Below are 56,309 nucleotides of genomic sequence, written 5' to 3'. Positions count from 1 at the left end.
TGATGTAGGCGCCGGGATCTTCCATCGACACTGAGGACACCGTGTTGTCGAGGAGCCGGTTGGTGACCGCAGGCGATGTCGTGCTGTTGCCGGCGAAGTCCACGGCGACGGCGCGGAAGCTGTAACTGCCGTCGACGATTGCTGCCGTGTCGTACCGGCAGGAGAACGGCGAGGTGGTGATGGTGCACAGGGTGGTCCAGGTGGTGCCGCCGGTGACGGCGTACTGGATGGTCACCTGGGCCACACCGGAGTGCGCATCAGTGGCGGTAGCGGCGAAAGTGCGGACGCCGCTCAGGGGCGAGCCGGGATCGGTCATGGTGACACTCGGTGCCGCATTATCCACGAGGACATCCAAAACGATCGCGGAGTAGGTGGTGGTGCCGTTGGCTGTGGCGACGGCGCGAAGGTCGTAGTAGTCGTTCGCGAAGCTGGTGGTGTTCCAGACGCAGTTGTACGGAGAGACCATGTTGTTGCACAGGGTCGTCCACTTGTTTGCTCCAGCGAGGGAGTACTCGACACGGACCGCGTAGGAGGTGGAGCCGGCGTTGACCAGTGAAACTGTCAAGGTGACCTGACCGCGGACAACTTCACCCGGGTTTGAGAGGGTGACCAGGAAATTGTTGGCGATGGTGGTGGACACCGAGTCCGACGTCGTCGTGAAGCCGGAACTGTCGGTGGCAATCGCGCGGAGGCTATAGCCACCGTCGGGCACGTTTCCGGACTTGGTGTTCCAGGAGCACGAGTAGGGCGCCGTCGTGTCCGAGCAGATTGTTGTCCATGAGGTGCCGCCGGAGCCGAGGTACTGAATGGTGACGTTCGCGATGCCGGTCTCGGCGTCTGCGGCGTTGGCCGTGATGGTGACGGTGTCCCTAATCGGGGATCCGGGGTTGACCATGCTCACGGTTGGCGGTGTCCAGTCGGCAGCTGCGCGAACAGTGCCCGTGTTGATTGTGGACGATGTGAAGGCCGCGGTGGAGAACGCCGGCATGTCGAAGGCCACGAGCGCAGCAAGGACCGCCATCAGGGCGATTACCATGCGTACTTTCATGACCGGCTCTCTATCGGGAATTTCCTTCGCCTTCAACAGTAGGGAAAGGTCCTCAACAGGCGCGCAACAGGCAGCGGGAGCCAATTCCACAGTTTGGCAACAAACGCAGGAAGGCCCTCCCGGGACGTCGGAAGGGCCTTCATGGCGGTGGCGGCTGTCAGGCCGTCACTTCGGCGGCTTTCATGGTCCGCGCTTGCTGCTTGGGTTCCCGAAGCACCCGGATAACCTCAAGCACACTCAGGACGGCGATCGCTGCGGCGGGGACACCGATGATGATCATCCTCAGGTCCTTGTCCGCCAGGGCGATGAAGGCCCACCCGACGTAGGGCACGGCAACATCGAGACGTGCCTGCGTGGGCGCCTGGAGCTGGAACGTCCACGAGTCGGCGGATGCGTTGGCGTCCCCGCGGGTCCGGAAGACCGGGCCCGTCTCCGATGCCTCGATCGAATCTATGCGGTGGGTCACCAGCTCGTTCAGACCGGAGTCCGACGGCGGCAGGTAGGTGATGATGTCCCCCACCTTCAGGTCGTTCACCGGCACCGCACGTTCGAACACCAGCGAACCGCGCTCGAACGTTCCGGACATTGAACCGCCGGTGATGACGTACCGTTCGAAGCCCAGCAGGCCCGGCAGGAGGAACAGCGCCGCGAGCGCGAACGCTGCCACGGCGGCCACGTTGGTGACAATCCTGGCCAGTTCTCGGAGTACACCGCGGCGGGGTGCTGGGGAGCTGCTCATCGTGGTGCCTTCCGTGCCGGTTCCTGGGGTCTGCTGATTGGTGGGATGCGGGAGCTATCCCGCATCCGGCGGATGCTACTGGTCGGTGGTGGTTGCCGCGGTCTGGACGGCATCCCAGGTGTAGGTGGCGGTGGCGGTCTTGCCCTGTTCTTCATTGCCGGCAGACTGGGCGAGCTTGGTGCTGAAGGTGAAGGTGCGGGCTTCGCCGGCGGCGAAGGTACCGAGGTCCGCGGTTCCCAGCGTGGCGAAGGTCCCGGTCCAGATGGGGGCGGTGACGCCGGCCTGGGTGATGGTGAGCTTGAGGTTCGCGGGCGTGGTGAAGCCGTTTGTTGCCGTTTCCTTCAGCGTGAAGGTGGAGGGCAACGACCCGCTGTTGGCGATGGTGACGGTGCCGTTGAGGGTGTCACCCGGCTTCAGGTCGCCCAGGTTGAAGATGGCGGCGTTGGCCTTGGAGTTGGTCTGGGTAAGCGTGCCGGTGGTGTAGGCGTTGGAGGTGTTGACGCTCTGGGACACGAAGTCGGCGCCCGAGCCGACGGTCAGGGCCGCGGCGGCGAAGAGGCCCGCGATGGGGAGCAGCAGACGGCGGCTGCGGGAGGTTGACTTGGTGGCGGCGGCGGTGCTGTTCATGGGGTGCTCCTGAGACATTTGAAGGGGTGGACTTGCTATGCCCTCAACGTTATGGAGCGGGGCGGAACAGCCCGGTAACAGGTACTACTCAGGAGTTCCACGAAAAGGGAACAAAGAGTTGGCGGATCTTCCATGCGGTCTTGTTGAGTAACAGCGGGCTTGAAACGAAGAAGTGATCCGTATCACATTTGTAATTTCTTCTTTATCCTTTCTGTACATAGATCGACGCGTGACAACGACCGAAGGACTACAACCGCACTAGTTCGAAAAGGACAGACGCATGAGCCACGAATCCGAGGGCGTCGTCGCCCAGCAAGGCCAGTCCGAACGAAGGGACGAAAAGGCGGGACCGCAGCGATCTGTCGGCAGGACGTGGCTCTACCGAGGACTCGGGTTGGTCCTGGCCGTCGTCGTCTGGCTGCTCCTTGGCAATACCGAGGTCTCGGCAGATGCGCGGGTGGTGGGTGCGGTCGCCACACTGATGGCCGTGTGGTGGATGACCGAGGCGATGCCCCTGTCGGTCACATCATTGCTCCCGATCGTCCTGTTCCCGGTGCTGACCGCGCTTGAAGTTTCCGAGGTCACGGCTCCTTACGCCAACCCCATCGTCTTCCTCTTCCTGGGCGGTTTCCTCATTGCAATCGCCATGCAGAAGTGGAACCTGCACCGCCGCATCGCGCTGCTGACCCTCCGCCGGGTCGGCACTCATCCGCGGCAGATCATCCTTGGCATGATGATCGCAACGGCTTTCCTGTCGATGTGGGTGTCCAACACAGCGACGACGCTGATGATGCTGCCCATCGGTCTGAGCGTCCTGACCCTCGTGGTGGAGAACAGCCGGCACGCCGGTGCCCCGGCCACTGCCGGAGCCAAAGCCGAAGCCGAGGACATGACCGAGCGGATCCGCTCGGGCGAGGCCATCAGTGACGTGGTTGATGACCGCAACGTGCGCATCTTCGGCGTGGCGCTCGTTCTGTCGATCGCCTGGGCCGCCACCATCGGCGGTTTGGGCACGCTGCTGGGCAGCCCGCCGAACGCCATCGTGGCCGGCTACATCAGCGAGGAACTGGGGCGTACCGTCGGCTTCGCCGAGTGGATGATGCTCGGCGTCCCGATCGTGATCGTTTTTATCGGGCTCGCCTGGTTGATCCTCACCCGGCTCATGTTCCGCTTCCATCTCGACGAGGTGCCAGGCGGCAAGGAACTGATCAACAACGAGATCGCTGCACTGGGTCCCATGAGTCAGGGCGAGAAAATCGTGCTGGGCGTCTTCGCTGCCGCAGCATTCTGCTGGATCGTCCCGGGTCTGCTCTCCGGCGTGGGCGACCTCGGCGAGCAGTTTCCCTGGCTTGACCTCTTCAATGACACCGTCATCGCAATTGGAGCAGGCGTGGTGCTCTTCCTGCTTCCCGGAGACAAGCACGGGAACATGACTCTGGTGTGGAAGGACGCCGAGCGGGGCCTCCCGTGGGGCGTCCTCCTACTCTTCGGCGGTGGTCTGTCGCTCGCCGCCGCCGTCGCCGGCACCGGCCTTGACGCCTGGTTCGGTGAGCAGGTTACCGGGCTGGGAGCACTGCCCATCGTCCTGCTCCTCGCCGCCGTGGTCACTATCGTCCTGCTCCTCACCGAGATCACCAGCAACACGGCCACGGCTGCAACCTTCATCCCGATCCTCGGTGGCGTCGCCGTCGGAATCGGCGTAGACCCGATGACGCTGCTCATTCCGGCAGCACTGGCTGCCACGTGCGCGTTCATGCTGCCCGTCGGTACTCCGCCCAATGCGATCGTCTTTGCCACCGGTCAGGTCAAGATCACCGAGATGGTCCGCGGCGGCGTGGTACTCAACATCGTGGGGATCATCCTGATTACCCTCTTCACCATCATGGTCGGCCCCTTTGCCCTGGGCCTGGTCCTCTAGCTCCCCGCATCGGAACAATAACGCTCCGACCACTTCAACACGGTGTTACTTTCTCAGTTGCTCCCGGTGCCATTCATTTGCGGTGAGGATGTCGTCGTGCAGTTCGCGTAGCCACTCCGGGTCGGAGGGCTTGCCGCCGTCGTCGAGGATGGAATCGTCCATGGCAGCACGGCGCGCTGAGTACTGCAACGCGTAAGGGACCACCGACTCTTCTTCCGCCGAGGCGAACCCGCGCCGCGAGCGATATCCCGCGAGGAATTCCGCATACAACAGTGGCTCGGGTTGCTCACCCTCATCACCGCGCAACGCCCGTGTGGCCAGGGTGATGTCTTCCGCGGCCGTGCCTGGACGGGACTCGTCGAGATCGAAAACGCTCACGCCGTCGTCCGTGAATCGGAGGTTATCCAACTCGAAGTCGCCGTGGATGATGACTTGTCCGGCGTCGGCGATCCCGCCGGCAATGTCGTGGAAGACGGCTAGCGCCCTCCCCCAGGCGCGGGCCTTCTCCGGCGTGAGGGATGTGACCTCGAAAGCTTCACCCGGAGCTTCGACAACCAGCATGGCCGCCATCCGGCCGAAGTCCGTCTGAACGCTAACGACGAGGTCGCCGGACTGCGCCGGCAAGGGACGGGCCACCCAAAGCCCGTCGACTGACGGGAAACTGTCGGCCAGTTCAGCGCCTCCCCTCAATCGGGACGCCGCCGGTGTTTCGTCAGCAACGAACCGGAGGAAGCGACGATGTTCGCCGGGAACCACGAAGACGTGACTCGCACTCGACCGCCACCAGCGCGCGCTTCCGGGGTCGAGGCCCCACGCTTGGGCGACCTGGTCGGCGATGGGTGAGCGCCAGTCGGCGTCGACGGAGTTCTTCATACGGCGAATTTTACTGAGCGGCATCATCACCGTTCCATCGTTCCATGGAGCCGCGGCTCTTAGCTCTGGTTCCAGCGGACAAATGGTAGTACAAAAGGATCTATGGCGAATAAAAAGGGAGTGGCACCGCGCTTGGCCGAAGCCCTGGGGATCATCCTCGGCACCGAGGAGATCCCCCTGCGGCTTCAGGCGTGGGACGGATCCGAGGCTGGACCGGTCAACGCCCCGATAATTCAGTTCCGCTCCCACCGCGGGCTGCGCCGAATGCTGTGGTCACCGAATCAGCTCGGTCTGAGCCGTGCGTACGTGGCCGGGGATATCGACGGTCCCGGTGACCTCTTCGAAAGCTTCTCGGTGCTCAGTTCCGTCGGCAAGTTCGCCGAGCTGAAGGCCTTCCGCCCTCCCACCCTCGGCGAGCGCTGGAAACTCCTCCGGACCGCCGTCCGGGTCGGTGCGATCGGGCTTCCGCCCGCACCGCCGCCCGAGGAAATGGACGTCACCCGGAAGGGGCGCCTCCATTCCAAGAAGCGCGACGCCGCGGCAATCTCACACCATTACGACGTCGGCAACGACTTTTATGCGCTCGTCCTCGGACCGTCGATGGTTTATTCGTGTGCGGTTTGGGAGAACGAGAGCACCGGCCTGGACGCGGCACAGGAGGCGAAGCTCGATCTGGTCTGCCGCAAGCTCGGTCTGCGGCCGGGGATGAGGGTGCTGGACGTGGGCTGCGGCTGGGGCAGCTTCGCGCTGCACGCGGCGCAGAACTACGGAGCCGACGTCGTCGGTGTCACGCTCTCGAAAGAGCAAGCGGTATTCGCACGGAAGCGGGCGGCCGACGTCGGGCTTTCCGACCGGATCGAGATCCGGGTTCAGGACTATCGCGACGTTGACGATGGCCCGTTCGACGCGATCAGTTCGATCGGGATGGCCGAGCACGTCGGCGGGGAGCAGATCGGGCGCTACGCGTCCCATCTGAGTGGTCTGCTGCGTCCGGGTGGCAGGCTGCTCAACCACGCGATTTCGTGGAACGCCGGTGAGATGCCGCCGGATCCGGACTCGTTCATCCCCCGCTACGTTTTCCCCGACGGTGAAATGCTCAGCCTCACGGTCATGGTCGGGGCACTCGAATCGGCCGGGTTGGAAGTGCTCGACGTCGAAGCGCTGCGCCGACACTACGGGCTCACGTTGCGCGCCTGGGTGCACAACCTGGAGGAGAACTGGGACGAGGCCGTCCGGCTCACGAGTGAAGGACGGGCGCGGGTATGGCGGTTGTATATGGCGTCGAGCGCGCTCGGGTTTGAGCGGGGACTGAATAGCGTGAACCAGGTGCTGGTCCAGCGTTCGGGTGGTGAGAACCCGCCTCTGCGACGCCGCGAGTGGATGTAGGGCCACCCAGTTTTTACAGGCGCACATTTTGATACATTTTGGGGTTTGTTAAACTGGACGGAATACTTGGACCGTTTCATCTCGCGCGATCCGCGGGACTAGCGGCAGACCGCCGGACTCCACCCGGTCATAGTGAACCGTACAGATTGAGGCAGTCGATGGACTACGAGGACGAACAGGTCCGCCTGCACGCCCTAAACAATTACGACGTTCTTGAACGGCCGCCCGCTCCGGAATTGCAGGCCCTCGTGGACCTTGCTGCGTTGGTGTGTGACGTGCCCAACGCGGCGATCAACCTCATCACACCCACTCATCAGCACCAGATAGCGGCCAGCGGGTTTGAACCCAGTGTGTGCACACGCGAAGATTCGCTCTGTGCGGCAGTCCTGGACCAGCCTCAGACGATTGTGGTGGCTGACGCGAGCAAGGACCGGCGCTTCGCAGACAATCCTTTTGTGACCGGGGAGATACTCGACGTCCGTTTCTACGCTTCGGCACCGCTTATGACACCAGCTGGGCTGACAATCGGACGGTTGTGCGTCTTCGATTCCGTCCCCCGCTCGCTCTCCGAAGAGCAGGAGAACGCCCTTGACGTGCTCGCCAGCCGTGTGGCTGACGCCCTCGAACTGACGCTGCGTAGCCGTCAGCTGGAGGAATCCATGGCAGAACTGACGCGCACCAGGGACGAACTCCGGCAGTCGAATGAACGCCTGTCCCTCTTTGCGGGTCAGGTGAGTCACGACCTGCGCAATCCGCTGACCGCCGTCATGGTCGGCATCGAGCAGCTCTCCCTCGAACCCGCTATTGCTGCCGATGAATACCTGAGCGAGATCGTCAAAGGTGCCGCGGCCGCGTCAGGACGCATGGAGCTGATGATCTCCGCGGCTTTGAAGTACGCGCGTATCGGGGGGCAGCTGCACGTCACCGACGTCGATCTGGCGGACGTGACCGGATCTGTTCTGGCGGATCTGAAGCCTGCCATCGACCGTTCGGGAGCAACGGTTGAAGTGGAAGCCTTGCCGACAGTTCATGCCGACAGCAACCATCTGTATGTCGTGCTCCTCAACGTGCTCGATAACGCCATCAAGTTCTCCCGCCCGGGTACTCCGCCGCGAATCAGGATCGCATGCGCCGCCCGGGACGAAAACCGGGTGCGTGTCGAGGTGCGGGACAACGGTCGGGGCGTAGCGCCTGAGAAGCAGGAGCGCATGTTCACGCTGTTCGCACGTGCTGACACCGGGGAACCGGGCAGTGGGATCGGGCTCGCGACTGCGCGGCACATCATTGAGTCCCACGATGGGCAGATGGGCATGGACAGCGCTCCGGAGCAGGGCACCACCGTGTGGTTCGAACTGCCGCTGGGCTACTCGCTCTCCTGAGGACTGGGAGGCTGAGAAGCGAGTCCCCCGCTGGCCCATTCCCTCAGTGCGGCAGTCTCTTTCGGATCGAGCTGCATGCCCGCAATACGGCACATGGTCTCAACGTTGCGCACCCATGCCGCGGCAAGCTTAGCCGCGCTGGCGCCACCCGCAAGCGGGGCCTTCGCGTACAGTCCCTGAATTACGAAATTGATCGCGGACCGGGACACCGGTGTGCCGGCCTCTACGCACTCGTCCCTGACCCGCTTTGCCAGTTCATTGCGGTTTGTGGATTCGGTTGCCAGCGCCTCCATCGATACGAATATCTGCCGGTACTGCGCCGTCGACAGTTCAGGAGCGTCCGTAACCCGGCAGACCTGCTGGCCGATCCGTGGCGCGGGCGATTCCGCGACGCGCGGCAGGTCGGTGTGTGAGAACCGCCGTGAATCCCAGACCCAACCGGGCGCCGGCGTCGGCGAGTATTCGACGCCGCCACCGAGGTGCGATACCCAGACCCCAAACTTCCCGTGGCCGTCCCAGTCATTAGCCAGTAGCGGCTCAACCGCGGTTGCCCGGTGGGCGACAATCGCGCCGGTCACCGGCCCGGGGGCCTGCTTGACGAAACTTCGGACCGCGTCTGCCGCTGACTTGTGCGACGTCTTCATGGTGACGCGGGTAGCAGTCGGTGCCGCTTGACTCTCCTGGGTGGCCTCCACGTCTGTCGACGCATCGAGCATTGATACGAACTCGTAGGACTGGATGACTGCATCCGCCATCTCCCGGTACGCAGCTGCTACAGCGCCGGCGACGATGACGGTGGTCCGCCGGTCTGCCGCCCGGAAACGCTGCACCAGAGATGTGAAATCCGCGTCGGCGGAGGCTATGAAGAACTCGTCGATGTGTGAAGCGCTCGCCAGAACGTCCACCGCATCGAGCACCAGGTTGATGTCTGTGCTGCTTTTTCCCTGCTGGGTCAGTGACGGACAGTCAATGACGCGGAAACCGGCGCGTGTCCAGAACGAGCGGTATTTCGAGTAGATGGCTGGGTTCAGGTAGCAGTTGCGGATGAGGAAACGCATGCTGGTTCGGCCCTCGATGCCGTCCGCCGCCTCCGCGATCGCAGTGATCCAGTGGCCCGGGTCTGTGGCAAATCGTTCGGCCGCGGCAGGCTCGAGCATCTTCAGCCCGGTGTACACGTTGTCGAAATCCACGAAGATCGCAGCGCGCGACGGTGCGGTGCGGTTGAGCTGGGCAGTATCCGGCATGGCGTAAGTGTCCCAGCGGACTGGGAAGGTGACAATAGTTCCCGTCCGACGGCGGGAACAGAGGCGTCTAGAACGGAACCAACGTCGCCATCAGCCCTTCCCCCGGTGCCCGTCCGGAGAGAATGCGGCAGAATTCGACTGCATCGAGCTCGATGTCTTCACCGCCTTTGCCCTCGCTCCACGTTCCGCCCGCCGGGCCGGTAAGCCTCAGCCGGTACGGCTGGCCGTGCCGTGCCGCCCAGTCGCGGACGACGTCGTCGATCAGGACGCCGTCGTGATCCTCCGTGAGCAGCATCTCCTTGCCGGTGGCGCGGCTGAGGTCGACTCGGTGCATCCAGGGGTCACGGGTGAGGATGATGTCCGTCAGGTAACCGATTGTCCACCATTCCGACACTTCGTCCATGGACTGCTCCTCGGGTAGCCGGCGGTTGCGGATGAAGGATGGAATCAGGCGTCGGCTGCGGGCGGCCTTCGGTCCGATCTTCTTCAACTCGGCGGTGATCTGCTCCGGCGTCTTATCCGCCCGTTCGGAGACCTGCAGGCCGGTCAGCGCATCGATCGGTTCGACGCCGGTGCGTGCGACCTCCTTCTTCGCCGTATTCATCTGGCGATTTGTCTCCCAGGGAGTTGCTGCCATCGCGGCCATGCCGCAGATGTGGGCGACCATGGCGCGGACGTCCCACTTGGTGCAGTCGGTGGGCAGCGTCCACTGCTCAGGCGAGAGTGCGTCGACGGTGTCCGCCGCGTGCTGGTATTCCGTGCGGGCAAGCCGCATGGCTGTTTTGTGGTCCAGGCCGGGGCGGCGTGGGTGCTCCCGGGTGCCGGCTGTTGCGGTTTGAGTGCTCATGACGGGGGTCCTTGCGGTTCAGGAAGGAGGTGAGGGTGCCAGATCGAGTGAGTCGACGTACATGTCGACTGCACGATCCAGCAGTTTCTCCCAGCGGTTGCCGCCGGGATCGTTGGCCAGTTGGGCGTCGATGAGCCCACCCAGCATCGCGGTATAAAGGTCAATGTCCTCGCGACGGGTAACACCGTACGGCGCCAATTCCTCGCGGAAGCTCTCCCAGGCGGCAACGGACGGCGCATAGGATTCCGGCGTCGGTTCAAAGCCCGGGATGGTGCGCTGGTTCATCAGCTGGGCGCGAGGTGGGTCGCTCACACAGAACTCGAAGAAGGCTCGCGAATTCCATCTGAGGAAGTCACGCAGGGAGTCTTTGGGGGCCGCGCGCAATCCGGCTTCCATCTCGTCGTTGCAGTCGCGCCAGGCCTGAGCGAACATCGCGTCGAAGATCGCGTTCCGGGATTCGAAGTGGGTATACAACGACGGCGCCCGCATGCCCACGCGCGCCGCGACCTCCCGCAGGGTCACGGCAGCCAGCCCGTCCTCGCGAGCCACCGACCAGGCGGCGTTGACAATCTCCCGCCGGGAAGCCTCACGCCGTTCGGATAACCTATCGCGAGTAGGATTTCCTAACATAATTAGGATTATGCGCCGGTTCAGCTCCCCCGTCAATGGATTTTTCCCGGCACCTCTGGGCCTATTCCAGCGAACCTTGGAGTGCTTCACTGGAAAGCACGACGGCGGCCACACCGCCTCTCGCCCTGGAGGTAGCCGAATGCGCAAGATCATCCTGATGATGTCCGTGTCTCTGGACGGATTCTTCGAGGGGCCCGATCGGGACATCAGCTGGCATCGAGTGGACGAGGAACTGCACCGCTACTTCAATGAACAGTGCCGGGCAATGGGAGCGTTCATGGACGGGCGCGTCACCCACGAGCTCCTGGCTGAGTTCTGGCCCACCGCCGATCAGGATCCGGACAGCTCCCCGGTCGAAGTCGAGTTCGCCGGAATCTGGCGTGAGAAGCCCAAGTTTGTCTTCTCCCGGACACTCACGGAGGCCAACTGGAACACCACGGTGATTCCCGACGTCGTGCCTGCACAGATCGAAGAGCTGAAGGCTCAGGCCGAAGGCGACATCGCGCTGAGTGGCGCGAATCTGGCCTCCACCTTTATGCGGCTCGGCCTGATCGACGAATTCCACATCTGCGTCCATCCCGTGGTGCTGGGGAAGGGTCGGCCGCTGTTCGAGTCCCCGGACATCATGCTTGACCTCAAGCTCGAGGGGACCCGCGCGTTCGGTAACGGCGTGGTTCTGCTCCGCTACTCACGCGACGGCGCCTAGAGCTGCCGCAGGCAGAGGGATGGGACGCCGTCGGTGAGCTCTGTGGGCGCGACTTCCCGCCGGTCAACAACGCAAGTTCGACGGCGTCGACCTGCTCAGCGAGTGCTGCCTGCAATGGACCCAAATTCTCTATCCCACTCAGCCCCTTCGTCTGCAGCGGAGGGTGGCTTCCCAGAACAATGGGAACGTCCGTAATTACTCCAATGATTGACCTTGAGTGAGAGCATTGGTCGATTTGCGTTCCTGCGCGGGCCGAAACAAGGAAGCATAGGGTGCGGGGTGCTGAACTTCTGTCTTACGGTCACGGCTACCATGAATGGTCTGGAACGGTTCCCGACGCGGTGGCCCCGTTCGAACGAAGCTCTGGTGCTGCCCGAATGTTGCTCCGGCATGCGCGTCCTGATGCTCCATAAGTGCACGACGATGCGCTGTTCCGCTGGCTCACTGGCGCCAAGGCGGGACTACATCACTTTCGCCGGCTGGAGGCGGCCGCCAGGGTTATGCCGGGTTAGGCCGCAGGCGCAGGTTCTGCATACCCCCGTCCACCGGCAGCGCTGTGGCAGTGGTCGAGCCGGCGAGTGGAGAGGCCAGATATCCGATGGCTGCAGCCACTTCCTCAGCCCTGACGAGTCTACCGTGGGGCTGGCGGGCTTCCAGTGCCGCCCGCTCTGTCGCCGGGTCCTCGGCCTTTTCCAGCAGACGTCCGACCCACGGGGTATCGGCCGTGCCGGGATTGACGCAATTGACTCGGATTCCTTCGCGCAGGTGGTCGGCAGCCATACCCAGTGTCAGCGACTGCACCGCGCCCTTGGAGGCTCCATAGAGCGCCCTCGCGGGAAGACCCGCTGTGGCGGCGATGGAACATACGTTCACAATCGCGGCAGCAGGCGACTCCCGCAGGTGTGGAAGGGCGGCCCTGCTGACGCGCACTATTCCGATGACGTTGATATCGAAGACGCGTTGCCACTCGGCGTCGTCGTTATCGGTTATCGTCCCCTGCGCACCAATACCGGCGTTGTTAACGACGATGTCGAGGCGGCCGTAGTGCCCGACCACGGCGTCGACGGCGGACCTGACCGACGCGTCATCAGCGACATCACATCGAACCGTAAAATGCCGGTCATCAGCCGCTTCCGGGACCAGATCCAGTACCGCAACCAGGGCACCCATCTGCGCGAGGTACTCCGCCGCCGCAGCACCTATGCCCGAGGCCCCGCCTGTCACGAGGGCAACCAGTCCTTCCATAGACGTCTGATCGGTCATAATCTGCTCCTAAGCCTGTCCGAAGACCTGGCGTTGGCGGCCAAGCCCCTCAATCTCGATTTCCACGACGTCTCCAGCTGTCAGGTACGAGTACTTTCCGGACAACGCAACACCCTGCGGCGTGCCGGTCAGGATGACATCGCCAGCCTCCAGGGCCATGTACTGGCTCAGATGGTGCACAAGAAAGTCCGGCGCGAAAATCATGTCAGCCGTGTTCGAGTCCTGTCGCGGCTCTCCATTGACCCAGCTGCGAAGGCGGAGGCTGTTTGCATCCACCTCAGCGGCGGGAACCAGCCACGGGCCCAAGGGGGAAAACCCGGGGGAACACTTCCCCTTGGACCATTGCCCGCCTGAATCCGCCAGCTGAAATGTCCGTTCGGAGAGATCATTGGCCGCGAGGTAACCGGCAATGTGCCCGGCAGCCTCCGCTGTGGAGTCGAGATAGCTGGCTCGCTTGCCGATGACAATACCCAGTTCAACTTCCCAGTCCGTCTTGGTGCTACCCCGAGGGATGAAGGCGCCGTCATCCGGCCCCGCCACAGTGTTGGGGGTTTTAAGGAAAATGATGGGAACAGTGGGCGGCTCGGAACCAGATTCAGCAGCATGGGCGGCATAGTTCATACCGATGCAGACGATGGCTGAAGGACGTGCGACCGGAGCACCCAGGCGTTCCCTGCTGATATCGATGCTGGGCAGCGCGCCCGCCTCAAGGGCCCGTGCAACGGCTGCTATGCCGTCTGCGGCGAGGAACTCTCCGGTTACATCAGCGCACAGAGGCAGAAGGTCGTAAGCTTGCTCTTTCCCCTCCGCGTCCGTGCTCAGAGCCGCGGGTTTCTCCGCTCCAGATGCCCCGTAACGTACAAGTTTCATTTAGTGCTCCTCATGTTCTGTTTACTCGCTGACTTGTCAGCCGGGCCTATCGGGGGATGCAACTCATGCCGACCACCTGTTTGGCGCGGCCACCATGCCGTTCCGCTCAGGTGATGGTGCTTTCTGCGTCAGCCCAATAGCTGCCGTGCGGAAAGGCGAATTCTGAGATGGAAGCCTCGTACATCTCCGCGCTGTAACCGGGTTTAGTAGGCAGCCGGTAGGCAGCATTTTCAACAATGCAAGGGTCTACGAAATGCTCATGCAGATGATCCACGTATTCGGTGACTCTGTTATCGAGCGAACCGGAAACCGCCACATAGTCGAAGATCGACAGATGCTGGACCAGCTCGCACAGTCCCACTCCCCCGGCGTGCGGGCATACAGGCACACCAAACTTCTTGGCCATGAGATATACCGCGAGTATCTCGTTGATGCTGGCCAGCCGGGCCGAATCCAACTGGCAGTAGTCCATCGCCCCGGCCTGGAACATCTGTTTGAACAGAACCCGGTTCATTCCATGCTCACCGGTAGCCACCCCGATGGGTGCGACCGCTGCGCGCACCGCTGCATGTCCGAGAACATCGTCCGGGCTGGTTGGCTCCTCGATCCAAAGTGGCTTGAACTGGGCAAGAGAGTTGACCCATTCGATGGCTTCAGGTACGTCCCAGACCTGGTTGGCGTCGATCATGAGGTTGGCGTTGTCGCCGATCACCTCGCGGACTATGGCCAGCCTGCGGACATCGTCTTCTTTGTCCGCTCCAACTTTCATCTTGATGTGCTTATAGCCGGCGTCCATTGCTTCCTGGCAGAGCCTGCGCAGCTTTTCATCGGAGTAGCCCAGCCAGCCCGCACTCGTCGTGTAGCAGGGGTAGCCACTGACTTCCAGTTCGCTCAACCTCGCTGATCGTGTCGGTTCCATCTCTTGTAGCAGTGCAAGGGCTTCCTCCCGAGTCAGGGCGTCCGAGAGGTATTGAAGATCGGCAAGACCGACCAATTCCTCTGCCGTCATTTCGACAAGGAGACGCCACAACGGCTTGCCAGCGGCACGGGCTGCCAGATCCCACACAGCGTTCATTACTGCGGCCAGGGCAAGATGCTCCACACCCTTTTCGGGACCCAGCCATCGCAGCTGGGAATCCGATTTCAATTCACGGTAAATCCCGCCGAGGTCGCTGAGGACACCTTGGATGTCCCGCCCGATCAGCGGTTTGGCACGCTCTTGGGCTGCAAGAACACAGATGTCGTTGCCACGCCCGATTGTGAAGGTGAATCCGAACCCAGACAGCCCCGGGTCATCGGTGCGGAGGATCACATAAGCCGCGGAATAGTCCCCGTCCTTATTCATCGCATCAGAACCCGCTGCCGTCAGCGATGTCGGGAACCGTACGTCTACAACCTCGGCTGAGGTAATTGTGGTCACTTGTACTCCTTCAATGGTGCGCTGGTGGAACGATGGTTCACGCCTGGATCAGCCCCTGGTCTTGGAGGTCCGCCCAGAGCGCGTCCGGGATGGTTTTCAGATAGCGTTCCACGCTGCCTGCCACCTGCACGTCCGTGCGTCCTCCGACCACGACGGACACCGTAGCTGGATGACGCAGAGGGAACGCGAGGGCGGCCTCCGGAAGCGAAACGCCATGCTGTTCACACGTATCGGCGATCCGGTTGGCACGTTCAATGAGTTCCGCCGGAGCGTCCTCGTAGTTGTATTTCGCGTCGGCCGGCGGCCGGGACCGGGCCAGAAGCCCCGAGTTGTACGCTCCTGCAATGACCACGCCGACCCCGCGGTCAGCGGCGAGAGGCATAAGATCAGCTAGGGCGCCCTGTTCGAGCAGGGTGTAGCGGCCTGCGAGCATGACCACGTCGATGTCATGTCTGCGGATGAACTCCGCCGGCATCGCGGACTGGTTCATACCTGCACCGATCGCCCGGACAACTCCTTCGTCACGCAGCCTGAGAAGGGCGGGCAGCGCCTCTTCCGCGGCAACCTGGCCGTGCTCATCCGGATCGTGCAGGTAGACCATGTCAATACGGTCGAGGCGGAGGCGTTCAAGGCTTTCCTCAATAGAGCGCTTTATGCCATCAGCGCTGAAGTCCCATTTCCGTTTCAGGTCCGCGGGTACATCAAACCCCTCGGTATCCCGGGAGTGATGACCGCCGGGATTGGGAACGAGGAGACGGCCGGCCTTCGTGGAGAGAACGAAATCACCGCGGTCTTTTCGGCCTAGGAGTGCCCCCAAACGCCGTTCAGAGAGACCAAGCCCGTAATGGGGAGCGGTATCGAAATAACGGATGCCGGCCTCCCACGCGGTCTCGAAGGCCTTTTCTGCCTCGGCGTCCGTCGTCCGGCGGTAGAGATTTCCAAACTGGGCCGCCCCGAGACCCAGTTCCGTCAGGGCCAGGCCATTCCGCAAAGTCCTCGTGCGCACAACATCCTCCTACTCCTCTTTGGATAGCCGCACCCCACATGGAGCCGGTTTTGCGCCAACTGCTGTTGTCTACGCGCTAGCGCCCCGGTGGTCCCGTGGAATCCCTGATGATGAGTTCGGGGGCAGGGTCCGAGATAACGATGTTCTCTGCGGCTCCTGTGTCCAACCGCTCCCAGAATGACTGAACTGCACGCTTGCCCATCTCGTATAAGGGCATTTTGACGGTGGTCAGCGGCGGCCAGGTGTTCTCAGCACTCCAAGCATCGTGGATCGAGACAATCGAGATATCCTCGGGTACCCGAACACCCAATGTCCTGGCCTCGGCCAACGCCCCGATAGCAGCGTTGATGTTCGCGACAAGCAGCGCCGTCGGGGGCCGGCTCAGACTCATAATTTCGCGGAAGGCCTGCCGGCCCATGCGTGGCTCATAGCCAAGTGTCTTGACGTGTGCGCCGTTGCCGGAAAGGCCCGCGGCCTGCATCGCCTCGTGGAACCCGCGCGAACGTTCAACGGCGGTGTAAGTCTTGCTGCTTCCGGTCAGCAACCCAATACTCCGGTGGCCCAAACCGATCAGATGCTCCGTTGCCAGTCTCGCGGCACGCCTATTCTCGAGCACAACAGCTCCGGTATGGCCTTCTTCGATGGAGTTGATGAAGACAATTGGAACGTTCACCTCAGCTAGAGCCGCCATGTCCTCTTGGGAGGTGGTGTCCCCCAGTTGCACAAGGACCCCGTCCACGCGCCCTTCACCGGCCAGTTTCCTGATCGTTTCACCGCCGGGCTGCATGGCCTCGGCGCGGGCTAGCATCACCATGTAGTTCCGCTCCAAGGCAGCATCGTCGACTCCCTGCATGAGTGCGGTGAAGAGTGCGTTGGTCAGGTCGGGAACGATCAGCAGGATCACGTTGGACCGCGAGGATTTCAAGGCACGGCCAGCAAAATTGGGACGATAATCCAGATCCTTCGCGGCAGTCTTAATCCGTTCCCGGGTCGCTTTGCTTACCCGGGCCGACGGAGCATTGCTGAGTACACGTGAGACCGCGGACACCGAAACTCCTGCCCGTGCCGCAACGTCGCTTAGCGTCGCTGGGCGGCCATCAATGGACCGGCCCCGCATACCCTCTGAAGTTTGGTTCATCTGCCGCTAGGCCCCACGCTTGTTGACCAGGTACAAATGGGTAAGCACCAGGACGGTCTCCCCGCCTTGATTTCGCACGGTTACCAGCTCATGTACGTAACCGAAGCGGTCCGGGTTCTTTCGGTGATCAGTCCTTTCCGTGATCTCAGCCGTCACCGTCACCGTATCCCCGATAAAGACGGGTTGGATAAACCGGATCTTGTCATATCCATAGCTCATGGACTGCGGGTTGATGTCGCCTGCGGTCATCCCGACGGCAATTGACAGTATGAGGGTGCCGTGGGCGATCCGCTGCCCGAAAGGCTGCTTGGAACACCATTCAGCGTCCATATGGTGGGGAAAGAAATCACCAGTCTGGCCAGCGTGCAATACGATATCCGCTTCGGTTATGGTGCGCCCAGAACTGCTGCGGCTTCCACCGGTCTCATAGTCCTCAAACCACTTATCGACGGTCTGCATTATTCCTCCACAAGGAGCCGGGCGGCAGCGTCATTGAGCCGCTTAATCAGTTGCTGGTCGGTGAGCTCGCCTACCAGGGCCTCGGTGACCCATGGCGAAGCAGTGTCTTGGAACTCGACATATCCGGCAGTACGCGGCCGCACAACGGCGCCTTCCAGCGTTGCCCGTGTTCCAGAGAAGAAATCAAGGGTGTCTGCGTTCAGTCGTTCATCCTGCCATGCGGCGGCGTTTCCAGGCTGGCCCCCGGCGTCATAGTAAACACTGCGTTGCACGTCAGCGGACGCGACCCAAAACGCGAAAGCACGTGCAGCATCGACGTCGGAGGCAGAGGCAGAGACCGCGACGCCGGCACCTCCCAGCAGCGAGCCTCCAATTCCGGCCCTGCCTGCCGGAATATTGGTGTATCTGAGCCGCCCGCGGCGGAAACCTGGCCTCGCGTAGTTGGTATACCCGAACAGTAACGGGCTGTAGAACCATTCGTCGCTGCAGGCCAGTAATTCTGCCACCTCAATGGGGTTTGAGGTGAAGCAGCTCTCGGGGACCAAGGCGGCGAGTTTATGCATGCATTCGAGGGCCTCAAGGGCCTCCTCCTGCGCCAGGAACTGCCCGGGGGCAGTATTGATGCCAGCCCCGTTCCCGCCGGCAATCGTGATTAAGGACGAGAACGCATCAATCGGTTTCGCAGGCCAGAGCACCCGGCCTGCGCGCGCCAGCTCAAGAACTTCTTCCCATTCACAGGGCGGGTCAGTCAACAAGTCCGGCCGGCATGTTGCGACCTGGGCGGCAGCGTCGCTCGCCAGGCCGTACTGGTGCCCCTTATGTGCATAGCTCTCATGGGACCGGCCCACGGACTGCCCGGCCAGCACCGTCAGCTCATCATCGAAGCCTGCGCCATCGAGGCGGGCGAACAGTCCGCGTTCGGCAGCCAGAGGAATATGCGGATGGTCGATGACCAACAGGTCATAGTCCGCGGCGAGGTGGTCGACGGGCGCGTCAGCGAAGGCCTGCAAAGAGCGGTATTCCCATTGAACGTCCACCCCCGTTTCCTTGAGGTAGCGATCCGCCGATGCAACCATGCAGCCGTAGCCCCGGGGATGCTCCCAGGTGATCCCGCGCAGCGTGGTGTTCATTGTGCCCCCCAGCTTTCGGCTGAGGCGAAAAACTCCCTGTTAACCGCGTCATTGTGTTGTCCCAGCTTGGGTGCGGGCTTGTCGCTGGCGAGGATCTGGCCGTCAACACGGATAGGGCTTCGGGTTGTGGCCAGCGTGAGCTGTGAGCCGTCATCCGTATTGGCTCCATCACGCACGACTTCCTGAGTCATACGGACCGCTGTGAATCCCTCGTGGTGGACCAATTCCTCCAGTGTAAGGACCGGAGCGCACCACACATCCGCAGCATCGAGAATATCGAGCCAATGCTGCGTGCTTTCGGTGCCGAAGTGGGCTGCGAGCAGCGCTTCGATTTCCTCCTGGCGATCCCATGCGTCCTGCGGATCATCGATCTCAGTGAGCGCGGGGATCGCTAGGAGCGTCCCGAGTTTCGGCAAGGGGTTCATGGCGAGGGCGATGTAGCCGTCGCTGGTTGGATACGTTCCGTACGGGGCTGCGAGGAATGCATGTCCGGAATGCGGTCCGCCGCGTTCTACACGGACGGAAGCATCATTGAGCCGTGTACTCAACAATTCAAATTGAAGGTCCAGCATTGACTCCAGCAGACTGGTTTGGGCGTGACCGCCAATACCGGTCCGCTCGCGCCTGAGCAGAAGAGCGGTCACGCCCTGAGCGAGATGGCAACTGGCCAGGTGGTCGGCAATGGAGAGCCCGACAGGAACCGGCCCATCGGAATGGGATCCGCTGAGCCACGGAAGGCCAGAAATCGATTGGGCTAGTAGATCTTGCCCCGGCCTGTTCTTCCACGGTCCTACATCGCCGTATCCGCTAGCGCTTCCGTAAACAATGCTCGGATTCAACTCTTTGGCGGACTCATAATCTAGCCCGATCCTTTCCATGACGCCCGGACGGAAGTTCTGGATGATGACATCGGCCTTCTTCACAAGTTCTTTGATCCGGGAGAGATCCTCGGGGTCCTTCAGGTCCGCAGTGATCCCGTCCTTATTCCGATTCATCGCGTGGAACGAAATGGTATCTCCGTCGGCGGACCGGCCGGCGAAGGCGAGCGTCCGGCCGATGTCCCCGCCTTTGGGTCGCTCGATCTTGATGACCCTGGCCCCAAGGTCGGCAAGCCGCATCGCCGCAACCGGTCCGGCGAGAAACTGACTGAAATCCAGGACAGTGATACCGGCCAGAGGCCTAACTAAATCGGAGCTCATTAGCTCCTCCAATTTCTCTACGTAGGTGGAAACTTATCCTGGAATATCCAGCGGCGCTGGGTGAGCAATCGTTTGTTCATAGGTTAGTCAACCGCTGGGTTCAGAGCAAGAAACTGCTCCTCTTGGTCCCGTTACCGGTACGCCGGGACCACGCCACCGGCAGCGGAAGACTCATACGCCGCTTCCACCACTGCCATCGTGCGGTAGACATCGGCAACACCGTTCGGAAGGTCCGGAACAGAGCCTTCCAGGTACCGTTGCAACGCACTCATGGAGCCGATGAAGGCATCCGGGAACCAGGAACCTTCAAACGGGAGCGGCTGCCACCCTTTCTCCGGCTCCGAGTTACGGAAGATTTCGAGTCGGTCCTCTCCGCCGGAGGGATAGTCGAGCAAAAGCCCCATCTGGGCGCGAATCGCCCCCTCTGTGCCCTCCCATTTAATGAAGCTCTCCTCATACTTCTTTCCATAGTGATGATCATGGTTGGTGGAGATGAGGGCGCGGAGCGGCCTGGAGCTATAGTGCAGGATGATCTCCGAACGGCTGTTCGCGTGATCTTTACGCGGGTGCCGTACAGTGACAGCCGAAACGCTATCAGGATCTCCAATGAAGGACCGGATGAGATCGATGTAGTGCACACTGTGCATATTGATTTCGAGCCGCTCCATTGTCAGCACGTGCGGGAACATTTCCCAAGGAGTGTTCACCTCGACCCTGATTTGCAGGTCGTACAGTTCCCCGATGTCACCCCTTGCTATTGCGGCGCGAGCAACGGCCACATAGGGGCTGAACCGAAGCTGTGTATTGACCGCGGCAATTAAGCCTTTGCGCCGGCAGATCTCCATGATCCGGCCGGTATCGGCAAGGTAATTGCCTAAAGGCTTTTGGATGAGGACCCCCGCACCGTCGGGCAGCACCTCCAGCGTGTCCTCGTACTGTTCAGGCATCAGAGCTATGTCAAAAACCGCCCCCTCAGGAGCGGCGGCAACGGCATCCTCTACGGTGTCCACGACCAGCGGTATGCCGTATTCCTCTGCCAAGGCCTGCGCCCTGGCTCGTGTCCGGTTGTAGATCGCCGCCACCGGAAAACCTACCTTCCGGTAGGCCGGAAGATGGGCGTCTTTGACAATTCCGCCTGCACCGAGGATCACAATGGGACGTGGGGTCTGGGGCAGGTTCAGCGTATACGTCGGCGAAGGCAAAAACTCAGGGAGAGACATAAATCAATTATCCTTTCACGGCTCCGACTGTCTGGCCCCGCATGAGATACCGCTGGGCGCAGATGAAGAGAACAAGCAATGGAATCATGCTGATGAAAGTCGCGAGGGCCAGCTGGGGCATATAAAGCTTTACATCCAGTCCCGCTGCTACAGTCGGGTTGAAAAGCGGGCTGGCTCCGATGAGTTCCTGCAGGCCGATCGATATGGTCTTGTTCTGTTGGTTGGAACTGAGCAAAGCGAGCGGCAAGAAGAAGTTTGTCCAATTCGCTACAAATGAGAAGAACGTGACGAGGGCCACCGCTTGTTTCGATATCGGCGTTGCGACCTTGAGAAATATTTGTATTTCGCCGAGCCCGTCGATACGCGCGGCCTCGACAAGCTCCATAGGCATCGTGGTCATAAAGTGAATATATGAAAGGTAAACACCAAAAGGAAAGAAACCCATAATGATCAAAACCGGCCATAACTCACCGACCGCGTTTACCGCATTTACTTCTAGGAAGATGGGAATGACCAACACCGTATTTGGTATCACCATTGTTACAAGGGTTACAAATAGCACCGCTCGTCGAAATCGAAAGCGCAGCCTCGCCATAGCATAGCCGGCAGGTATAGCGGCGACTACCGCCAAAATAGCTCCACCAAGTCCCACAAATAACGAATTGGCCATCCAACGTGTGAACAATCCGCCTGCGCCCGGCCCGAACCCGTTGACTTGTGACCAACTGTACAAGGCGTTCTCCCAAGAGACGCCTCCCAATCCGAGGAAGCCATCACTGCCAGCCTGGACCGCATCGTTATCGCGGAACGCCATGGCTATGAACCCTACGATCGGAAATACGATGACTGCCGCCATGAAGAGCATAGTGGCGATACGAGCTATACGGCCGACGCTAAAATCCTTGCGCTGGCGTCTTTCAGTAACGTTTCCACTTGAAATCCGGCTCGTCATCATTACTTCTCCTCTTCGCCGAAGATACCACTTCGGAATACCACGAGTAATCCGATCCCGAGCGTAATAATCAGTAGAATTATAGACATTGCCGCTGCAGCAGGGAAATTGTAATTCGAGAATGCGAATGCGTACCCAAGCTGTGTCGGCGTCCATTGGTCTGGAAGTGCATTGGATGCCACTTGATCCAAAAGATACGGTTCAAGAAAGAGCTGGAAGCCATACGCGAGATTCATAAGTGCGGCATAACCGATCCATGGCCGGATCATCGGTAGTTTGATACGCCATGTGAGGTGCCATGCGTTTGCACCGTCTATAGACGCGGCCTCAAGAACATCATCCGAAATGTTGTTGAGGCCTCCATTGACGACCAAGATCCATGTGCCAATTCCTTGGAAGAGAAGCATTGCGGTGAGAATTACCGGTAAGTTTCCTGGCGACACAAGCACTGCTTTTATGGTAGTCAGGCCCATCGAATGCCAGAACCCTTGGATTGGCGACTGAGCTGGATTCAGAAGATAGACCCACAACACGAAGTTTGCTACACCAGCAAGTGCACCAGGGACATAGTAAATAAACCGCATGGAACTACCAAAACGCCCCGGACTCGCGTGAACGAGTAGCGCCATGCCGACAATTCCAAAGAGCATAAGTGGTAGCCAAATTACCAAAACGCTGAATATGTTGAGAAAAGTGTCAATGAATCTGAAGTCAGTGATCACCGTTAGAAAACTTTTCAAGCCGCCGAAGGAGACCTCGGGATTCAGTGGTGTAGGCGGTGTCTGAAAGGCGACGACAAAGGCGTAGGCAATAGGAATGATGCCGGCGACCAGAAGCAAGGCGATGTACGGGGACATCAGTGTCCAGGCACCACGAACCTCACGCCGGCGCAAGACCGAAGACTTTCTGGACTGCCTCGCCCGCTGCCTTGGAACGGACTTGACGCTCGTCTCGTCGGTCAGATCGATCGTCTTATGGTCCATAACGGGAGTCCCTTGAAATTGAAGACGGCTTAGAAAGGAGCAAGAGGTGAGGGCGCAGCCAGCGTGGGCTGCGCCCTCCCCATTGGTCAGTGCAGCGTTATTACGGTACTTCGGTCACCACTGTGTAGCCCTGAGCTTCAGCTTCATTGAGCAGCCGGTCCCCGAATGCGGTCCAGCCGGCATCCACTCCCGCTTGGTCGATGAGTGCGGGGGTCATCGTCTCGGCCCAGATCCCGCCGGTGTTGTAGAGCATGTAGGCATGACCTTCCACAACATATTCAGTTGCGCCCTTAATTGCTTCAAACGTGGTGTCGGTATCGGCGAAGTATTCTGAAGCGGCTTGCTTCGCGATCCAGTCGTCCTGGACAGGGCCATATCCTGGAAGACCTGTGCTCAGTTCCACCTGCCAAGCGGGATCAGTTGCCACAAATTCCATGAAGATCTTTGCGTTTTCTAGCTGCTCGCCTTCGATGAAGTTTGACATGCCCCAGAGCCCGCCACCTTCATTTCCCGTGGACGGCTCAGTATCGCCTTCCCAGGGAAGCGGGGCTACCGCGCTCATGGTGCCCGGCTCGATGTTCCACGTCTGATTGAAGAGATAGTCGCCCCACCACGCCGCACCAGGGCTCATCACGAGATCCGGACCGATGTCAGCCGCGTCGGCATCGAAGATCCCTAATTCGGTAGCAGCATCGCCCTCCACCAGAGTGTTGATCAACTCTTTCGCGCGTTGGCACCGTTCATCGTCGAGATTGATGTGGACCTCGGTTTCAGAGATCCGGTCGTTGGTAGGACATCCGCTAGCCCAGAGGTACCGGTCGGGCGCGTAGGAGTCTCCTAGGAAGGCGCTGATCTTTCCGGGGTGCTCCTCGGCAATGGTCACCGCGAGATCGGCATACTCCTCCCACGTGGTGGGGAGTGTGTAATCGTTCTCATCGAAGAAGGTCTTGTTGTACCAGAAGACATCAGGTGCCGCGTCGTTACGGAGGCAACGGATGGTGCCGTCAATATTGCATGGGTCGAGGACAGCCTCCTCGTAACCTTCAATTACCTCGGGCAGGTGGCCAGTCAGATCTGCCGCATAATTGATCTGCGCTCCGGTAGCCCAGGCGATATCGTCGTTGGACGGAAAGAAAATGGCATCCGGAAACCCTTGCCCGGCCTGGCTGAACTGCGAGAACTGTTGCTGGAGCGTTTTGCCACCGACAGTGCCGTCAATCTGAACGACCTCGGTCTCTATTTCTGGATGTGCCTCTACGAAAGCCTCCGCAGCGGGGACACGCGGCGGATCAACCCATACCGTGATTTTGCCGCCAGAGTCGTTTCGTTCCACGTCGGCTTCTGTCGACCCACCGCCGCCGCACGCGGATAGCAACAGAACAGCAAGAGCGCCCATTGCCAGCGGACCTCCTCTGAGAACGCGGCGCTGAATATTGGGTGTCTTCATTGACTCTCCTCCATAGATAGGTTCAGCCGCGGAGCGAGGACGTCCAGCTCCAAAACGACTCTGCTCAAACGTTAGCCCAGGACAAATTGGAGGTCAATCGTTTGCTCATGATTCTTTTAGATCCCATTAACGGCAGTCTGCCGCTGTCTACTTTCCGAAGGCTGTCCGTGCCTGCTCAAGCAGCGCCGGATCTATCTGGTAAAACTGTGTCGCCGTGCCGCTTTCCAGCGCGCGGCGCTCATCGGCCGCCAAGCTTTCGAAAAGGGGTACCAGGCCGTTCCAGACTTTGTCATAGCCGCCGGCAAGGACGGATATGGGCCAGTCACCGCCGTACATAAGCCGGCCGGGACCGAATAACTCAAGGGCGCGCTCAAAGAACGGTCTAATCTTCTCGGTCGACCAAGCGCTCATCGGCCCTTCCGCGGGATACAGCCCGGAGACCTTCGCATGGACAAGAGGGTTTTCGGACGCACGCTCTATCAAGCTCCACCAGGGCTGTACCTCATCACGGCCAATCGGGGGCTTTGAGAGGTGGTCGATCACGATCTTCAAATCAGGGTGCCGCTCACCGAGAACGGGGACGTGCTCCAGATGCCGGGGAAGCACCGAAACCAGGTCAAAGCTCAAGCCCGCCTGCTCCAGTATTCCGAGGCCCTCGTCAACCTCGGGGCGAAGCACCCAGTCCGGATCCGGCTGTTCGTGAATCAGGTTGCGGATCCCGACCACGTGACGGGACTGTTTGAGCCAGTCGAGTTGTTCGGCGGCTTCAACAGGACGATCGAGCGGAATATAACCAACAACTGCCACTACTTCCGGATGGGTGGCCGCGACATCGAGCATATATTGAGTGTCCTCGGCGTTGTCCGCTGCCTGAACCAGGACCGTTGCGCCAATTCCTGCCCGGCGCAGATGTGGCCGCAGCTCCTCAAACTCAATCGTCCGGTCAATAGGGCTGAGTTGCTCCGTCAGCCACTCGTAGTGCGCCCGACTGCGATCCCAGACGTGCTGATGTGCGTCAATAATCATGATTCTGCCCCTTCCGTAGGCAGCTCCCATACGAGTGGTATCCCCCGGTCTCCTCCGGAATAGTCGTCGTGCACCTCCAGGAGTTCGCCCATTTGTGCCTGCCAAGGCACGTTAGCCGGGTGTTCACGGAGATACGCGCGCATGGCAGCATAATCGTCGCATTCGACGAGATGAAAGATTTCCCTGCCTGAGCGCCATATGCGCCAGCTGTGGACTCCGGCCTCGCGCAAAGCAGTATCCAGAGGCGCCGGGATAACGGCGTGGATCCGGTCATAGTCGGGTTCGCGCCCCGGTGCCAGCCGGGTGTGCAGAGCGATAGTTTCCATCGGTTCTCCTTAGGTCGGCGGTGGGGTCCACAGATACTAGCGCCCGGGATGCGAAGCAGCTCCCGGCACCAGTCTGCGGGCAGTTGGTCACGAAGGCTGCCGCGCACCACGTCGAGCCATGCTCCGCTTCGACGCATTCATCCTATGTATTACGTGCGAACAGTGTCGACGCTTCGCACCACAGCGAACTGTATACAGCCGCACCGGAGATAGATACGATCAATCAAAATTGGGTCGAATCGGCGCAGGGAGTAACTCATGCAGGCGACCGCTCTGACGGTGAGTGCCGTCCGGCCCATTCTCCTTTCGGCCGCATATGAGCCAGGAGAAGAACTCGTCTGGGTGGGAGGCACAATCCGCTCTTGGGACGCCGCTCTGGTCGAGGTTACTCTTTCCGATGGCTCAACCGGGATCGGTGAGGCCGGCGCGGGAATCATGGCCGCGGTCAGCGTGCCCGGGATTCTCGACGCCTATCGACCGTATATTCTCGACCGCAGTTTTGAGCACCCCCTTCAAGTCGCAGCGACTCTCCAAGCCTATACAGCCTTTTGGTCCCGCGGCGGAATCCTCAGCGGCGTTGCCGGAGCGATTGAAACCGCAGTCCTGGACGCTGTGGGAAAGCGCGAAGGAGTTCCGGCCTCTGAGCTGCTGGGCGGCCTGAAGCACAACAGCATCGAAGCTTACGCCAGCGGCGGTTTAGGTACGAGTTTTGAACAGATTGATCAATGGGCGTCGCGGCAGTCCGAGCTGGGATTGAAGACGGTGAAGTTCCGGGCCATGAATGACCCGGACACGACCATCGAACTCCTCAACCATGTGGTCCCGAGACTGCAGCCGGGGATGCAGTTCGTACTGGACGCGGTGCAAGGATGCGCTTCCCATCCATGGACAGTAGAGGACGCAATCAGGGTGGGGGAACAGGCACAGAAATTTGGGGCTCGCTGGTATGAGGAACCGTGTTTTGCAACCGATGTGACTGGTTACGTCCGCGTCCGGTCCGCCTTGGATGTCACAGTTTCAGGGGTGGAGTCACACGGTACGGTCGGTGAGTTTGCACAGCTTATCGAAGCGGGCGGCATCGGTCTGGCCCAGCCGGATGTCACGTTCGTCGGAGGCCCGAATAACTTCCATGAGGTGGCCGATCTGGCATACACCAGCGGCGTCGATTGTGTCCCCCATGTCTGGGGCAGCGGCGTAACCTTCTCGGCAAATCTGCACGCTTCGCTTGCCCACAGGCATGTGACGCTCTTTGAGTACTGTACGTTGCCCAACCCGCTTCGCGAAGCGCTGCTTCTCGAGCCCGTCAACCTTGTGAATGGCCGGATCGCGGCACCGAGGCTTCCGGGCTTAGGTGTAAGTGTCGACGTCGGCATCGAGGAACAGTATCCATTCCAGCCCGGAGGCGGCCATGTCATCAAATGAACGCACTTTCACCTCAATGCCCGCGGACACACGGATGAGCTCGTCTTTGGTTTCAGATGCGCTGGATAGCCTCGGCTACCGAAAACAGGTCCTGCAGCAGCGGCTCATCCCACTTATCCCTGGTTCGCGCGTGTTGGGTAGAGCTTCGACGGTGCAGTTCACCCCCTCTCTTGAAGCGCCGGAGGAGGGTCCTTATGACGCTGCCATTGCCTTTATCGACTCCCTGCAGAAGGGCGACGTGGCGGTCCTTGCGACCGACGGAAACAACTCGACCGGCTACTGGGGCGAGCTTTTCAGCGCTGCAGCCATCGGAAGATCCGCTGCCGGGATGATCACCGACGGAAACATCCGGGACAGCGCCGAGATAGCTGCGCTCGGGTTTCCCGTCTTCTCCGCCGGACGGCGCCCCGTGGACTACCGGGCTCGGATGCGCATTGTTGCGGTTTATCAGCGCGTGAGTATGTCGGGAGTTGAAATAGATCATGGTGATCTGGTTGTTGCCGACGACGACGGCGTCGTCATCGTGCCACGACACCTTGAGTATCGGGTCCTCGAGTCGGCCCGGACCCGGGCCGGATCGGAGTCCGCCGTATTAGCCGAATTGCTTAGCGGGGCGTCGCTGCGCAGCGTGTGGGACCGTTATAAGGTTCTCTGAGCTGATTCGCACCCGTCAAATGGAGGCTTAGTGTCAGTACCTGCGCAGCTGTCGCAATCCGACCTCGTCGTGAACGGTATTAAAGGGATGATCCTCGAAGGCCGGCTCAGTCCCGGACAACGGCTCCCGGTCGAGAAGGACTTGGCACCGCAGCTAGGGGTCTCCCGCAGTTCCCTCCGGGAAGGAGTCCGCGCCCTTTGCACCATGGGGGTTCTGGAAACTCGCCAGGGTGCAGGTACATACGTCACTTCCTTGGATGTTTCACTCCTCATTACTCCCCTGACTTTCCTTGTGGACATCCAGGACCCTTCAGGCGCTCTTCAGGTCCATGCTGTCCGGCGGGTCCTCGAAACGGAAGCTGCAGGGCGGGCCGCACTCGGGTTCACCGCTGCCGACGTTGAAGCCGCGAGCCAAATCCTTGACGAGAGCGCCCGTGCCATCAATGCACCCACCGTGGACCATGAGGCCGTGTTGGATGCCGATTTGCGCTTTCATCGGCTGATTGCTCATAAGGCCGACAACAAAATTCTCGCAGCCCTGATCGATGCGCTCGGCGACAAGGCCGTGCGGTGGCGGTTGCGGCGCTTGATCGCCGATGACCACGCGGACCATTTGGCCCTCTCCCAGCACCGGGGGATCCTGAAGGCGTTGGCAAGCGGGGACCCTGACCACTCCCGGCTTTTGATGGCAAGCCACTTGTTCGGTGTAGAAAAATTCATCAGTGACCACGTTGAGTAAACCAACCAAGCGCATACTGATAGTTCCAGATGCGATCGCACCCTATGCTACTAGGGGTGAACCGCCCGCCGAGAGCTGACCTTTCGGTATACCCGTCCAGTGACGGGCCACACGGAAGAGTGAGTTGCGCCTTTCAAGCCATGTGTTGCAATGTCTCGAAGGAGGGCTATCAGGTCCCAGTTACGAGCACGCGAACCGACCCTCTACCCAAGCCGGGGCGAATCACACTGTCGGAAAAATGCTTGCTCAGGTTAACGGTCCCTTTTCAGAGCGGACCACGCCCCGGGTACCGCCACCCGAGTACACCTCTTTTCGAACTGTGCACTCTGCTTGGGCGGAACTCAGGCAGCGACTCCCCGCCTTCAGCTGACCCAGCTATTCTCGAACATTCCGGCTTCGACGGTCACGGCTTCGTCGCCCACGTGCACAAGGATCTCGGCGCCGTTGAGGCGAACGCGATGGGGCCCCTTCGCGTGGTTCACTAGAGCGCGCATTCTGACACTCACGAGACTCGCATTCCCGTGGTCGTCCGCGCACCAGACCAGGTCGATCTCCAGTCCCGGTCGCGCACGCAGGCCTCGTACGCTTCCCGTTGCGAGTTCGCGGGGCACTGCTGGAAGGAGGTCAATAGCGGCGCCATGGCTTTGTATTAGGCATTCAGTCAGGGCCGCCGCATAGCCGAAGTTCGCGTCGATTTGGAAGGGTGGGTGCGCGGTGAAGAGGTTGGGATAGAGTCCGCCGACCCACGGGCCCCTGTCGATTCCCATGTCGCGGAACAGCAGGCGAAGTAAATCGCTCACACGATCCGGTTGCGCTAATCGTGCCCGCAACGCGATCTTCCACGCTAATGACCAGCCTGTTGACTCGTCGCCGCGCTCGTCTAGACTGCGCGATGCTGCTACCGCAAGTTCGGGCGTCACTGGACGATCGCCTGGATGGAGGAAGTAGAGATGCATCATATGGCGGTGGGTGGGATCGGGAAAATCGACGTCGTCGATCCACTCTTTAACGTGGCCACTCGACCCGATAGACACGCCCGGTATGCGAGGGCGGGCCGCCCGGGCTCGAGAGACAACCGCATCATCCTGCAACCCGAGACGGTCGGCCATTGCGCAAACAATGTCGAGCAGATCACCGATAGCGACGAGGTCGTAACTCGACGATCGGCCAGCGGAGACGGGTTGCCCGTCTGCGCTCAGGAACTGATTTTCCGGTGATGTGGAGGGCACCGTACCAAGGGTTCCATCCGGCTCCTCCCTCAACCAAGCAAGAGCAAACTCTGCCGCCGAACGAGTCGGCGCCCATGCACGATCGCGGATGAAGGCGTCATCTGCTCCATGGCGAATGTGCTCCCAGTAATGTCGAACCAGCCATGGCCCGGCGAGGGGCCAGAACGCCCACTTTGGATCGTGCTGGCCGCCACCGACGGGCAACGGATATGCCCAGATGTCGGAGTTGTGGTGCGCGGCCCACCCAGGAGCCGCGTAGAGTTCGCGCGCGACGCGACGCCCTGTTCGAGACAGAGCTTCAATCAGGTCGAACAACGGCGGTAGGCATTCAGTCAGATTGGTCGACTCGGCAAGCCAGTAGTTCATCTGCAAGTTGATGTTGGTCGTGTAGTTCGAACTCCACGCAGGCTGCAGGGATTCATTCCAAATACCCTGTAGGTTGGCCGGAGTGCCGCCTGGCCGCGAGCTTGCGAGCAAGAGGTAACGGCCGTAGTGGAAGAGATCTGCAGCCAGAGCTGGGTCTGCTGCCAACGGGCCGCCGGGGTGCCGATTTCCCTCAAGGATGCGCTCATCGAGGGGCGATGTCGGCGCGTTGCCGAGATCGATTTCCACCCGCCCATAAAGTGTGCTGTGTGTGTCGCTGTGGTCGGCAAGCAACGATTCAGGGTTGCAACGAGCCGCTTCGTTCACGCGCTTCGAAGCGCCCTCGAATGCGTCACTGGCCGTACCGACTGGCGTTGTCGCGAGACCGGCAAAGGTGGTCTCCGTTGCGAGGATTATCGATATTGTCGATGCCCCTCGCACTCGGAGCGCGCCCGGCATCGCGACGGTTGCGTTTCCGTTGTGCTGCACTCGAAAGACGGCTGACCCCTGCAACGAAAGCACATCATCTTCGTATCTCACCGGGTCACCGGATCCGTCATGCACGGGCACCACATCGGTCGGCATGCGCAGTAGCAATGCGCCGCCGTCGCGCAGGGAACGCGATTCGAGAACGTGGAGCAGGCTCGTAAGACCAATTTCGACTTCGGCAATCGGTCTCTCGGACTCGATAGTGTGCACCAGCACACCCGCCGGCGCACTGATATAACTGCGCATACGCGCAGTGGAACCGTCGATCTGGCACGAGGTGGTGTGAACTGCGGTCTGGAGGTCGAGGGTTCGGCGATACTCCTCGATCAGAGCGGAAGCTCCGTGGACCGCGTCTTCGGGCCGGATGCTCACGGTGAGATCGACGAATGGAAGAAAGCTTTGACTGTGGCGATGCTGAATCTTCCGAAGGGCCGTATCGGCCGCGGTATGGTCGCCGCGTCCGATCCTAGCGCGTGCTTCCAGGAGTGCCGCCGCCGCGACCTCACTGGAAATCTGCGGTTCTGCAAACTCGCTGTCGGGGCTTCCCGACCACGCGGTGCCATTGTTAATCTGAAGGCGCTCTTCGAGAGGGTGGCCGAAGACCATAGCACCGGTGTGGCCATTGCCCAGCGGAAGCGCCTCGGTCCAGGTGGCCGCAGGTCGATCGAACCAAAGTGAATGCTGCGTCATCAGTCCTTGGTGCTCCCGCTCCCGAGTCCGTTCACGATGAAGCGCAGGCCGAAAAGCACAAACAAGACGGCCGGCACTGCGAGGAGGACGAGGCTGGCATTGTATCTCCCGAAGTCCTCCGCGCTTCGGCCGAGAGCATTTGAAAAGGTCGCGACGGCCTGCGCGGCTGTTGTCAGGTCGGGATCGGTGAAGAGCATCGAGGGCCACAGGAAGTCCTGCAACGACCAAATCATGCAAAGCACAGTCAGGTTCGCGATTGCGGGACGAGCCATTGGAAGGAAGACACTCCAGAACAAACGGAGGTGCCCCGCTCCGTCGATCCGCGCGGCCTCAAACAGCGAGTCGGATATCGTGCGGCCATAGTTACGCAACAACAACACAGCGAACGGCACAGTGAGAACCGCTTCAGGCAGCGCTACACCCAGGTATGTGTTGAAGAGGCCCATTTGATCAGTGATATGGAAAACAGGGACGAGCAGCGCGGTGCCCGGCACCGCGAGAAAGAGGATAACGAGTGCGAAAGTCAGCTCGCGGCCGCCAAACTGGATCTTCGAGAACGCGTACCCTGCTGTGGTGCCGATGGCGATCACGAGGGTTGCATGGAGCAGGCCGATGATGAGCGAGTTGAGGTAGGTAGTGAGGATCGGCACGGTCCCCGACTCCCCGGTGAAGAGCGTTGTGTAGTTCTCGATGCCGGAGCCCTCGAACGACTTCGTCACCATCGCGTATAGCGGGAACGCGAAGATCAGCCCCATCAGGATCAATATTGCGTATATGGCAATGCGGTCACCGCTCTGGGTGATTACCATCCGCAGGGGGTTATCGTCGCCGGTGCGCTGCTTTCGAGGGCCGGAGGCGCGCTGCTTCCGAGGAGGACGGAGGGTAGGCGGAGTAATCGTGGTAGTCATCGCTCATCCTTCCGAGTACGAGTGAGATACATCTGCAGGATCGAAATGGTGAACGCGATCAGAAGTACCACGATCGACGCCGCGGCAACGAAGCCAATGGTTTGTCCGCCGGAGTTGGTGTAACCGTAGAGATAAGTGCCGACAATCTCAGTCCGAGCCCCCGGACCACCGCCGGTGGAGAACAACACTTGTTCGAGCGCTCTGAATGAACCGAGCAACAGGGCGAGGATTACCGTCACGTGGGTGGCCTTCATCATTGGATAGATGATGGAGCGCATAATGCGGAAGGTTCCCGCTCCGTCCAGCAGTGCTGCCTCCAGCGCCGATGTGGGCAGTGCAGATAGATCCGCGGTGTAGTACATGATCGGTAAGCCGATCAAATAGCAGAAGATGAGGATTACAGCGGTGTAGGCGAGGTTCGGAGAGGTCAACCAAGGTTGAGCAAGTTCACCGAGGCCCACTGCACGCAGTGTCTCGTTGAGGATGCCAAATCTTTCCTGAAGCATCGTCCCGAAGATGGTGGCCACAAGTGAGAGCGGCATCAGTGCTGGCATGAGGAAGAGCAGGTAGAACACCTTGCGGCCGCGGATGCCGGTCGCAAGGGAAACAGCAATAAAGAAGGCAAAGGTTAGGGAGGCGACAATGCTAACGGCCGCAAACACGAGGTTATTTACAACCGCCTGCCCGAACACTGGGTCGGTAAAGACGAGCCTGAAGTTCTCGAGACCGATCTCGACGGGACGAGTGAGAGCGATACCCACTCTCTGCAAACTCGTTTGCCCCAAGAAGACGATGCTGTACAGGTAGTAGACGAGATAAAGAGCGAACAACGGGCTGAGGAAGAGGAGCGCAGCCTTCCACTCGCCCCGCCGTCGACGCTGCTGGGACCGTTTGCCTACGACCCATTCTTTGGTCTTACTCATGACTTACCCTTCAGATCGATTCGGTCCGTGTGGGGACGACGCGACGACACTACGCCCTCGCCCCCACCATCAGGGGGAGCTAAAAGTTGCCGCGCTCGAGCTCTTCTTGGTCGGCGTCCGCAGCTTCTTCCGCGGTCATCTGACCAAACAGCACCTGCTTAACGTTGGCGCCGACTGTGTCGGAGAACGCTCCAAGGTTGTTGCGGTCGCTCGAAGGATTGTTGATGAGGTCGACCAGCAAGTCGTAGCTTTGCTGCTGCAACTCGGTCGTCAGCACGCCCTCAGGCATTTCGTACCCCTCGAGCGCGGGCACTCCCTTCAGCGTGGTGGCGTACTCGTCGACGCCCGCGCCAATCGACATGAATTCGATAAACTGTGCGGCCGCTTCCTGCTTCGACGATTCTGCCGGAATTCCAACCATGACATCGAGGAAGGACCTAAGCGAAGCATCGCTGGTGGCGTCGGCAGGGAATGGGACCAGGCCGTAGTTTCCAGTGAGAATGCGGGTTGCCTCCCAAGTTCCGTTGAAAACGACCGCGGCACGGCCCTCGTCGAAAGCGGACATTGCGCTTGCGTAGTCGAGGTCGAGGGTGTCGGAATTGAATACACCAGTATCGAAAAGCTCTTTGTATTCTTCGAGCGCCGTCACGTACGAGTCAGTGTTCCATTTTCCATCGTCGTAGCGAACCGAGTTGTAGAAGTCGGGATCATCCTGACCGACCATCGTCAAGACGATTTCGTCCTGGAACCAGCCCTCCGACGGCATGACCACGGGAAGCAGATCGCTGTCCTGAGCTTCGATGGCGGCACTAAGCTCAGCAAAGCCTTCACGGGTGACCGGCGGCTCGACGCCCAGCTCGGCGATAATATCAGCGTTGTAAATGCCGACAGCAGACCCCGTCGAATAGACCGGTACAGCCATCAGGTTACCGTCTCGAAACAGGCGCGACGCCTGATCAACGGACTGCTCGGTGAAGCTTTCCACGATGTCCGCATTTGGCCAATCGGCGACTGGAAGGAGATAATCCTCGATCTCGCTTGCCCACGCGCCCGGCTGAACTGTGAGAACGTCGATGGCCTCTCCGGCGCGAAGCGATTGCGCGACTTTCGGCTTGAAGTCAGTTTGGGACAACTCTGTGTAATCGACCTTGATGGTAGGGTTATCGGCCTCGAAGGCTGCGATCATCGGTTCGACAACAGCGCTGCCGGGCGCACCGTCCCAGCCCCAGTATGCGATGGTCGTGACATCTGCGTCATCGCCGTCGTCTGCGGTACTTGCGCAGCCGGATAGCACCAGGACGCCAAGGGCCACGGCGGCGAATCCACCACCAAGTCTGGAGAACTTCATCCTTCACTCCTTCGTGTAATTGAGCAACACCGTGTTCGATGGGTTCAACGGCGCCGTAGTGTTGTTGTCCGCAGATCAGTCGAGGACTCCGTACCACCCAAATGTTATCGATAAAGCGAAGGTTGTCAATCGTTCTGGGCGGCGGATATTATCGATAACGTCCAGCAGAGCGTAGACATAATCCTCAGGTAAGGGAAGGTCGGGTGTGGCGTCTCGCGAATTGACAGAGGGAAAGCCCGCGACTATCTACGACGTTGCGCGGGTCGCTGGGGTGTCCCATCAGACAGTGTCGCGCCTGCTCCGCGGCTATGACGGCATACGTCCTGCCACCCGCGAAAAGGTGGAAAATGCTCTGGCCACGCTCGATTACCGCCGTAACGTCGCCGCGCAAAATCTTCGCCTCGGCCGCACGGGCATGATCTCGCTGGTGATCCCCAGCTTGAACCAGCAGTATTTTGCGGAGCTGGCACAGGCAGTGATCGTCGCCGGCCGAGAAGTAGGCGTAACCGTGCTGGTCGAAACGACGGGGGGCGACCGCGCTGAGGAGTTATCCCTGCTCGCCGGGACCCGGGAGCACCTCGTCGACGGAGTGCTTTTCGCCCCTTCGACGATTACTCCTCAAGATCTGGATGAACGGACCGGTCACTTTCCGATTGTGCTGCTCGGGGATCGGGTGCACCATCCCAACTACGACCACGTAGTCGCCGCCAACTTAGAAGGAGCTCGGGCAGCGACGGAGCACTTGCTCAGCTTGGGTCGCACACGAATCGCGGCGATAGGCGTCGAGCCACCGGGGAGCGAAGGCGCAGCGGGACTGCGGTTTGAAGGCTATAAGAGCGCACTTGCAAATGCCAACGTTCCGTTCGATTCAGCCTTAGCTTTGGACGGGCGAGGGTGGCTCCGCAATGACGGCGTGCACGCGATCGAAGCTGCTCTCGCTTCAGGCCTGCGGTTCGACTCAGTGTTCGGGTTCAATGACGCGCTTGCGCTCGGTGCCCTGCGGGGGCTTTACAACGCAGGCATCTCAGTGCCCGGAGATGTCTTGGTGATTGGGTTCGACGACACGCAGGATGGCCGTTTTTCCACACCTAGCCTGTCGACCATCGCTCCTGAGATGGACACAATCGCTCGTACCGCAATCGATGTGTTGATGAGCGCCATCCGTTCAAGAGGGCGAAGAGTGGAGCACAGAGAACTGCAGGCGGGCTTTCATCTCGTTGCGAGGGAAAGCACCCTCGGCAGGAATTAGGGTGGGTCTCCTATTGGGGATACGCGGTAGAGTAAACGATTACGAAGATAGTGGATCACGCTGGAGCTCACGCTCAAGGGGACCCGTGCGTTCGGCAACGGCGAGGTTCCGCTCCACTACTCACGCGACGGCGGTTAAGAACGACACAGAAGTAGGGCGGGGGTCGGATGGCCCGCGCCCTACTTCTGTGTCACGCCCTCGCCAGCATTCGCAGAAGTACTAGTCGAAGACCGGCTCGCCCTCGCGGGCGAGCCTCCAGTTCTTCTCAAAGAAGTCCGACGGATCGATAGTGCCCTGTGCGATCAGGTGGCCCATGACATCGGTAAGCGTTGCGGGATCGACCGGGCGCCGGGCACTGTCTGGTGAAGTACCTGGCCGAGTACTCGAGGTAGTCCTTGATCTGCGCACCAGTCATCCCGACGCCGAAAAGGGTGTTCGGGAAGAGAGGATGTTCGGGAAGACGTACAGGCCCGTCATGTCACGGATGGTCACGGGAGCCTCAGGGATGACGGCGGCCCGCAGATGCGGTTCACCAGACGCGGGGAGGAACCTGCCCTTCCCTGCCCTGTACTGTACGACGTTTTCGACGATCCTGGTGGCTCTGGAAACGCTGGAAGCTTATCGCAATCTGTGGGTGGAAGAGCCAGCGCCGTCAACCGGGATCTTCAGTCATCTCGTGCCTGATGAATGGCAGGTCTTGGAGGAACTCCGGCGCCGCGGCAGCGTCCGTCTGGAACAGGAGCGGATCGAGTGGAGCCACGCATTGGGCGGCTGCTGGCCTGTTCTTGACTCGGGCCTGTGATGACCAGCGAGGATCTGGTCCGGGTGGTCCAATCTGATCCCTCTTGCGCGGCCGCGACGGCGCCTAGGGCTGCCGCCTAGGACAGGCGGGCGAGCACCTCGGCGGCGAACTCCGCCGTGGTTGCGGAACCCTTTAGGTCCGGCGTCGCGGTGCCGTCCGCGAGTGTGCCCTCGAACGCCGAGGTCAGGGAGCGGGCGGCGTCGGCCTCGCCGAGGTGGTCGAGCATCATCGCCGCCGCCCACAGAGCGCCGACCGGGTTCGCGATCCCCTTGCCCGCGATGTCCGGAGCGGAGCCGTGCACGGGCTCGAACATCGACGGGTGCCGCCGCTCGGGGTTCAGGTTGGCGCTGGGCGCAATGCCGATGGATCCGGCAACGCCCGCCACGAGGTCGGAGAGGATGTCCCCGAACAGGTTCGACGCGACGATGGTCCGGATGCTCGTCGGCTTCATCACCACCCGGGCGGCCAGCGCATCGATGAGCACCTTTTCGACGACGACGCCGGGGAACTCCTTGACCGTCTCGGCCACCACTTCATCCCAGAACGGCATGGTGTGGATGATGCCGTTGGACTTCGTCGCGGAGACAAGCCGCCCGCCGCGTTCGGTGGCCGCGTTCGCGGCGTAGCGCGCCGCCCGAGCGATACCGCGCCGGGTGAAGACGCTCTCCTGGACCGCGAACTCGCCGTCGGTTCCGGTGCCGAACCTGCCGCCGATCTGGGAGTACTCGCCTTCGACGTTCTCGCGCACTACCACGATGTCCAGGTCCTCGATGCCGGGCATGGCACCGACGACGCCAGGCAGCAGCCGCATGGGACGGAGGTTGATGTACTGATCGAACTCCCTGCGGATGGGGATGAGCAGTCCCCAGAGCGTGACGTCGTCGGGCACGTCCGGGGTTCCGACCGCGCCGAGGTAGATGCCGTCGCCGTCGCTGAGCTGTTCGATTCCGTCGACGGGCATCATGCGGCCCGTTGTACGGTAGAGGTCGCTGTTCCAGTCGCGGACCCGCCACTGGACCTCGAAGCCATAGATCCTGGCGACGGCGTCGACACACTGCATCGCGACGTCGGTGACGTCGACGCCAATGCCGTCGCCAGGAATCGAATCGATGACGTAACTGCGGCTCATGTGCATCCAATCGTTCGAACGTATTGGAAGAGCATATGCCGATCAGAACGGCAGGGTTCAGGCGGGCCGCCCCAACGAATCAGGCGGCACCGTCCGAACTCAGGCGTCGACGATGATGACCGTGACCACGGGCTTCCGGCGCAGCGACCGGTCGGACCAGCGGACCAGTCCGTCAGCGATGGCGCGTTCCGCATCCGGACCGGTCTTTTCGCCCTTGATCCCGGCGAGAGTCTTCTCGACGATGTCGGTCGCCTTGTCCAGCTCGCCGTCCTTCGGGGCCCAGCCCACGGGGAAGAACTCGGGGTCCTCCTCCAGCTTGCCGGTGTCCGGGTTGACGATGGCCAGCACGGTGAGCGCACCGTCCTCCGCGAGGCGGATGCGGTCCTGCAGGGACTCCTCGGTCGCGGCGCCGGCCACCATGTTCTCGACGTACACGTAGTCCGCGGTGACCTTGCCGGAGACGCGCGCTACGCCATCCTTGAGGTCGATGGTGGTGCCGTCCTCGACAACAAGGGTGTTCTTCGGCTCCACACCGGTCCGGATAGCCAGCTCGGCGTTCGCCTTCAGGTGGCGGTGCTCACCGTGTACCGGCATGACGTTGCGGGGACGCACGAGGTTGTAGCAGTAGACGAGCTCGCCGGCACTGGCGTGACCGGACACGTGGACCTTCGCGTTGCCCTTGTGCACCACGTTGGCGCCGAGCTTGGTGAGGTCGTTGATGAGCCGGTAGATGGAGGTCTCGTTGCCCGGAATCAGCGAGCTGGCCAGCAGCACTGTGTCGCCCTGGGTCAGGTCGATCATGTGGTCCTGGCTCGCCATGCGTGCCAGTGCAGCCATCGGTTCGCCCTGCGATCCGGTGCAGATGATGACGGCCTTCTTCGGATCCATCTTGTCGAGTTCCTTGAAGTCCACCAGCAGGCCGCGCGGCACCGTCAGGTACCCGAGTTCGCGCGCAGTCTTCATGTTCCGGACCATGGAGCGGCCCACGAAAGCCACCTTCCGGCCGTACAGGTGCGCGGCATCGATGACCTGCTGGATGCGGTGGATGTGGCTGGCGAAGCTGGAGACGATGATCCGGCGCGGGGCAGTGCGGAGCACCTCGTCGATGGCCGGCGCGAGGTCCTGCTCGGAGATCTGGAAGCCGGGGACGTCGGCGTTGGTGGAGTCGGGCAGGAAGAGGTCCACGCCCTCCTCGCCGAGGCGGGCGAAGCCGGCCAGGTCGGTGATCCGGCCGTCCAGCGGGAACTGGTCCATCTTGAAGTCACCCGTGGCCAGGACGAGTCCGGCGGGGGTGCGGATGGCCATCGCGAGACCGTCCGGGATGGAGTGGTTCACCGCAAGGAATTCGAGGTCGAAGGGCCCGAACTTCTTTCGGTCACCCTCCTTCACCTGCACGGTCTTGGCGGTGATGCGGTGTTCCTGCAGTTTGGTCTTGATGAAGGCCAGCGTCAGACGCGCGGAGATGATGGGGATATCGGCCCGCTCGCGGAGCAGGTAGGGCACAGCGCCGATGTGGTCCTCGTGCCCGTGGGTCAACACCAGGCCGACGATGTCATCGAGGCGGTCCCGCAGGTAGGAGAAGTCCGGGAGGATCAGGTCCACCCCCGGGTGGTGTTCCTCCGGGAAGAGGACCCCGCAGTCCATGATCAGCAACTTGCCGCCGAACTCGAACACGGTCATGTTGCGGCCGATTTCCTCGAGGCCACCCAGCGCAACGATGCGCATGGCACCCCTGTCCAGCTTGGGAGGTGTCTGGCCTGCTCGTCCTGAGGAGTGGCGTGAAGTCCTGGTCATGGGATCCGATCTCTATGTCGGGCGCGAACCCGGAGCTCAAATACCGGCGGTAAGGTGCTTCGTGGCGTGGACGCCCTGCTGGGGCCGGCAGCCCGCGCTGAATCAGCGCCGGCGGGACGGCATTACTTTGTACCGACTTTATCAGTACGCGATCAGAAGCCGACGACGGCGGAGGCTTGTCCCAGTCATCCTCCGGAAAGACACTCCGGCCATTTGTAAGGTAGCCTAGTAATCAGCATGCTTGCTATCTCACGAAGGAGAACATCATGATTTCCCAGGACCACATTTCCCAGATCCTCGAATCCGGCGGCAAAGTCATCGATAACGACGGCAGCAGCGTCGGCTCGGTCGGCCAGATCTACGTCGATGATCACACCGGCAGCCCCACCTGGGCCACCGTCAATACCGGCTTCTTCGGCACGAACGAGTCCTTCGCGCCGCTCGAGGGCGCAACGCTTGAGGGCAACGACGTCCGCGTCGGATACTCCAAGGCCAAGATCAAGGACGCACCCAACGTTGCTCCCGACGGTCACTTGAGCGGGCAGGAAGAGGCCGAGCTCTACCGCTACTACGGCCTCTCAACCGGCAACTACGACACCGCCGATTACACCGCCGGAACCACCGGTAACTACGAGTCCGACCGCGCCACCGTCGGCCACGACACCTCCGGCCCGACCACCGACGATGCAATGACCCGCTCGGAAGAGCAGCTCCGCGTAGGAACCGAACGCCGCGAAGCCGGACGTGCCCGACTGCGCAAGTTCATCGTCACGGAGAACGTCACCAAGACGGTCCCGGTCCAGCGCGAAGAGGTCCGCATCGAGCGTGAACCGATCACCGACGCCAACCGGGATGAAGCCCTCGCCGGCCCCGCCATCAGCGAGGAAGAGCACGAGGTCGTCCTCCACGAGGAGCGCCCCGTCATCGAGAAGGAAACCGTACCTGTCGAGCGGGTCCGCCTGGACAAGGAAACCGTCACCGAGCAGCAGACTGTCACCGAGGAAGTCCGCAAGGAGCAGATCGACACTGACGACGTCGAAGTCCGCAAGGGACGCTAACAATCGCTCCCCATCGCTCGCACGAAGACAGACCTCAGGAGAGACCATGAGCACCAGCGCAGGATCCGCCCGTAGCGGATCAGACGGTATCGACCGGGACACCACCCGGCGCACCGACATCGACCGGGACCAGCAGGACCACCTGCTGGAACGCGAAAAGGAAGAGTTCGGCGGCATCAAGATCGGCTCGGCCTTCTTCGGTTGGCTCACCGCCACCGGAACCGGCGTGCTGTTGACCGCACTGGCCGCAGCACTTGGCGCAGTCATCGGCAATGCAACCAACACGAACGTGGCGGGCGAAGCCACGCAGGACCCGCAAACCGCCGGAATCATCGGCGCGATCATCCTGGCCGTGATCCTCTTCCTCGCCTACTTCTGCGGCGGTTACGTCGCCGGGCGAATGGCTCGCTTCAACGGTATGAAGCAGGGCATCGCCGTGTGGGTGTGGGCGATCGTTATCGCGATTATCGTCGGCATCCTCGGTGCGATCGCAGGCGACCAGTTCAACATTCTCGCTCAGCTCAACACGTTCCCGCAGATCCCCAACGCGGAGAACCTGACCACGGCGGGCATCATTTCCGCGATCATTGCTGCGGTCGTAGCCCTCGTCGGAGCGATCCTCGGCGGGCTGGCCGGTATGCGCTTCCACCGCAAGGTCGACAAGGCCAACCTCGTCGACAACCGGTAACCCTCAAGCTCCAGCTTGCCTTCGGCCCACCTCCTTCCCAGGAGGTGGGCCGATTGCGTGTGTGGGAAATCCCCGAATGGACGAACACCAGTGCTTTGTGAGAACCTTCACAGGTTTTGGTGTGGTGCCCGCCACTTACGTCCACCGACGACGGCGGCACCCACCGCATCATTCACGCTCTTTCCTGGAGGGATCCCACACTCATGAGCGGTGTTTTGTCAGCTATCAATGGTGTTATCTGGAGCGACTGGCTCGTCTATCTCTGCCTCGCGACCGGCGTCTACTTCTCCGTCCGTTCGCGTTTCCTGCAGGTGCGGCACGTCAAGGGAATGATTCAGCAACTGGTTCGGGGTGAGCAGTCCCCCTCGGGCGTCTCCTCGTTCCAGGCTCTCGCTATGTCCCTGTCCGGCCGTGTCGGCACCGGCAACATCGCAGGCGTCGCCACCGCGATTGCCTTCGGCGGGCCCGGCGCCCTGTTCTGGATGTGGGTGGTCGCCTTCCTGGGCGCATCGACGTCATTCATCGAGTCGACCCTCGGCCAGATCTACAAGACCCGCGACCCGCTGACCGGCGAGTACCGCGGCGGCCCGGCCTACTACTTCTCCCGAGCGTTCGCCCACACCAGGGGCGCCGGCTTCTTCAAGGTCTACGGGTACGTCTTCGCCGCCGTGACCGTTCTGGCCGCCGGCGTTCTGATGCCGGGCGTACAGGCCAACTCGATGGCCACCGCAATTGGCGGCGCCTGGACCATCCCGCCGTTGGTCGTTGCCGTCGGCTCCGTCATCGCTCTGGCGTTTGTGATCATCGGCGGCGTGAAGCGTATCGCCAGTGTGGCGGCATTCGTCGTGCCATTCATGGCCGTCGGCTACATCGTCCTTGCCCTGATTGTCGTGTTCATCAATGCCGCCCAGCTGCCGGAGATCATCGCGCTGGTGTTCCGCAGCGCCGTTGGCATGGACTCGGCTCTCGGTGCCGTCATCGGCCTGGCCGTGATGTGGGGCGTGAAGCGCGGGGTCTACTCGAACGAGGCCGGCCAGGGAACGGGTCCGCACGCCGCGGCCGCCGCCGAGGTGTCGCACCCGGCAAAGCAGGGCCTGGTGCAGGCCTTCGCGGTCTACATCGACACGCTGTTCGTATGCTCAGCTACCGGTTTCCTGATCCTCTCGACCGGCGCCTACCGCGTCTTCTCCGGAGGCACCGAGGACGGGGCGGTCCTCGTCGAGGGCGGTCTGCTGTCGGCCACCGCCACTGTAGGGCCGCAGTTCGTGCAGACCGGGTTCGACTCCGTGTTCCCCGGTTTCGGCGCCGCGTTCATCGCGATCACGCTTATCTTCTTCTGCCTGACCACGGTCATCGCCTACTACTACATGGCGGAGACCAACCTGCGCTTCCTCGTGGGCAACTATTCGAACACCATGATCCCGGGCGTCCGTGCCAGCGTGGGCCGCGTGAGCACCATGGCCCTGCAGGTGGCGATCCTCATTGCCGTCGCCTACGGCTGCGTGAACACCGCCGCCGACGCGTGGGCGATGGGCGACATCGGCGTGGGCCTCATGGCCTGGCTGAACATCATTGGCATCCTGATCCTGCAGAAGCCCGCTTTCAAGGCGCTCAAGGACTTCGAGGCGCAGAAGAAGCTCGGCCTCGACCCGGTGTTCGACCCGAGGCCCCTCGGCATCACCGGGGCCACCTTCTGGGAGTCCTATGAGCCGACCCGCCGGGAGAAGGACGACCGCGAGAAGGAATCCGCGCGGAGCTAGTCGTGTTTACCGTGCGCCGTGATGGTTTTCGCGGCGCACGGTAACGGTTCGGCTGGAACTTGGCCGTGGTGTCAAGGCGTCGGAGGTGGCGCGCGGCGGGGTGAGCGAGAATTGATGGCTTCGGTCCCACTTAGTGCTCTAATTATTGCTGTCGATCTATGGGGGAGATTACGAAATGCATGGCGCGGAGCAGTGAGCGAGCTAGGTCGTATCTATTGGTCGAGAAAGCTCCTGAAGCTGAGTTACTTGGTCGTCGTTCTCTGGCTCGGCGGGTCTATCGTCAGCCCCCTCCTCAGCAGCTCGTTTGTTTCCCCGCCTCCCTCCGGTGCTTCGGGAGTCTCCGCGGCATCGGATGTTCTGCTTTCCCTCGGTCAGCAAGTGCTCGCGGCAGTTTCGACCCCTGCCCTCATCCTGCTGGCGCTTGGGATTACTGCGGCGATCATTACCTCGCGCGATGCCCGACGTCGCGATCCAGTTCGGCGCTTCACGAAGCAGCAGCGGCGTGAAGGCATGGCTCGAGCAGGCGGACAATGTGAGTTGGGCGTAGGTCCGCGCCGGTGTTCACGAGCGGCTGAGCACGGGGACCACTTCTATCCGTGGTCGAAGGGTGGGTCGACTAGCCTTCAGAACTTCGTCGCGGCGTGCAGCACATGCAACCGTTCCAAGGGAGCCCGAATCCCCTCGCCAAGTGCGCAGCGAAGGATTAAACGACGGCGCCTTGCGGCTGGTCTCGATTCCTCGGAAGCACTTGTAGGCCAACGCTCGTCGTGACCCGCAGCCGGCGTCACCGCGTTGGCTGAACTTCCTTCTCCACCAGGTCCACCAGCGCATCGACTCCGCGCGACGCCTTGATCGCCTTGCCGATCCGGCCCGCAGCCTCCCGGTAGGAAGGATCGGCGAGGACCTTGCGCACGGCCTTGGCGACGTCGTCGGGCTTGGCACGGTTGGTGCGCAGATTGATACCGGCACCTGACCACGCGACGCGGGCACACACCTCCGTCTTCTCCTCGCTCTGGCCGGCCACCACCAGCGGCACACCGTGCCGCAGAGCGAACTGCACTCCCCCATAACCGCCGTTGGTCACGAGGACGCTGGTCTTCGGGAGGAGCTCGTCGTACGGGAGGTAGGAAGAGACCCGGACGTTGTCGGGCAGCGGTCCGGTGAGTGTGTCTTCGGGGCGGCCACCGGTGCTGACGACGACGAGAACGTCGTCGTTCGCGAGGCCGTCAATGGTGGGGCGGATGAGGTAGTTATATTCGCGGTTGGCGACTGTGCCCTGGGTGACGTGGATGACGGGACGGCCCGCGTCTAGATCGTCCCACCACTCGGGCAGCGCCACGTCTTCCGAGTCCTTGCCGCCGCCCTGCGAAACCGGGCCGACGAAGTGAACATTGTCCGGGAGGTCTGAACGCGGGTACTCGAACTCGGGGACGGTGAACTGAGCGAGAATGTCGGCCCGGCGCGGCCAGTCCATGAAGAAACCGGGGAAACCCTTGCGTGTCACGCTGCGTGCCACTTCGTTCGCGTACTTCTGCACCGGCCCGAAGATCACCTTCTCGGTCACCCCCTTCATTGCGCGGTTGCGGATGCGACCAATGGGTCCGGGCATCGGTCGGATACCGAGCCCGAAGGGGGCGGTATCGCGGCTGGCGAGGGTGAGAGGCGTGATGCCGCAGCTCACGATAGCCGGGCGGTTAGCTCGCGGAGTGTTGAGCATCAGGGCAGCACCCATGAAAAGGGGATCCGAAACCACAGCGTCGGTGGGCGTAGCACCAAGGGCCGACTGGACGGCGTCGTACTGGGCTTTACCCGGGCGCATGAAGATGTTGGTGAGGTCGTACCGGATGCCTTTCGGGCCCTTGAGGCCAACGCGGCCGGGGAATTCCTCGTCGGGGTTGGTGTCATCGAAGTCGGCTTCGACCGGCAGCGGGAGAAACGCCGCTCCGGCGGCGGCGACGCGGGAAGCGTAGCGCTGACCGGTGAGGAAACGGACGGTGTGGCCGCGGTTCACCAACCCGGTAGCGACCGCGAGCATCGGGACGACGTGCCCGGTGACGGGGCAGGAACAAACAAGTACCGAGGCCATGACGGACTCCTAAAGAAGTGGGTGCGTTCCATACCAGTAATCACCCGGCCCCTTGGGAATTTCTGATTATACGGCTCCCCCGAAATACACCTCGACTTCGCGGACCAGTCCGTCCTGCACCCGGGTGGCTTCGACGTTACGGTAGGTGCGTCCGGCGACGTTGTACTCGTACCGGTGAAGCACGACACTGCCAACCTCGACGATCTGCAGGGTTGTAGGCGGTGAATCGAAGTGGTCAGCCGTTGGGAAACACCGCTCCAGCCAGGTGTCTCGATCGAGGTGGTCATCCTGCGGGCTGGTGAAGGTGAAGTCGTCCGACGTCAGCGACAGAGCGAGACCGGCGTCCTGTTCGCGGAAAGCACGAATGAATTCGAGAACGGTCTCCTGCGGCGAAAGAGTCATACGCCGATCTTGTTCCCGGTAACCCCGCCTGTCCAGTCCTACCGACAACGCCAAGCTCTGATTGGTTCTGTCCCGAGGTCAGGATCAGGCCTTCGCGAGCACGATTGGCTGGTAGTAGCCGCTCACGTCAGGCATGAGCCATTCGACTGCGGTGAAACCGGCCCCGATCAGCAGGTTTTCAAGATCCGTGCGTTGCAGAGCTCGGTAACGCGTCGTACCTGAGCGAGCTCGCCATAATCCGGCCGCGTCTTCGCTGAAGATGAACAACTCGATGTCGACGTACGCCGCATCCAGCGACCACCGCCAAGCCTGACCTGACCCATGCCGTGACCGGACTTCCCCGTGGACCGAAATCGGCACCCCATCGGGCCGAGTGCGTTTCAACGCGTCATAGTCGCGAAGGGAGACGAGCAACAGCCCGCCCGGTCGCAGGCACGCACGGACACTGCGCAAGCCACGTTCCAGGTCCTCGTCATTCAGCAGGTGCGGTAGCGCGTTGTCGCAGGAAATGACCACGTCAAAGCTCCCTTTGACGTGGTCACGGACGTCGCGGATGTCGCAGAACCCGAAATCGACGTCGATTCCCCGCGCGGCCGCCTCCGCCCGGGCACGATCGACTGCCACATGGCTGACGTCGGTGGCTGTCACGGAATATCCCAGCGATGCCAGCGGCAGGGCCTGGGTGCCGATGCCGCACGTGCAATCCAACAGAGGCCCCGCGATGATCCCCCGCTGCGCGAGAATGTCAGCTATCACTCGCCCATGCCACTGAGCCGCCGACCACCAGTTATCGAAGAGCAGATGATACTCAGACGCGAGGGTGTCGTAGAACTCTTCCGGGGTAGCCATACCTGTGAGACCTCGCATTCTCAATGTGCCTTGCCTGGTTTGCGTTTCATCATTTAGCCTCAGTCGTCACGTGGCAATGCAGATATGAGACCTAACCCGGCCGGGACCTCGCAGTGGCTGCGGTGCTCGGAGCATACTGGTGGCATGAGCGACCGTGCCGATTTCCTGAACTGGGTGAAGACCGAGCTGCACGACGCCGAACTCGCTATGCACAATGGCGATGCCGGCCCGCGCAGGGCGCTCTGGTCGCGCAACGAACCCGTGAGTGTCCTGGGCGCGTGGCGCAATGCCTTCGGACAGCAGGAACTAACCGAATTGTTCACCGGCCTTGCCCAGCAGTTCTCCGACTGCAACTCGTACAGATTCGAGTTGCTCGCCTACGACGTCGTGGGTGACATGGCATACACAGCGGGATTGGAACATACTTCAGCCTCGGTCGACGGCGAACCTCGCAGCTATGTGCTCCGGGTAACGCAGATTTATCGACGCGAGGACGGTGCCTGGAAGGTCGCCCACCGGCACGGCGACACGGTAACCGGCTGATGGCGGCAAACAGTCGCGGGCTTCACCCGGTAGCAACATAAGGGCAGCAGCACCACCATAGAATCCTTCCGGTGCGCTGATGCTAGTGAACCAACAAGTTGCTCGCCGGTCTTGCGTGTTCAGAATCTGGTCGGATACTTGCGCCGGGGGTCACAAGCGCACATTACGCCGGCAGGTATTCCCATCCGAACTCGGGCAGAAGTAGATCGTGCTTGTCTTCACCGTCGCCGCCTGGCCACCCGGGCAGCGAGTTGCCCCACAGCAATTGCCGGAAGGACCCGACAGCCGAAGTGCGCCCTACCTTGTCATAGAACCCCGATAAGGTCTTGGCGTGAGTTCGCGACCAGTCCTCGAAGTATGTAATTCCAGTGCTTCCCGAGTTGCCATAGACGAAGCTGAAGCATGATTTGTTCGACACCATAGTTCCTCGGGGGACGGCGGCCAGAACCGCGCGCAGGGCCTCGAACCGCGGCCGGGTGGTTGAATCCAAGCTCACTACGCCGTCGAGAACGGCCGCTTCGAGGGCGCGGAATATGACCAGGGCGATGTAATGCGGGTTCTGATAGAGGTTTTCCACCAAACCGCGTGAATCGACCAGACCGGGATTGTCTTTTACCACCTGCAGAACCGACGTTCCTGAAGTGAAGCTATTTGCGCCCTCCGACGCCTTATAGACCACGATCTTCAGTTTCCCGCCCGCTCGGGACTTCAGCCGGGTGATCGCCGTCGCGGTGTTGCCACACTGTTGGGCGTACAGACAGTCGTAGAAGACGAGTCGCTCAACGTCGGAAAGCTCTACGAGTTCATTGAGTAGCGCTTGGTTCAGTCCACACGAGCCGGTACTGAACGCGGCGAGCACCTTGATCTTGTACGGCACAACGAGACCGAAGAAGTCTTTCAGTATCTTCGAGATTTCCGCGGTATTGGGGCACACTCCGAACCTCGGCTCGCGGGGTTTCGGCTCAATTCCCGGAATTTGGATGATGGCCCGCAGTCCACCCGCCTTCTGGAAGAAGGAGCGTAGTCCGTGTCTGTTGAGCTCTGTTCCCACTCCGAAGTAGAGGGTCAAAAACACGGGGTCCGTCCAGCGTCCGGACTGCAGTGCCTGTTGCCAGTAGGTGAGGACTGAATCGTTGACATAGACATGGGCTGTGAATCGGTCGGGGGCGCCGGCTGGGACGGGGTTGGATTTATCCTTCAAGCCAGGATTGGTTCGCGGGTTGGCCACGTTGCGAAACGGTGCCTGAAAGGTTTGCGCTATCTCAACCAGCTTCGAGTTTCTGGTGAAGACGGACGTGAAAGTGTTCTTGTGGAACCCCTGGCGTTCGGGCTGATTGACTGTGCAGTTAGGCGCGCCGTTGACGACGCCCCATTCGTCCCAGTAGAACGCGTCGAATGCCAGCGCGCCAGGAGTCCGACGGTAGCTTGGATCTCCCACTGGTCAAGGCTCCGGCGGCGGGGGTTCGTCAGGACGTTCGGGCACCGCGATTTGTTGTCCGTCCGCTGCGTTGTATGCCACCTCAACCGGTACGATCTGGTCAGTTGGCAGGATCTCCATCCACTGATCGAAGAGCGCGAAGTGGCGTTGCGGATCGTTCGGATCCGGCTCTTGTGGATTGATTCGGAAGCCGCCCTGCAAGGGGTAGAAACCGTGCTCGTAGACCTTCTCTACAGGTGTGGCAGACACCTTGTCATCGTCGTGGATCTCCGCCGCTGCCGGGAACTTTTTCACCTCTACCGACTCCGCGTGTTTACGTGCCACCACTAGACATAGATACCGGATGGCATCTCCGATTGTCGGCGGGTCGAGTACCTGGTCTAGCGGATTGGCTGCGAGCAGCTCGGCACGGATCGCTGCCAGTTCCTGCGCTGGGGCCGCGTAGGGCTTATCCAGACCGTCGGTGCCTTCGACTTTCACGTTCTGCAACCAGCTGATGGCTGCTTGCTCCTTACCTGGACGGATCGGGATGACGGCCTTGACCCAAGGCGCGTTGAGGAATGCGTTGCGGTGGTTATCCCCATCTAGCTGTAGAAGCCAGCCCAACGAGCTGCCGAGGGTGGCCGGTTCTGATTCGTTGGTGATGTAGTAGTTATCGGTTCGCACCTCGTTATCAGACCAGTTCACTACCAGGTCATTGCCCAACACCCCGTGGCTGGCGCGAAGCTTCTTGCCGATGCCACTAGAGCTCTTCTTACCGAGGTATTGGCTGTAATGTTTGCGCGGTTTCCACCATTCTGGGGCCACAAAATACAGCATCTTGTCGATGTCGAACACGGAGTTGATTAGCTCGGATAATACATGGCGCAGTTCACGATTCTTTTCCACTGCTTCCAGTGGAAGGGAAGCGTCCGGCAGATTGTAAAGCTTGGAAGTCATTAGGTCCTGAATCAGGGCACGGTAAACCACCGTGCGCTCTTCCTCCCGCAGATCCTCGAACTTGCGCGACTTTACTGCTGCGGCTTGTTCGATTCGTTCCTTGGCCGCTTTGTGGAACGCTTCCTGAGTGGCTCGTTCCTCTTCCCTGGTGGCCGCGGCGCGATCGGAGACAATCTTGGCATTTGCTGCATCAATGTCAGCAATTTTCTGCGGCGTAGGAGACATGGCGATTTCCCCCACAACAGTGATATCGATCCGTTTGTCCCATTCAATGCCGTTGGATCCAGCCACCACCCCGATCAGCAATTGATTAGTTCCGCTCAAGCGTCCGGTCATGGCGAATGGGGCACCAGCGTCTTCCCCTGCGAAGGCCGTCACACCAAGAGGAACGACGTCGTTGGCAGGTCGGTCGATCTGGTAGCCCGGTTCAAGTTGAATCGGCAGCTCTACCGTATTGAGCGGGATGAACCCCAGGTCCAAGTGATTTCGTTTACGTGTATCGCCGAAGTTCCATACTGCGTTTGCCTGGAAAGTCTTCACCAGGCGCGGTGGATAGGGGATTTCCTTCGTGTTCGGTTGCGGAACCAAATCGGCTGGCTCTGCAATATGCACAAGATTAGCCAGCCCGAGGGCTTTGCCCGGTTCGTCCACGAACGTCTGCCAGCACAGGTATGTCCCGATATCCTGCACTTGCACGCCCACTCGGCGCATTTTCCTGCGCAGCTCGTAGTTGATGAGGTGCCCCGTGTCGTTGGCAAGGACATAGCGCTTACTGGACACGTCGGTAACTTCGGTGACGGTGCGGAACGTAGTTTTGAAGTTTTCGCGGATTTCCGTGGATAACTTTTCACTCTGTTGACGCATCCGCTTGTGCGACTGTTCCCGGGCCGTCTGCTGCGTCCGGTCCAGGTTCAGGCTGCCGGTCGCGGTTACGTCCCCAGTCCCCCAAGACTGGGTGGCTGTGGTCGAGAATCCGATCTTGGTGTCGTCGCGATTATCCTGCTTGATAGCCTCGCTGACATCGTCCTGCTCCGTGACCGCCCGCTCAGACTTCACGATGGACTCGTATACCGTCTCTACCGCCCTTTCGGTCACTGTCTTCCGCGTGCTGGTCTCGATGAGTTCAACGGTGGACCCGGGACTGAGCCAGACGTGACTGGTGGGAGGGCCTAAGAAGGTGCCGAACTCGTAAAAGTATTGTCGGAACAGGTGAACAATGCCGAGGGGAGACAGAGTGACATCTTTCAGATCGGACTTCGGATCGAAGCTAGCAAACGGATCGGTCGAGTCCGGTCCCACCATCTGAAGTGCGGTCCCAAGATCTTCCGGCGACAGTTTGGGGCGGGTTCCATAAAATACGTCCTCGAGGATGGCATGCGAGCCTTGGTCTAACGCATCGCGCAGCAATCCCGCTATCGCTGACTCTCGCTCCAGCTGTCGCACTCCGAGCGCTTCACGAGAACGAACTTCCTCTTGCACTCGTTCGCGATAGGCGTTATCAGTTTCTCCTGAAAGCCTTGGTACGTCGAAAGCCTCCCGAATGGTCTTCGTAACTTCTTCCCGCCAAGCGGGAAAAACCTGATCGGTGAGAATCTCTTGCAACACTCCAGGATCAAGAAATTCCTGCCAACCATCTGCGTCGGGCATGCGGAACGGCCCAAGAGCGTCCTTCAGGTTCCGCGCGACGATCTGCATCAGCCGGCTCTCGTTCTGTGGAACCAGCCGGCGCATGCCTAAGGCACCGGGCTCAAAGTTACGCAATTCTGGGTAGTGGTCCGCATTGAATTCGACATCGGCAATGCCCACGTAACTGTTCAAGAGACTCGCTAACAGTGGGCCCTTGCCCTGTGCCGCGTTGGAGAGCTGCCGTTTTGATCTCCAACCAATCATCGGTTGGTATACGCCGAAGATCTCGCTCGCATACGGCAGAACGGACTTAAATTGTTTGTAGTCCATGATTGCCTCTACTGGCCGGACCAACTATTTCATTGCAGCTATCGCCTGGACCGACAGCATAAACGAGCGCATCAGACTGGAATCATAGATCCGTCTTCGACCGGCGGCAAGACCTTCAGACTAAAGGGTGTTTGCGAGTGTGGCTGTGTTGTCAGCATGCGGATAGGGAGCACGTATCTGGTCCCGTGGCTTGAAGTTCGGGATCTCCAGCTGGCCACGGTTTGGTGTCCGCCAAAGGCCCTCGAGCGCGGCCGGAACGTGGCCTGCTCCCGGCGACGTGGAAGGCATGGCCGCGAGCTACGCCCGGTCCGCGGCTCGCGCCAGCGTATCCCCGGCAGAGACCACACCGGTCTCATAGCCGAGCACCACCGCGTGCACCCGGTCGCGGAGGTTCAGTTTCATCAGGATGTGCCCCACGTGCGTCTTCACCGTGGACTCGGACAGGAAGAATGTGCGGGAAATTTCCGCGTTGTTCAGACCCCTGCCCAACGCGGCGAAGATCTCCAGCTCCCGCTCGGTGAGCACAGAGAGCCGTGCATCCCTCCGCGGCGCGGCCTCAGGAACACCATCCGGCAGCCGGTTCCCGAAGAGTTCCAGCATGCGCCGGGTGATCCGCGGAGCCACAACCGCGTCTCCTGCTGCCACTGTCCGGATCGCCTGGGTCAGCTCCGCTGGTCTGGCGTTCTTGAGGAGGAATCCGCTGGCTCCCGCCCTTAGACCGGCAAACGCATATTCGTCCAGATCAAAGGTGGTCAGGATGATCACCCGGGTGGCGGTGCACTTCCGCACAATCAGCGAGGTCGCCTCGATCCCGTCCATCCCCGACATACGAACGTCCATAATGACGACGTCGGGTTGCAGCTCCACCGCGAACGCGGCTCCGGCTGCGCCGTCGTCGGCCTCGCCCACCACGGAGATACCTGCCTCGCTATCGAGGACCATGCGGAACCCCATGCGGATGAGCGGCTGGTCATCGACTAGCAGTACGCGGATGTCCGCGTCGGTGTTCATGACTCCCCCTTCACGATTGGCAGCACCGCATGAACCCGCCAGCCGCCGTCGGGAAGCGGCCCGGCCGACACATGCCCGCCATGTAGCGCGGCCCTCTCCCCCATCCCGATGATCCCCCGCCCGGTTCCCACGGAGGGTGCGGGCGATGTGCGGTGGCGGCCGTCGTCGTGCACTGTGACAGTCGTTTCCGTGGCCATGTAGGCAATCGAGACGGACACGGTCTTCGGCTCGTTCGAGTAGCGCAGCACGTTGGTCAGGGCTTCCTGGACTATGCGGTAGATGGTCAGCTCGCGCGCGGGGTCGGAGGGCGCGACGCCGGTCACCGAGTAGCGGATGGGCAGGCCGGCGGCGCGGAACCGCTCGATGAGCCTGGAAAGCTCGCGGGTTCCGGGGGCGGGTTCGAGTTGGCCGGTTGCCTCGGATGACTCGCCGAGGACCGACAGCAACCGCCGCATGTCGCCGATTGCCGATCGGCCGGTTTCGCCCAACTGCTCAAGGGCCGCCTTGGTGCGCGCTGGGTCCCGTTCGACGGTGACCGAGGCGCCGTCCGCCAGCGCGACCATGACAGAGAGACTGTGCGCAACGATGTCGTGCATCTCCCGGGCGATGCGGGAACGCTCGGCGAGCGTGGCAAGCTGCGCCTGGCTGTCCCGCTCGCGCGCGAGCTGCTCGGCGCGCTCCACAAGAGCTCGAACACGCGCGGCGCGGGCATAGGAGTAGGAACCGAACATCACAGCGGCGGCCATGCACAGCGCGAAGATCAGCAGCAGGTTCCACTCGTCGTAGTTCTCACCGACCTGGGCTACCACTGTGTGCAGCTCCGGAATCCACAGCTGCAAGCCCGCGAATCCGACGGCGAACGCTGCCGCCGTAGCGAGCCACGCCTGCCGGGGTGAACGGTAGACGGCCACCGCGTACAGCGCGATCGGCACGGCGAGGATGTCCACACCGGCATCGAGGGACCAGGTCAGCACGGTGGTCAAAACGACGACGACGGCAAGCACCGTCAGCGGATAATGCCGCCTGAACAGCAGCGCGCCTCCGGTGAACAGAGCGACGACGATGTGCCAGGCGCTGATGCCCGGCACACCGGTTGCGAGCCCTATGGCCCGACTGAGTACCAACGGCACCGTGTAGGCCAGGGCGACAAAACTGTCCAGCAGCCAGGGTTTGGATTCAAGCAGGCGGCGTGCCCGCGGCACTCCCCCGGAGTGCAGGGCTTCCCCGGCCGGCAAGGTTTGAGCCCTGCCGACCGGGGAAACACCCGCCTGTGTCATGTGACGTCTCTTCTTTTGAACAGCACTCCGGCGACGACGGCCGAGATGACTGCCCAGCCCAACAGGATGAGCAGACCGATGAGGACCGTGGGCCAGCCGATGCTATCGACAGGCTGGTACACCATCTTACCGGCGGCGGAGGGCAAAATCTGGGCGATAAACCCTCCAATTCCGGGGATGAGGGACACCAGCCCGGGTGCGAAGAGGAGCAGTCCCAGCATCACGCCGCCACCGGAGGCGGTGCTCTTGAACAGCGATCCGAGTGCGGTGGACAGCACCGCGATCAGACCGAGGTAGACGGAGCCACCGAGGATCACCTGGAGAGTCTGGACGTCCAGAATGTCGGCGCCAAGACCAAACCGCGCCAGGAAGGGTTGGACACTGAAGAACGAGACCAGCGACGAAACCAGACCCAGGCCAAAGCCGGCAATCGCACTGACCAGCAGCTTCGCGGCATACACCAGGGTACGCTGCGGGACGGCGGCCAGCGTCATGTTGAGCAGGCCAGGTCCGCGCTCGGCGCTGATGATCAGCACCCCGAGGACGGCCACCACGTACTGGGCGAACGCGTAACCGAACGCGAGGGACGTAAGGCTGGGGTTCCCCCCCGCCTGGTCGAGGATCACGCCGCGGGGATCCGGGTTCACCTCCGCGGGAACCACGGCGAGCGCCAGGATGAGTCCGGAGGACAGCAGGAAGATCGATAGCACCGTCAGCCCTGCCGCCCAGTAGGTGGAGCGCAACGAGCGGAGCTTGATCCATTCTGAGCGCAGGAGGTGCCCCAGGGTCGGGCTCCGCCGGAGTGGAGGAATTGTGGTTGTCATGGTGTGGTGCTCTCCTTGCTGTCCAGCGGGGTCTGGTACTCGACGGCGTTGCGGGTGAGGGACATGTAGGCCTCTTCGAGTGAGGCTGCGTGGGTGGTGAGTTCGTGCAGGAGGATGCCCTGTGCCGCGGCGACGCCGGAGACGGCAACCGCCTCGAGCCCGGTGACTTCCAGGCCACCGGAGTCGGTACGGGTGACGGTCACGCCCGGCGCAGCCAGTGCCTCGGCCAGTCGGCCGGGATCGGTGGCCCTGACCAGCACCCGGCTTTGATCGGTGCCCGCATCGAGGACCTCCGCCATGGAAGAGTCCCGAATGATCCGGCCGCGGCCGATCACAATCAGGTGATCCGCGGTCTGCGCCATCTCGCTCATCAGATGTGACGACAGGAAGACCGTCCGGCCCTCGTCAGCGAGCCTGCGCAGCAGCAAACGCACCCACACCACTCCATCCGGATCGAGCCCGTTGATGGGTTCGTCGAGGATGAACGATGCCGGGTCCCCCAGCAATGCTGCGGCGATCCCCAACCGCTGCCGCATGCCGAGTGAGAAGGTCCCCGCCCTGCGGCCGGCGACGTCGGCCAGTCCGGTGGCGTCGAGGGCCTCGAGCACTCGGGTGCGGCCGATGCCGTGGGTGGCCGCGAGCGCCTCCAGGTGCGCCTGGGCTGTTCGACCTGGGTGGATGTTGTTCGCATCGAGCAGTACTCCGAGCTCGTGCATGGGTGATGCGTGCTGGTTCATCCGGTTGCCGTTAACGGCGGTCGTTCCTGCCGTTGGCAGGTCGAGCCCTGCGATGGCGCGCATCGTCGTCGTTTTTCCTGCTCCGTTGGGACCGAGGAAGCCGGTGACCTTGCCGGGCTGCACGGTGAATGAGATGTCGTCGACGGCGGTGTTTGTGCCGAACCGTTTGGTGAGGTGGGTGACCTCGATCATTGGATCGTCTTTCTCTTTGGTGATTCGTTACAGTGCGCTTGATTGCGCCTTGTGGGTACCCGCCGAACTTGCCTGCGGACGCGTGGCCCCGTAGGCAATCCAGGCTCCTGCGGCGGCTATCACCAGTGCGCCGAGGACCTGGGTGGAGAGGCTGGCTCCGGTGATGACCATGCCCAAGGCTCCGAGGACGTAGAAGGTGACTGTGCCTGCTATCCAGAGCCCGCCGGCCCAAGCAGGAAGCGTGTCTGATTTCCACACGGCCACTCCCAGCAGCACACTGCCTACGAAGGCGAGTAGAAGTCCGAGCAGATACGTGAACATCATGGCGTCGGGAAACTCGAGGTCCATTACCCCTGGCACTCCGTCCAGGTACGCGCGCCCAACAGCAGGCGTTGTGAACGTGGAGAGGCTCGCAGGCACCATCAGCAGTGCGTGACCCAAAACCGTGACAACCATCGCGGGCAACGCCAGTCTGCCGGTACTCCCGGCGGCAAGGTAGGCACCCAGCGCGAAGACGCCGAAGATCGCCAGGATCGTTCCGCCGGTGCTGCCGACCACATGGCTGACCAGGTAGGACGGCTCGCTGACGAATCGGGCCCACGCTTCGGGATCGGTTTCCTGGTCCGGCTGGGGCTTCAGCGACGACCAGGCGGTAAGGAGTCCGTAGACGGGCAGGGCGAACAAACCTGCGCGGACCCAGCGGGTGGTGCTCATCAGATATTCCTTTCGGGGAGTGGGACTCCTTGATGAAGTTCCTCTTCGAGATTAGGAATTCCGCGTGCGGGGATCGTCGGACACAAGTGCCGTTGTTTTGGGGCGAGCGGTACCTGGGTACTAGGCCCTGTTTGCTTTGAGCCAGCCGGGACTATTGACAGCTACGCCCCATAGGGGAGCATCAGAGTACGACCGATACGGAGGACACCATGGCAGCGAACGACGGCGACGCAAACCTACCGATCCGAGTCGAGTTGGTG

General features: G+C 61.4%; 52 protein-coding genes (2 of these 52 running past the window's edge). 15 read left to right on the top strand and 37 right to left on the bottom strand.

All coding sequences use genetic code 11. The features are described from left to right. From AC5RTB_RS01610 to AC5RTB_RS01600, 3 genes are all read right to left on the bottom strand, one after another. Positions 1-1,048 carry the 5' portion of an Ig-like domain-containing protein gene (locus AC5RTB_RS01610; protein ID WP_494059323.1) on the bottom strand. Its footprint begins 740 nt before the window's first position, so 1,048 of the gene's 1,788 nt are visible here — the first part of the coding sequence; it begins with the start codon at positions 1,046-1,048; its stop codon lies beyond the left edge, outside the window. Between the two features lie 157 nt (positions 1,049-1,205). Further along, positions 1,206-1,787, bottom strand: a complete 582-nt coding sequence (locus AC5RTB_RS01605) for a signal peptidase I (protein WP_494059322.1) — start codon at positions 1,785-1,787, stop codon at positions 1,206-1,208. A gap of 75 nt (positions 1,788-1,862) precedes the next feature. Further along, entirely contained in the window at positions 1,863-2,414 is a 552-nt protein-coding gene (locus AC5RTB_RS01600) for a TasA family protein (RefSeq protein WP_494059321.1), read from the bottom strand. 280 nt (positions 2,415-2,694) lie between these two features. Here AC5RTB_RS01600 and AC5RTB_RS01595 point away from each other — a divergent pair, with 280 nt between their 5' ends. Beyond that, on the top strand, positions 2,695-4,332 hold the full coding sequence (locus AC5RTB_RS01595) for an SLC13 family permease (RefSeq protein WP_494059320.1): 1,638 nt from the start codon (positions 2,695-2,697) through the stop codon (positions 4,330-4,332). A 45-nt stretch (positions 4,333-4,377) separates the two neighbouring features. Here AC5RTB_RS01595 and AC5RTB_RS01590 read toward each other — a convergent pair whose 3' ends face one another. After that, positions 4,378-5,205, bottom strand: coding sequence for a phosphotransferase (locus tag AC5RTB_RS01590; RefSeq protein WP_494059319.1), 828 nt, complete (start codon positions 5,203-5,205; stop codon positions 4,378-4,380). Positions 5,206-5,307: 102 nt separating this feature from the next. Here AC5RTB_RS01590 and AC5RTB_RS01585 point away from each other — a divergent pair, with 102 nt between their 5' ends. Together AC5RTB_RS01585 and AC5RTB_RS01580 are read left to right on the top strand one after the other, a co-directional pair. Next, positions 5,308-6,591: a class I SAM-dependent methyltransferase gene (locus tag AC5RTB_RS01585; RefSeq protein ID WP_494059318.1), complete on the top strand. Its 1,284-nt coding sequence runs from the start codon at positions 5,308-5,310 to the stop codon at positions 6,589-6,591. Between the two features lie 158 nt (positions 6,592-6,749). After that, a complete protein-coding gene (locus AC5RTB_RS01580) occupies positions 6,750-7,970 on the top strand; it encodes a GAF domain-containing sensor histidine kinase (protein WP_494059317.1) in 1,221 nt (406 codons plus the stop codon). Here AC5RTB_RS01580 and AC5RTB_RS01575 read toward each other — a convergent pair. The 3 genes from AC5RTB_RS01575 to AC5RTB_RS01565 form a co-directional block, all read right to left on the bottom strand. Next, complete coding sequence (locus AC5RTB_RS01575; protein WP_494059316.1) at positions 7,955-9,214, bottom strand: NYN domain-containing protein; 1,260 nt, start codon at positions 9,212-9,214, stop codon at positions 7,955-7,957. The two genes, AC5RTB_RS01580 and AC5RTB_RS01575, sit on opposite strands and share 16 nt — an antisense overlap. A 67-nt stretch (positions 9,215-9,281) precedes the next feature. Then, positions 9,282-10,061, bottom strand: coding sequence for a maleylpyruvate isomerase family mycothiol-dependent enzyme (locus AC5RTB_RS01570; protein WP_494059315.1), 780 nt, complete (start codon positions 10,059-10,061; stop codon positions 9,282-9,284). Positions 10,062-10,079: 18 nt separating this feature from the next. Continuing rightward, complete coding sequence (locus AC5RTB_RS01565; protein ID WP_494059314.1) at positions 10,080-10,691, bottom strand: TetR/AcrR family transcriptional regulator; 612 nt, start codon at positions 10,689-10,691, stop codon at positions 10,080-10,082. 139 nt (positions 10,692-10,830) lie between these two features. Here AC5RTB_RS01565 and AC5RTB_RS01560 point away from each other — a divergent pair, with 139 nt between their 5' ends. Next, the gene (locus AC5RTB_RS01560) at positions 10,831-11,397 is read left to right on the top strand and encodes a dihydrofolate reductase family protein (protein WP_494059313.1); all 567 of its coding nucleotides are present in this window, start codon (positions 10,831-10,833) and stop codon (positions 11,395-11,397) included. A gap of 498 nt (positions 11,398-11,895) precedes the next feature. Here AC5RTB_RS01560 and AC5RTB_RS01555 read toward each other — a convergent pair whose 3' ends face one another. From AC5RTB_RS01555 to AC5RTB_RS01490, 14 genes are all read right to left on the bottom strand, one after another. Continuing rightward, on the bottom strand, positions 11,896-12,660 hold the full coding sequence (locus AC5RTB_RS01555; RefSeq protein ID WP_494059312.1) for an SDR family NAD(P)-dependent oxidoreductase: 765 nt from the start codon (positions 12,658-12,660) through the stop codon (positions 11,896-11,898). Positions 12,661-12,669: 9 nt separating this feature from the next. Beyond that, positions 12,670-13,530, bottom strand: coding sequence for a fumarylacetoacetate hydrolase family protein (locus tag AC5RTB_RS01550; protein ID WP_494059311.1), 861 nt, complete (start codon positions 13,528-13,530; stop codon positions 12,670-12,672). Between the two features lie 106 nt (positions 13,531-13,636). Further along, positions 13,637-14,950 (bottom strand): L-fuconate dehydratase, encoded by a 1,314-nt coding sequence (locus AC5RTB_RS01545; RefSeq protein WP_494059310.1) that lies wholly within the window; start codon positions 14,948-14,950, stop codon positions 13,637-13,639. 37 nt (positions 14,951-14,987) lie between these two features. Continuing rightward, entirely contained in the window at positions 14,988-15,956 is a 969-nt protein-coding gene (locus tag AC5RTB_RS01540; RefSeq protein WP_494059309.1) for an aldo/keto reductase, read from the bottom strand. Between the two features lie 76 nt (positions 15,957-16,032). Then, complete coding sequence (locus AC5RTB_RS01535) at positions 16,033-17,073, bottom strand: LacI family DNA-binding transcriptional regulator (protein WP_494059745.1); 1,041 nt, start codon at positions 17,071-17,073, stop codon at positions 16,033-16,035. A gap of 27 nt (positions 17,074-17,100) precedes the next feature. Beyond that, positions 17,101-17,553 (bottom strand): MaoC family dehydratase, encoded by a 453-nt coding sequence (locus tag AC5RTB_RS01530; protein ID WP_494059308.1) that lies wholly within the window; start codon positions 17,551-17,553, stop codon positions 17,101-17,103. Further along, the gene (locus AC5RTB_RS01525; RefSeq protein WP_494059307.1) at positions 17,553-18,683 is read right to left on the bottom strand and encodes an extracellular solute-binding protein; all 1,131 of its coding nucleotides are present in this window, start codon (positions 18,681-18,683) and stop codon (positions 17,553-17,555) included. Before AC5RTB_RS01525 ends, AC5RTB_RS01530 begins: the two co-directional genes overlap by 1 nt. Beyond that, the gene (locus AC5RTB_RS01520) at positions 18,680-19,882 is read right to left on the bottom strand and encodes a CaiB/BaiF CoA transferase family protein (RefSeq protein ID WP_494059306.1); all 1,203 of its coding nucleotides are present in this window, start codon (positions 19,880-19,882) and stop codon (positions 18,680-18,682) included. The genes AC5RTB_RS01525 and AC5RTB_RS01520 overlap by 4 nt, the downstream gene beginning before the upstream one ends. A gap of 131 nt (positions 19,883-20,013) precedes the next feature. Then, complete coding sequence (locus tag AC5RTB_RS01515; RefSeq protein WP_494059305.1) at positions 20,014-21,102, bottom strand: Gfo/Idh/MocA family protein; 1,089 nt, start codon at positions 21,100-21,102, stop codon at positions 20,014-20,016. 7 nt (positions 21,103-21,109) lie between these two features. After that, a complete protein-coding gene (locus tag AC5RTB_RS01510) occupies positions 21,110-22,057 on the bottom strand; it encodes a carbohydrate ABC transporter permease (RefSeq protein WP_494059304.1) in 948 nt (315 codons plus the stop codon). Next, positions 22,057-23,037, bottom strand: a complete 981-nt coding sequence (locus AC5RTB_RS01505) for a carbohydrate ABC transporter permease (RefSeq protein ID WP_494059303.1) — start codon at positions 23,035-23,037, stop codon at positions 22,057-22,059. Before AC5RTB_RS01505 ends, AC5RTB_RS01510 begins: the two co-directional genes overlap by 1 nt. A 100-nt stretch (positions 23,038-23,137) precedes the next feature. Beyond that, a complete protein-coding gene (locus AC5RTB_RS01500) occupies positions 23,138-24,484 on the bottom strand; it encodes an ABC transporter substrate-binding protein (protein WP_494059302.1) in 1,347 nt (448 codons plus the stop codon). 147 nt (positions 24,485-24,631) lie between these two features. Continuing rightward, a complete protein-coding gene (locus AC5RTB_RS01495; protein WP_494059301.1) occupies positions 24,632-25,510 on the bottom strand; it encodes an amidohydrolase family protein in 879 nt (292 codons plus the stop codon). Continuing rightward, entirely contained in the window at positions 25,507-25,836 is a 330-nt protein-coding gene (locus tag AC5RTB_RS01490; protein ID WP_494059300.1) for an L-rhamnose mutarotase, read from the bottom strand. Before AC5RTB_RS01490 ends, AC5RTB_RS01495 begins: the two co-directional genes overlap by 4 nt. Positions 25,837-26,094: 258 nt before the next feature. Between AC5RTB_RS01490 and AC5RTB_RS01485 the strand changes: the two genes are divergently transcribed. From AC5RTB_RS01485 to AC5RTB_RS01475, 3 genes are read left to right on the top strand one after another with little or no spacing between them, the layout of a single operon-like run. After that, positions 26,095-27,258 carry a mandelate racemase/muconate lactonizing enzyme family protein gene (locus AC5RTB_RS01485; protein WP_494059299.1) on the top strand — a complete coding sequence of 388 codons (1,164 nt, stop codon included), beginning with the start codon at positions 26,095-26,097 and terminating at the stop codon, positions 27,256-27,258. Then, the gene (locus AC5RTB_RS01480) at positions 27,245-27,913 is read left to right on the top strand and encodes an RraA family protein (RefSeq protein ID WP_494059298.1); all 669 of its coding nucleotides are present in this window, start codon (positions 27,245-27,247) and stop codon (positions 27,911-27,913) included. Before AC5RTB_RS01485 ends, AC5RTB_RS01480 begins: the two co-directional genes overlap by 14 nt. A 30-nt stretch (positions 27,914-27,943) precedes the next feature. Beyond that, positions 27,944-28,651, top strand: coding sequence for a FadR/GntR family transcriptional regulator (locus AC5RTB_RS01475; protein ID WP_494059297.1), 708 nt, complete (start codon positions 27,944-27,946; stop codon positions 28,649-28,651). A 362-nt stretch (positions 28,652-29,013) separates the two neighbouring features. Here the strand turns inward: AC5RTB_RS01475 and AC5RTB_RS01470 are convergent, their stop codons facing one another. The 4 genes from AC5RTB_RS01470 to AC5RTB_RS01455 all read right to left on the bottom strand — a co-directional run bounded on the left by AC5RTB_RS01470 (position 29,014) and on the right by AC5RTB_RS01455 (position 34,601). After that, positions 29,014-31,422: a glycoside hydrolase family 95 protein gene (locus tag AC5RTB_RS01470; RefSeq protein WP_494059296.1), complete on the bottom strand. Its 2,409-nt coding sequence runs from the start codon at positions 31,420-31,422 to the stop codon at positions 29,014-29,016. Beyond that, the gene (locus AC5RTB_RS01465) at positions 31,422-32,330 is read right to left on the bottom strand and encodes a carbohydrate ABC transporter permease (protein ID WP_494059295.1); all 909 of its coding nucleotides are present in this window, start codon (positions 32,328-32,330) and stop codon (positions 31,422-31,424) included. The genes AC5RTB_RS01470 and AC5RTB_RS01465 overlap by 1 nt, the downstream gene beginning before the upstream one ends. Next, the gene (locus AC5RTB_RS01460; RefSeq protein WP_494059294.1) at positions 32,327-33,253 is read right to left on the bottom strand and encodes a carbohydrate ABC transporter permease; all 927 of its coding nucleotides are present in this window, start codon (positions 33,251-33,253) and stop codon (positions 32,327-32,329) included. The genes AC5RTB_RS01465 and AC5RTB_RS01460 overlap by 4 nt, the downstream gene beginning before the upstream one ends. Before the next feature lie 79 nt (positions 33,254-33,332). Then, the gene (locus AC5RTB_RS01455) at positions 33,333-34,601 is read right to left on the bottom strand and encodes an ABC transporter substrate-binding protein (protein ID WP_494059293.1); all 1,269 of its coding nucleotides are present in this window, start codon (positions 34,599-34,601) and stop codon (positions 33,333-33,335) included. Positions 34,602-34,806: 205 nt separating this feature from the next. Between AC5RTB_RS01455 and AC5RTB_RS01450 the strand changes: the two genes are divergently transcribed. Both AC5RTB_RS01450 and AC5RTB_RS01445 read left to right on the top strand, forming a co-directional pair. Beyond that, positions 34,807-35,850: a LacI family DNA-binding transcriptional regulator gene (locus AC5RTB_RS01450; protein ID WP_494059292.1), complete on the top strand. Its 1,044-nt coding sequence runs from the start codon at positions 34,807-34,809 to the stop codon at positions 35,848-35,850. 313 nt (positions 35,851-36,163) lie between these two features. Next, complete coding sequence (locus tag AC5RTB_RS01445; protein WP_494059291.1) at positions 36,164-36,652, top strand: Wadjet anti-phage system protein JetD domain-containing protein; 489 nt, start codon at positions 36,164-36,166, stop codon at positions 36,650-36,652. A 76-nt stretch (positions 36,653-36,728) separates the two neighbouring features. Here the strand turns inward: AC5RTB_RS01445 and AC5RTB_RS01440 are convergent, their stop codons facing one another. Together AC5RTB_RS01440 and AC5RTB_RS01435 are read right to left on the bottom strand one after the other, a co-directional pair. Beyond that, on the bottom strand, positions 36,729-37,781 hold the full coding sequence (locus tag AC5RTB_RS01440) for a tartrate dehydrogenase (RefSeq protein WP_494059290.1): 1,053 nt from the start codon (positions 37,779-37,781) through the stop codon (positions 36,729-36,731). Between the two features lie 99 nt (positions 37,782-37,880). After that, positions 37,881-39,575: a ribonuclease J gene (locus tag AC5RTB_RS01435; protein WP_494059289.1), complete on the bottom strand. Its 1,695-nt coding sequence runs from the start codon at positions 39,573-39,575 to the stop codon at positions 37,881-37,883. Between the two features lie 266 nt (positions 39,576-39,841). Between AC5RTB_RS01435 and AC5RTB_RS01430 the strand changes: the two genes are divergently transcribed. The 4 genes from AC5RTB_RS01430 (at position 39,842) to AC5RTB_RS01415 (ending at position 43,852) form a co-directional block, all read left to right on the top strand. Then, positions 39,842-40,633 carry a YsnF/AvaK domain-containing protein gene (locus AC5RTB_RS01430; RefSeq protein ID WP_494059288.1) on the top strand — a complete coding sequence of 264 codons (792 nt, stop codon included), beginning with the start codon at positions 39,842-39,844 and terminating at the stop codon, positions 40,631-40,633. Positions 40,634-40,679: 46 nt separating this feature from the next. After that, positions 40,680-41,321: a hypothetical protein gene (locus AC5RTB_RS01425; protein WP_494059287.1), complete on the top strand. Its 642-nt coding sequence runs from the start codon at positions 40,680-40,682 to the stop codon at positions 41,319-41,321. A 203-nt stretch (positions 41,322-41,524) separates the two neighbouring features. Further along, the gene (locus AC5RTB_RS01420; RefSeq protein WP_494059286.1) at positions 41,525-43,081 is read left to right on the top strand and encodes an alanine/glycine:cation symporter family protein; all 1,557 of its coding nucleotides are present in this window, start codon (positions 41,525-41,527) and stop codon (positions 43,079-43,081) included. Positions 43,082-43,102: 21 nt separating this feature from the next. Further along, complete coding sequence (locus tag AC5RTB_RS01415; RefSeq protein ID WP_494059285.1) at positions 43,103-43,852, top strand: HNH endonuclease; 750 nt, start codon at positions 43,103-43,105, stop codon at positions 43,850-43,852. Between the two features lie 13 nt (positions 43,853-43,865). On the opposite strand, the gene AC5RTB_RS01410 is transcribed toward AC5RTB_RS01415, so the two are convergent. The 3 genes from AC5RTB_RS01410 to AC5RTB_RS01400 all read right to left on the bottom strand — a co-directional run bounded on the left by AC5RTB_RS01410 (position 43,866) and on the right by AC5RTB_RS01400 (position 46,436). Then, a complete protein-coding gene (locus tag AC5RTB_RS01410; protein WP_494059284.1) occupies positions 43,866-45,167 on the bottom strand; it encodes a glycosyltransferase in 1,302 nt (433 codons plus the stop codon). A gap of 66 nt (positions 45,168-45,233) precedes the next feature. After that, complete coding sequence (locus tag AC5RTB_RS01405) at positions 45,234-45,569, bottom strand: nuclear transport factor 2 family protein (protein WP_494059283.1); 336 nt, start codon at positions 45,567-45,569, stop codon at positions 45,234-45,236. A gap of 84 nt (positions 45,570-45,653) precedes the next feature. Next, on the bottom strand, positions 45,654-46,436 hold the full coding sequence (locus AC5RTB_RS01400) for a class I SAM-dependent methyltransferase (RefSeq protein WP_494059282.1): 783 nt from the start codon (positions 46,434-46,436) through the stop codon (positions 45,654-45,656). Between the two features lie 126 nt (positions 46,437-46,562). Here AC5RTB_RS01400 and AC5RTB_RS01395 point away from each other — a divergent pair, with 126 nt between their 5' ends. Next, a complete protein-coding gene (locus AC5RTB_RS01395) occupies positions 46,563-46,961 on the top strand; it encodes a nuclear transport factor 2 family protein (protein WP_494059281.1) in 399 nt (132 codons plus the stop codon). Between the two features lie 163 nt (positions 46,962-47,124). Here AC5RTB_RS01395 and AC5RTB_RS01390 read toward each other — a convergent pair whose 3' ends face one another. From AC5RTB_RS01390 to AC5RTB_RS01360, 7 genes are all read right to left on the bottom strand, one after another. After that, positions 47,125-48,399, bottom strand: coding sequence for a hypothetical protein (locus AC5RTB_RS01390; RefSeq protein ID WP_494059280.1), 1,275 nt, complete (start codon positions 48,397-48,399; stop codon positions 47,125-47,127). Positions 48,400-48,402: 3 nt separating this feature from the next. Then, positions 48,403-51,294, bottom strand: a complete 2,892-nt coding sequence (locus AC5RTB_RS01385; protein WP_494059279.1) for a hypothetical protein — start codon at positions 51,292-51,294, stop codon at positions 48,403-48,405. 297 nt (positions 51,295-51,591) lie between these two features. Then, a complete protein-coding gene (locus AC5RTB_RS01380; protein WP_494059278.1) occupies positions 51,592-52,305 on the bottom strand; it encodes a response regulator in 714 nt (237 codons plus the stop codon). Next, positions 52,302-53,582, bottom strand: coding sequence for a sensor histidine kinase (locus tag AC5RTB_RS01375; protein WP_494059277.1), 1,281 nt, complete (start codon positions 53,580-53,582; stop codon positions 52,302-52,304). Before AC5RTB_RS01375 ends, AC5RTB_RS01380 begins: the two co-directional genes overlap by 4 nt. Further along, positions 53,579-54,406, bottom strand: coding sequence for a hypothetical protein (locus AC5RTB_RS01370; protein WP_494059276.1), 828 nt, complete (start codon positions 54,404-54,406; stop codon positions 53,579-53,581). The genes AC5RTB_RS01375 and AC5RTB_RS01370 overlap by 4 nt, the downstream gene beginning before the upstream one ends. Continuing rightward, positions 54,403-55,335 (bottom strand): ABC transporter ATP-binding protein, encoded by a 933-nt coding sequence (locus AC5RTB_RS01365; RefSeq protein WP_494059275.1) that lies wholly within the window; start codon positions 55,333-55,335, stop codon positions 54,403-54,405. The genes AC5RTB_RS01370 and AC5RTB_RS01365 overlap by 4 nt, the downstream gene beginning before the upstream one ends. Before the next feature lie 27 nt (positions 55,336-55,362). Continuing rightward, positions 55,363-56,049 carry a hypothetical protein gene (locus AC5RTB_RS01360; protein ID WP_494059274.1) on the bottom strand — a complete coding sequence of 229 codons (687 nt, stop codon included), beginning with the start codon at positions 56,047-56,049 and terminating at the stop codon, positions 55,363-55,365. A gap of 209 nt (positions 56,050-56,258) precedes the next feature. Here AC5RTB_RS01360 and AC5RTB_RS01355 point away from each other — a divergent pair, with 209 nt between their 5' ends. Further along, positions 56,259-56,309, top strand: the 5' end (the start) of a protein-coding gene (locus tag AC5RTB_RS01355) for a hypothetical protein (RefSeq protein WP_494059273.1). It continues 246 nt past the right edge of the window; only the first 51 of its 297 coding nucleotides appear in the window; the start codon lies at positions 56,259-56,261; its stop codon lies beyond the right edge, outside the window.

The organism is Arthrobacter sp. M71 S08 (assembly GCF_059089725.1).
The sequence above is the reverse complement of the archived record's forward strand: the minus strand, read 5'-3'. Positions and strand labels throughout refer to the sequence as shown.

Excerpts from the sequence above, each read along its gene's own strand:
- AC5RTB_RS01605 (WP_494059322.1), bottom strand. The coding sequence starts at position 1,787 with ATGAGCAGCTCCCCAGCACCCCGCCGCGGTGTACTCCGAGAACTGGCC.
- AC5RTB_RS01600 (WP_494059321.1), bottom strand. The coding sequence starts at position 2,414 with ATGAACAGCACCGCCGCCGCCACCAAGTCAACCTCCCGCAGCCGCCGT.
- AC5RTB_RS01595 (WP_494059320.1), top strand. The coding sequence starts at position 2,695 with ATGAGCCACGAATCCGAGGGCGTCGTCGCCCAGCAAGGCCAGTCCGAA.
- AC5RTB_RS01590 (WP_494059319.1), bottom strand. The coding sequence starts at position 5,205 with ATGAAGAACTCCGTCGACGCCGACTGGCGCTCACCCATCGCCGACCAG.
- AC5RTB_RS01585 (WP_494059318.1), top strand. The coding sequence starts at position 5,308 with ATGGCGAATAAAAAGGGAGTGGCACCGCGCTTGGCCGAAGCCCTGGGG.
- AC5RTB_RS01580 (WP_494059317.1), top strand. The coding sequence starts at position 6,750 with ATGGACTACGAGGACGAACAGGTCCGCCTGCACGCCCTAAACAATTAC.
- AC5RTB_RS01575 (WP_494059316.1), bottom strand. The coding sequence starts at position 9,214 with ATGCCGGATACTGCCCAGCTCAACCGCACCGCACCGTCGCGCGCTGCG.
- AC5RTB_RS01570 (WP_494059315.1), bottom strand. The coding sequence starts at position 10,061 with ATGAGCACTCAAACCGCAACAGCCGGCACCCGGGAGCACCCACGCCGC.
- AC5RTB_RS01565 (WP_494059314.1), bottom strand. The coding sequence starts at position 10,691 with ATGTTAGGAAATCCTACTCGCGATAGGTTATCCGAACGGCGTGAGGCT.
- AC5RTB_RS01560 (WP_494059313.1), top strand. The coding sequence starts at position 10,831 with ATGCGCAAGATCATCCTGATGATGTCCGTGTCTCTGGACGGATTCTTC.
- AC5RTB_RS01555 (WP_494059312.1), bottom strand. The coding sequence starts at position 12,660 with ATGACCGATCAGACGTCTATGGAAGGACTGGTTGCCCTCGTGACAGGC.
- AC5RTB_RS01550 (WP_494059311.1), bottom strand. The coding sequence starts at position 13,530 with ATGAAACTTGTACGTTACGGGGCATCTGGAGCGGAGAAACCCGCGGCT.
- AC5RTB_RS01535 (WP_494059745.1), bottom strand. The coding sequence starts at position 17,073 with ATGCGGGGCCGGTCCATTGATGGCCGCCCAGCGACGCTAAGCGACGTT.
- AC5RTB_RS01530 (WP_494059308.1), bottom strand. The coding sequence starts at position 17,553 with ATGCAGACCGTCGATAAGTGGTTTGAGGACTATGAGACCGGTGGAAGC.
- AC5RTB_RS01525 (WP_494059307.1), bottom strand. The coding sequence starts at position 18,683 with ATGAACACCACGCTGCGCGGGATCACCTGGGAGCATCCCCGGGGCTAC.
- AC5RTB_RS01520 (WP_494059306.1), bottom strand. The coding sequence starts at position 19,882 with ATGAGCTCCGATTTAGTTAGGCCTCTGGCCGGTATCACTGTCCTGGAT.
- AC5RTB_RS01515 (WP_494059305.1), bottom strand. The coding sequence starts at position 21,102 with ATGTCTCTCCCTGAGTTTTTGCCTTCGCCGACGTATACGCTGAACCTG.
- AC5RTB_RS01510 (WP_494059304.1), bottom strand. The coding sequence starts at position 22,057 with ATGATGACGAGCCGGATTTCAAGTGGAAACGTTACTGAAAGACGCCAG.
- AC5RTB_RS01505 (WP_494059303.1), bottom strand. The coding sequence starts at position 23,037 with ATGGACCATAAGACGATCGATCTGACCGACGAGACGAGCGTCAAGTCC.
- AC5RTB_RS01500 (WP_494059302.1), bottom strand. The coding sequence starts at position 24,484 with ATGAAGACACCCAATATTCAGCGCCGCGTTCTCAGAGGAGGTCCGCTG.
- AC5RTB_RS01495 (WP_494059301.1), bottom strand. The coding sequence starts at position 25,510 with ATGATTATTGACGCACATCAGCACGTCTGGGATCGCAGTCGGGCGCAC.
- AC5RTB_RS01490 (WP_494059300.1), bottom strand. The coding sequence starts at position 25,836 with ATGGAAACTATCGCTCTGCACACCCGGCTGGCACCGGGGCGCGAACCC.
- AC5RTB_RS01485 (WP_494059299.1), top strand. The coding sequence starts at position 26,095 with ATGCAGGCGACCGCTCTGACGGTGAGTGCCGTCCGGCCCATTCTCCTT.
- AC5RTB_RS01480 (WP_494059298.1), top strand. The coding sequence starts at position 27,245 with ATGTCATCAAATGAACGCACTTTCACCTCAATGCCCGCGGACACACGG.
- AC5RTB_RS01470 (WP_494059296.1), bottom strand. The coding sequence starts at position 31,422 with ATGACGCAGCATTCACTTTGGTTCGATCGACCTGCGGCCACCTGGACC.
- AC5RTB_RS01465 (WP_494059295.1), bottom strand. The coding sequence starts at position 32,330 with ATGACTACCACGATTACTCCGCCTACCCTCCGTCCTCCTCGGAAGCAG.
- AC5RTB_RS01460 (WP_494059294.1), bottom strand. The coding sequence starts at position 33,253 with ATGAGTAAGACCAAAGAATGGGTCGTAGGCAAACGGTCCCAGCAGCGT.
- AC5RTB_RS01455 (WP_494059293.1), bottom strand. The coding sequence starts at position 34,601 with ATGAAGTTCTCCAGACTTGGTGGTGGATTCGCCGCCGTGGCCCTTGGC.
- AC5RTB_RS01445 (WP_494059291.1), top strand. The coding sequence starts at position 36,164 with ATGACATCGGTAAGCGTTGCGGGATCGACCGGGCGCCGGGCACTGTCT.
- AC5RTB_RS01440 (WP_494059290.1), bottom strand. The coding sequence starts at position 37,781 with ATGAGCCGCAGTTACGTCATCGATTCGATTCCTGGCGACGGCATTGGC.
- AC5RTB_RS01435 (WP_494059289.1), bottom strand. The coding sequence starts at position 39,575 with ATGACCAGGACTTCACGCCACTCCTCAGGACGAGCAGGCCAGACACCT.
- AC5RTB_RS01430 (WP_494059288.1), top strand. The coding sequence starts at position 39,842 with ATGATTTCCCAGGACCACATTTCCCAGATCCTCGAATCCGGCGGCAAA.
- AC5RTB_RS01425 (WP_494059287.1), top strand. The coding sequence starts at position 40,680 with ATGAGCACCAGCGCAGGATCCGCCCGTAGCGGATCAGACGGTATCGAC.
- AC5RTB_RS01420 (WP_494059286.1), top strand. The coding sequence starts at position 41,525 with ATGAGCGGTGTTTTGTCAGCTATCAATGGTGTTATCTGGAGCGACTGG.
- AC5RTB_RS01415 (WP_494059285.1), top strand. The coding sequence starts at position 43,103 with ATGGTTTTCGCGGCGCACGGTAACGGTTCGGCTGGAACTTGGCCGTGG.
- AC5RTB_RS01410 (WP_494059284.1), bottom strand. The coding sequence starts at position 45,167 with ATGGCCTCGGTACTTGTTTGTTCCTGCCCCGTCACCGGGCACGTCGTC.
- AC5RTB_RS01405 (WP_494059283.1), bottom strand. The coding sequence starts at position 45,569 with ATGACTCTTTCGCCGCAGGAGACCGTTCTCGAATTCATTCGTGCTTTC.
- AC5RTB_RS01400 (WP_494059282.1), bottom strand. The coding sequence starts at position 46,436 with ATGCGAGGTCTCACAGGTATGGCTACCCCGGAAGAGTTCTACGACACC.
- AC5RTB_RS01395 (WP_494059281.1), top strand. The coding sequence starts at position 46,563 with ATGAGCGACCGTGCCGATTTCCTGAACTGGGTGAAGACCGAGCTGCAC.
- AC5RTB_RS01385 (WP_494059279.1), bottom strand. The coding sequence starts at position 51,294 with ATGGACTACAAACAATTTAAGTCCGTTCTGCCGTATGCGAGCGAGATC.
- AC5RTB_RS01380 (WP_494059278.1), bottom strand. The coding sequence starts at position 52,305 with ATGAACACCGACGCGGACATCCGCGTACTGCTAGTCGATGACCAGCCG.
- AC5RTB_RS01375 (WP_494059277.1), bottom strand. The coding sequence starts at position 53,582 with ATGACACAGGCGGGTGTTTCCCCGGTCGGCAGGGCTCAAACCTTGCCG.
- AC5RTB_RS01370 (WP_494059276.1), bottom strand. The coding sequence starts at position 54,406 with ATGACAACCACAATTCCTCCACTCCGGCGGAGCCCGACCCTGGGGCAC.
- AC5RTB_RS01365 (WP_494059275.1), bottom strand. The coding sequence starts at position 55,335 with ATGATCGAGGTCACCCACCTCACCAAACGGTTCGGCACAAACACCGCC.
- AC5RTB_RS01360 (WP_494059274.1), bottom strand. The coding sequence starts at position 56,049 with ATGAGCACCACCCGCTGGGTCCGCGCAGGTTTGTTCGCCCTGCCCGTC.